The organism is Mesorhizobium sp. CNPSo 4688 (genome assembly GCF_057784295.1).
The window spans coordinates 1-46,763 of record NZ_JBWLUY010000026.1; the positions used below are offsets into that span (position 1 = coordinate 1).

Below are 46,763 nucleotides of genomic sequence, written 5' to 3' on the forward strand. Positions count from 1 at the left end.
GAACTGGCGATCTCGCTCAGCTGCCGCTCAAAGGTCGCTGCATCTGCGGACGGCACCGCGGGTGAACTCGCTTGCCGGCCCGCGCTGTCCGACTTTACCTGCTCCCACTTCGTCGAGGCGAAATCCATCCGTTCCTCCCTTCAAAAATAGGCATCGAAGCTGGGCTGGATTTGACGTGCCGGAAATCAGCAACAAACTACCCTTTAACAGCCCTCGGCAGGCATGCATCGTGAGCATCGGCAGCCGATGTTCGTCCAGTGCGACCAACCCTGTCTGTTTTGTTAAATGGGGAAGCTGTCGACAACCTGATCACGACAACTAGCCTCGAACATGGGCAGGTGCCGGCGCGCTTCGCCGGCATGAGCCGACAGACCGTCGATTTTTCGATTCATTGAACAATTTGCCGGCGCGTCGCCGAGCCGGCGAATCGGGTGGCTCTGTCAGCTTTCTCCGACACATCGGTTCGAGGACCTATGAACGCCAGCAGCGGCCCGATGTCATGAGCATCCGCCGCCTTCAGAGCCGCGATCTATGTGATGCGCCTCTCGTTGATTTTTTGAAGGTCTGCGCCTGCTGTCCAGTCGATTGGGCCGGCGCCGTATACCTTGTCGAGGACGACATCGGCCATGATACGCGCGTGACGCCCGTTGCCGTTGGCAAACGGGTGAATGAAGAACAGCTTATGATGTAGGCGCACGGCGGCCTCGGTCGCCGCATAGGTGCGGTTTGCCGCCCAATATTGGGCGTCATCCATCAAGCCGCGTAGCTGCACTCCAATCTGGGTTGGATCAACGCCGATGTTTTTCCCGGTCTTCCGAAACACTCCTGCCCAGTCCCGCACGTCGCCAAAGAGCCGCCGGTGAAGCTCGATTGCAAAATCGTCCGAGAGGATGTCCTTGCCACGCGTGCGGGCAAGCCAGCGCGGCCCGGAAGCGATGTTGGCCTGCTTGAGCTCGTCAAGCTCGCCCTGCGTGGTGATGTGCTTGTATTTAAGCCCACTGAGTTCATTAGGATCGAGGGGCGCAGCTCCCTCGGGATATTCGAGCTTAATCGTCACTTGTCCTTCCAGAAGTCGGGAGCCATTTCGTAGATCAACTCGCTCATGAGGCGAGAAACTTCCTGCCGCGTCCGGCTGTCGGATACGGCTTGACCCTCAGCGCCATATGCTTGCCCGCTGTGTTGGTAATCGCCTGCGCCTTTTTTCGGGCATGGCCAATGATTACATTCTCGATGGAGCCAGGTGGAACGAAAGCGTAGACGAACCGGCAACCCATGGCTTCAGCTGCGGCCTGCATGGATTTCAGGGTTACGCCGCCGTCGAGTTCGGGTTTCTCTGCCTGTGCCACGTGGGCGCGCGTGACGCCCAACCTTTTTGCAAGCTGCGCGCCGGACATGCCAAGGGCTTGCGCACGGTTCGAATCCAGCCTTCGGCTGGTGTAGGCCGCGCAATCCGTCCTGCCGCACTCAAATTAGAGCCGTCGAACAACAGTCCTTCAACACGAGCCCTGCTCAATACGGGGCACTTTGGGTCCATCCAAAGCATCAATGCGTCGGATCAAAACAATAAATTTCACAGAAAGTCGGATAGAAGATATAAAGCCATAAGTGGCACCTGTTGCTGCAATGTGCGACGAGATAACCCGCGTCGCCTGATACGGTTCGGTCCGGCATCGGCTCAGACGCCCCAAGCCCCTCCCTTGGGTCAGTGCCGGACCGAGCCAGCCCAAAAGCCAGGTGCGATGGTCCAAAAGATAGACTGTCGCGGTCACAAGCAAGCTGACGTCGGTTTATAACTGGCTGACAGGTCCTCCAAAGGCACGCAGTACTGGATTGCTGGGGTAGCGGCTGTCACGCAATCGCTTGCCGCGCTTCGGCTGAATGAATTCAGCCGAAGCGCCCTGCACAGGCATCCGGTGAGAGGGGGAGGCCAGCTCCGTGCGATCAAGGGCGTGAGCCCCACTGCCTAGTTGGAGTGCTCGGCCACAGGTCGCCATCAGGTCCCACTGAGCGCGGCGACTAATTGCTTTTAGTCTCGTCAGCTTCTCGAAAGCTCGACCGCTTAAGGTGAGCAATGGAGAAGCCTGCGGCTTAGTGGCTGCGATCCCAAACCGTATCGAATGGAGATCTGGACGGAGATGTAAAATGGATAGAATCACTGCTTTGGTGGCAGACTCAAGGCCCGCCGGTACGTCACGCACGACACGGCAACCCATGCAACACGCAGCCTTCGACCAGCACCTGCGCGAGGCAGCGCAGTATTGGATGCAACAATCCCCTTCAGATCTTTCCCCTCGGATTGGTTCTGTCCACCAGAAGGATGATCTCTGTGAGACAGGGCAGCAATCAAAGCTTGTCGTCATTTCAAACCGCGTTGCAGCCGCCGACCCGGGCCAACCGAAGACGGGCGGCCTTGCCGCAGCGCTCGAGCCCATCGTGGCGCGTTCAGGTGCCGTCTGGCTGGGCTCCTCAGGCAAGGTGAGCGAGGACGCTGCAGCGAGTGTGCAACTCGAGTCATATGGCGAGGGACATATATCGAGGCTTGATCTGCCGAGCGCACACTATCCTGGCTTCTATGCAGGTTTTGCGAATTCGACATTATGGCCGGCGTTTCACTCCTTGCCCGACCGAATTTCGAGCTCGCCGCAACATTACGACAGCTATCGCGAGATCAATGCCTTTATGGCGCGCGCGGCGTTCGACTTGAGGGATCGAGACGCATTCTGGGTGCATGATTATCACTTTCTTCCGCTCGCCGATGACCTCCACAGACTCGGCGTCGACCGGCCGATCGGCTTTTTCCTACATACGCCGTGGCCGGCACCCGATACCATCGCGCAAGTACCCAATCATCGTGAACTCATGAAATCGATGCTCGACTATGGCTTGCTCGGCTTTCAGACCAACAGGGACGTGGATAACTTCCTTGCATGCCTCCGTTCTCATCTTGGCCTAGAAAGCAAGGATGGCATCGTGATTTCGGAACGCGGGCGGACGCGCTGCCAAAAGTTTCCGATCGGTATCGATCCGAAGCAGTTTGCAGAATATGCGGCGGAGTCGCTTGCCAATCAGGAGGAATATATCTCCTCCGTGCAAAAGAAACTCGGGGGCGCGAAGCTTGCAATTGGCGTCGATCGACTCGATTACAGCAAGGGTATCGACAACCGGATCAAAGCTTTCGATCAGGTGTTCGCAGCCGAGCCGCGCAGCATTTCACTCTTGCAAATCGCCATACCTTCACGCACCGAAATTGAAGAGTATCAAGCGTACAAGCGCAATGTTGACAGCTTGGTCAGCCGGGTCAATGTCGAGCATGGTACGGACGAGTGGAGCCCGATCCTCTATGAGAATGACGCTTTCAGCCAGGCTCGACTCGCGGGTCTTTACCGCGCCGCGCGCGTCTGCGTGGTGACACCCTTGCGAGACGGCATGAATTTGGTAGCGAAGGAATATGTCGCTGCGCAAGACCCGAAAGATCCGGGCGTTTTGGTCTTGTCCAAGTTTGCAGGTGCGGCCGAGGACTTCAACAACAATGAGGCTCTGCTGGTGGATCCGACCCGCCCTGACGAGATCGCGTCCGCGATTTCCAGAGCGGCCAAGATGCCCCGCGAAGAGCGCATCCAACGCTGGCAGCCGATGAAGGATAAACTTGAAGCTTATACAATCCACGATTGGGCGGCGGACTTCGTTGGAGAATTGGACAAGAGCCGGATCACGGCGCCGGCGGACCACTTCCATTACCTCGGCTTCGGCTGGATCAACGAGGCGCAAATGCCCTCGCTCCGGACAGCCGCCGAGTTGGACGCATCGCTGAAGCGCTCAATGGATAGATACTGGATCCCGCCAGCGACAGGCGATGTCATGCCGAATGTGTCCCTGAACGATTGAATCATAATGAACGTGGGTTGGGCGGATGAGCGCATAGGCTTCCCGCGCAAAGATCTGGAGCAAGCAAAGCCGTGATGATTTCGAGCGTCGCAACGCACTCTCGCCGTGACGCTCAACGACCAGGGAGTCGTCGAATTGCTGACTCGTCGGTGGCATTTGGCGACAATCACGAAAGGCAATCGGTGGGAACGTCAGAGCATTCAATGCAGGAAGCCAAAAGCCCTTACGACGGACCCATGTAGAAGGTTTCAGCTATAGCTATACTTTGGTGAAAAATGGTGTCGGTGAATGGAAGCGCGAGCGGACCTCGACTGAATTCTTGCAAAACCTGAAAACTGCGAGTGCGGCGTGAATCAATCGACGCCGCTGCGCGTGGGGCTGCCCGTGACGATTGACGAGAAACCATGCGGCTGCTCGGGGATCCCATGCCCTATGCCCATCAGGGTACGCTTATATCCCCGCGTACGATGCGCTACGGCTAAGCGACATCCGCCCCAGCAGCATAGACAGCGCATTCTAAGCCTTCATCGGAGATGAAATATGACGGGCATTGGCCGACTTGACAGATCACGCATCGCCGATGATGCAGCCGAACCGGGCAGTTCGCGCTCCCCATCGAGTCGGGCGGCGGCGGAGGGCAGCCGATCGTTCGGTTCCGTCGTGGATCGGATGCGCTCTGAGCCTGAAGGTAGAGGTTTACTCTCGGCTGGCATCGCGCACGGTGCTGATGACGACCTTGGTGGTAGATCTTCCGGCCCATCCGTTGGCGCACATCGAATCCCGGTTGCCGCGCCGCGTGTAGCCGCTACGCGGCGGCGCGGCGTTCCTTCTTTGTCGGAGGCTGACAGTACGACGCCGATCGCGGGCGCGCCGTCAACTTCAAGTGAGGCAATACCCGCTCCCTGGACAGAGGAAGAGAAAAACGACGCAAAGCAACGGATGCTCGGCCTGCTTGAGGAACTAGACGTTCGCCAAAAAAGCGGCCTGCAAAACATACGATCGATGGACGAACTGCAAGACAAATTCGATCGGGTCATCAATGCGGGTGCAAACGTTCTGGAATACTACACAAGCCTACCCGGCCCGGTAGCGCATCGCATTCTGCCCGACGATCAGGTGCGTCAAATCCGCGACCACGCGATCGATCGAGTGGACCATTGTGATCGTGTAGCCAAAACAATTATCGAGAAGTCAGAACGGGGCAGGCAGGCTGCCGACCGCATCCTCCGCGAGATGTACCGATCCAATGCCTCCCCCGACCAGGTGATCCGGTCGGTTTCCAGTGTGGCTAAACATTATGTCGCCTGCATGGAGTGGTGGGACAAGAAGGTACAGCGCGGCGAATGGGCGCGGTCCGTGTGCGCCGCGGCTTCCAATTTGCCAAGTTCAACGGTCGAAATGCGGCGGGGCGAAGAAGCCGCGCTGCGCCTGCGCACCGGCTGGCTAATGGCTACGAAGGTCATGCAGCTGCAATCCCGGACCGCTCTCGCGCAGCTCAAGATTGAGCCGCAGACAAGCACGTTCGAACCACCCGTCAGGGACATCCTCCACGAACAGGTGGCTCTGTTGGACGGCTTCATCGCCGATGTTTTTCCGGCATTCGTCTCGACGAAAGATGCTGTGATGAACAATCAAGGGCGTCCCCTCGACGCACAACACTGCGCCGTTTTGGAAGGAGTCATGGAGCGGCTTTCGGAATTTGCGTCGACGTCGTACTCCATGCTTGCCAAGCTAAGCGACCATGGAACAGGTGGCCGCCTCCCGTTGGAACTGCTTGGGCAAATCGTAGACGGCGCATGGATCACTGCCGACGAGGTCATGCGGCTCCTGGATCTGCAGCCAGAGCCTGCACGGAATTTATCGCCGGCCATCGCCAGCGCTGCGATATCGGCCGACAAGGCTGGCACGGCTGCCGTGTCCCAAGGAACTCTGACGCTGCAGACGCAGTCGTCGCCCATCACTGCACGGACAGCTGCCGCGGGCGCTACAATACTGGCCGAAACTGCCGGCGAGGCTGCGGTGGCCGAAGTCACCGCGGCGCGCAGCCGGCAGAGGAAAAGCAAGGGCAAGCTGGCTGCCGGTGGCGGGAGTTCGGCCGCGCCGCGGCCGGAACCGCAAGTCGTTGCAACCGTCAGCGACGACTCCGCGCCAGCAACCAAGGTTCTCATGCGTTCGGATCGAGGCACGAAGAAACTTGTGAGCGCGAGAGAGGCGCATGCGAGCGCGTCATCGGCGGCGGCACACTTGGCGATCTGGCAAACCCCGGCCCCAGCCTCGACGGAGACCCTTAGGCCGCTACTCACGCGGCTGGACGAACTTTTGCAGTTCGATACGGCTGGTCAGCAAAGGACCGTCTCTCAGGCGCGCCAGCTGAAACCCGAAGACGCCGACCACGCCGTCGAAACTGTAATCGCGCGCCTCCAGGCACAGACCACTGAGATGCAGGCCTGTCTGGTCGCGTTGGAGGATCCTCGGCGACGCGTCCTGCTCTCGCCCGCGCAAGTGGTCGAAGTGCACGACAAAACCGTCCGGCTCAAGGTGATATTGTCCGAGGCGAGGGGACTGGCTAAGGCTTTGAACGAGACAAGGGCCAACGCCAAGATCGAGTGCATGAAGACCTACGCCTTTCCGTCCCAGAACCACCTTGAACACTTGCTTGAGGCCAAGGAGTTGACGCCTGCGGATCTGCCACGTGCGTTGAAGGGCGAGCCGGGGGCGCTGTTTGAGATCAGGCTGCAGCCGAAGGCGCTGCGCAACGGCGTCATGCCGGGTCCCATGTGGGTGCACATCCATACGAAGCGGCCGGTACATGCAGGGGAGTTGGCAACACTGGAAGAAGCCGATTTCGCCGCTTGCCACGTCAAGTCGAATGAGCAGCGCGGCCATAATCGGCAGTGGCAGGACGCCCGCGCCAAGATCGGTCACGAGAACATCGTGATCCACCGTGGCAAGCTCACCCCCGCGTTCTGCAAGTCCTTGTTGGTCGCCGGATCTAGCAGTCATGCACGCCATTCCTTTGCTGAAGCGAAGCATCAGTCGACGCAGGCTGTCGGTCATGGGGTGTAGTTGTAGAGCGATGCCCGACGCCAGCAAACTACGTTTCGCGACAACCGAGTTGCCGAAGTCCAGCCGCCATAGCCCAATGAGCCTAGGCGAGGCCTCCACCGGCTGCAGCGGGAGGGCAAAGCGTGTTTGGAACGCGAGACCGCCTCTTCGACTTCGGTCCGAGCTCCCGACCCCCTGCTTCACCGGACCGGCGGTACATGCCATTGGCGACTTTCCGATGCGGCCCAGCGGCGAACCGATCGCGGCGGCGAGCCGGATCGTGCGAGGTGCGGGTCAGGTCAATCTCAGATAGTGCGACAGCGCCCACAACTGGTGCTCTGCCGGAGACGCTACAATCGCCGGGTCTCGTTCTCACCCTGGTGACTTGGAAGACCTTACGCAGTCCCTTCAACATCAGCGCCCCAAACGGTCCTGACGCGTGCTCGTACATAGCGCCCGATCTGCGGCCACTTCTGACAAACATGCAAGTCCAGTGGCAGCTATTGCGACGGTGCCAACGCATTCCGTTCGGACTTGCCGTTAAGCGCAACCGACAGGTTAAGATTGTGGAGCAACATCTGATTTTCTGGCTCTGTTTGGAGGGCCTGCCGATATAACGCTTGTGCCGCGTCATGCCTGCCTTGAATGTCCAAGACAGCTCCCTTCGCATTCAACGCGCGCAAGTCGCCTGGAACTGCAACCAGGACGCTGTCGAGGACCCCAACGGCGTCATCAAGGCGTTTCTGCGCCACCAAAACCTTCGTAAGACGGATTGCCATATCAACATTGCCTGGATGTTGCCTCAGCTCATCTCGCAAAGCTCGCTCTTGAGAATCCTGACCGACTTCGCGCAAAATGCGTTCGCGCATAGCCGGATCGATGTGATTGGCGCCGAGCAAGTCCGGGGGCGACGTCTCCTTTACTGAAAGAGCTGGCTTATTCCAACTAGCGCAACCGGCAAGAGGCAGGATGGCGAATGCTGCGAAGAGAACCGGTTTCAGATGAAACGAAAGTAACGGTGAAGCGACATGCTCATGTGAACTCATAGTTGGTTATCACCTATCTTAGATGGCAAAGCGGAGATTGCGCGGTTCTCCTGGCGTCCCACTTTTGGTTCCAGGCGGATCCTGACCGATCCGGCGGGCTGAATCGTGAAGTCTGACGCGAGGTCCTGATAGGACAGTACAGCAAGATCGATCCCATTTCGGGTGAGAAAGCCGCGGACGAAGCGTCGAACATCCATCGAAGTCAATACGACAGGACGGGCTTGATCCGGCGTTGCGCCGGAAATGATCTGACGCATCTGTGATAGCAGAGCTTCGCTTTGCTGATCCTCAAGCAAGAGGGAGGGACCAGCGGCCGAATCCCGAGCCGCGTTGCGTACCACATCCTCAGTCTCACGATCTATGATTAAGGCGGGCAGGACACCGTGTCCGTTGGCATAGCGATGGCAGATCTGCCGCTTCATGGCAGAACGGACGTACTCCGTGAGAAGGGCGACGTTTTGCTCACGTTCGCTCCATTCGGCCAATGCCTCCAAAATGAGGCGAGTATTGCGGATCGGGATACCTTCATTCAGCAGGCGGCGCAGCACATCTGCAATCCGTGGGATCGGTGTCGTGCGCAGCACCTCCTTCACCAGATCGGCATATTCTTGCTCCATCCGGCCCAGCAACTGGCTCGTCTCTTGGATGCCGACCAAGCGAGGTGCGTAGCGAGTCAACATAGCCTGGACACGCAACGCGAGGAGTTCGCTAGGCGAGTAATGCGCGATACCGGCAGCTTTGAGACCCGCCAAATGGCTTTTTTCGATCCAGATTGTGTCCGTTTCTAAATCATGCCGAAACGGGATGCTGCTCGATTCTAATTTCGCCACATCATCTTTGAGCTTCAGCTGTGTGGGATCAATCAAACCTTGTTCGACCGGGACGCCCTCGATATCTGTTCTGAATTGGGACTCGGGCAGCTGTTGATCGATCGAGGCAGGAATGCTGGGAACAACGATGCCGAGATCGACTGAAACCAGTTGCGAAACACCTGCAATGTGCTGTTGCAATTCGGCTTGGTCGATCGCATGCATAAGGTTCGGCGAAAGGAATAAGGCGATCGGACCGGCTTGGGCAGGCGGGGTTTGGTTTGCGGACTCCCCTGACGCTGCCGTTGTACCATCGCCGCTGCTGGCGGCCAGCACATCACCCTTGACCATGCTTGCCGCGGCGAAGATTGCGGCCAAGGCGAGAAAGACCGGCAGGGGGAAGCCAGGAACGAACCCCATTGCAATCAAGACAGAGGCCGCCAACCGCAATGCTCGCCTACTGGCCGTGAGTTGATCGACGATGTCGGTCCCAAGGTTGAGGCTCTCAGCTCCGGTTACGCGAGTGACGATGGTGGCCGCGGTAATTGAGAGCAGCAGGGCCGGAATCTGCGAGATGAGCGCATCACCGATGGTCAGCAGAGTATAGTGACGCAGCACCTCGGCGAAGGGCATTCCCTTCGAAAGCACGCCGATCGAAATCCCACCCAGCATGTTGATGAAGATAACGACCAACCCGGCGATGGCGTCGCCCTTCACGAACTTCATCGCACCATCCATCGCGCCGTAAAGTCGGCTCTCCTTCTCCAATGCGGCGCGACGCTTGCGAGATTCGTTGCCATCGATGTGGCCGTTCCGCAACTCCGCGTCGACCGCCATTTGCTTGCCCGGCAGCGCATCAAGCGTGAAGCGCGCCGCCACTTCTGCTACGCGTTCGGCGCCCTTCGCAAGGACCATGAATTGCACCATGGTGACGACCAGAAATATGACAATACCTACGACGATATTACCTGCGATCACGAAATCGCCGAACGTGTGGATGATGCTGCCTGCCTCCCCCTCGGCCAGGATCAGTCGGGTTGTTGCGATGGTGAGCGCCAGACGGAACACCGTGGAAATCAAAATGACGCCGGGCAAGGAGGAAAAATCAAGCGGCGTGCTGATATGCAGGGCGACCATCAGCAGCAGGATGGCTAAACCCATATTGAATCCGATCAGCGCGTCAATTACAGCGATCGGTACTGGCATGACCATCATAGCTATGGCCAGAAGCAGCATCAACGCGACCATTAAGTCCGGGTTGGCCGGCGCGCGCTCGATGAAGTTACGCAGGATGTTGGCCATGGAGGCCCCTTTGTGATGGTTTGAGAGTTGCTCTGCTGCTACGCAGATTTCGAAGACCCACCAGCGCATGGCTCAGCTTGAGGCTGGGAGACAGGCGCGAAAATGGATGGCGGCCGGGTGGATCCGGTCTGTTCAGGACCGCCAGTGTTTGACCGAAAGCTTGCCAGTTAAGCGGATAAGCGCGGCGCCGCCCTAGGCGGACATCCCGAAAACTAGCGTGGTCAACGAGACACAGCAGGGGCAAGTCTCGTGCGCTCTGCTCGTATTCAAACTCCTTGCCGGACGGGGTGGGGAATTTGCGCTCTTGCTTGTGGCTCGGGACGACATCACCGGCTTTGGGAGACGCTCGTTGGTTGCAATGCAGCGTCGCGGTTGACGCAGGGTCGCCATGGGCAAGCCTTTGAGAAGGCTGGTTGCGGCTCTGCCGCAACATGACCATCCGCCGCAACTGGTTCCGCAGGACGCCACCTTCACGCAACCTATGAAATCGAGCGCAACAGGATAGGTGGGGCTGCGTGACCATGGGAGTTCTCGTGAACGTGGCCTGCCGCCGCGAGCCTTTAATATGGGAGAGAAGCAAGGCGGCCATTTCGGCTCAGCAGCACGCGGCCGTCCTCGATCCGATCGACCGTCCATCCATTGTCCAAAAGGGCGCCGACGAAATACTTCTCGCCACCAATGACAACATACGGCGAAGACCCACGCCAAACCGCTTCAACCGCGATTGCGGACGGCCCTTTGTCCTCTTTGATGACAACTCCATTAACCAGAGTCACTGCGCCCTTCGTGCGATGATCAAACCACTGCTGAACCTTCTGCCAACTGGTGGCCGATGCAGACGCGACGGTACCTTCAGCAGTCACAACACCCTTTTCGGAGCCGATCTTGATGTTGAGCAGGCCCGCTCTGGCGACTTCGTTTTGCAAATCTTTGGCCGCGGCCTCGGTGTTCTGATTATCAGCACGGTCATTGGTCAGCTTGGATTCAAGTTTGGCACTAGACGAATTGGTGCCCGATCCACCGGCGCTGTCGTAGTAGGAGAAAATGGCTGAGAGCGCGCCGATCCCGACGGAACCGAGTAGCACGAAGGCTAGCACTGGGATCGATAGCCGTGGTGGACCGTTCGACACAGCTGGCGCTGCACCCTTTGCCGACCAGAGAATGGACATGGCGCCTATTTGAACAACGACAGGAAGAGCAACCACAACACGCTGGCCTGCGGCTACATTCCCGTTGCCCTCCACGCTAACTCCGGCTGCCAGGGCATCGAGCTCGATCGAATCTTCAACAACATTGATACGAAGATGATGCGGCGCGAGTCCTTGCTCGACGAAGATTATATCGGCATCGAGGCCGCTGCCGATTAAGCTGGCTTCTGGAGCCACCTCGCCGGTCAGTCCGCAATAGAGACCTGACAAAACTTCGAAATGAAGGGAAACGGCGTCATTCAATGATGATCTTCCCAAAAAGGAGAGAAGCCGCACGGCAATTGCCGTGCGGCTCATTTCGATTCCACATCGCGCCAGCTGGACGCGATCGAGGCTACCTGAGCCGCGCTTCAGACATTAGTTAACGCGTTCGTCGGCCGCCTTCTTGACTGTCTGGAGCTGCATCGAAACAGTGCGCAGCTCCATACTCCTAGCCGTAGCCTCCGCGCTAACCGCCGCTAGATCCGCGACCTGGGCCTGGAAGGCAACAGCTCCAGCGCCTCTGGCAGCAGTCGTTCCAAGCGTCGCAGCGGCTGTACCAAAGGTGTTGGTAAAGGCTTGAATAGGATTAGCCATATAGTTTCCCTTTCAGTTCGAATTGTGCCTTCATTGACGGCACACCACATCCTGACGAGGACCATCCAACGTCAGGCATCCTCTTCTTCCGTTTCTGCCATAGCGTCCTCGGAATCAGCCATGACATCCATCATGATGGTTTGCGCAACGGCACAGAGAACCTGCTCGAAGGCTTCTTGTTCAGCCACAGATTGCAAGCCGCCGCTAGAATTGTTCGGGATATCCGCCCGATCGCGACCGTTAACAGGCCTGTTGTACGCAGGCGGCCTGCTTTGATCCGGCCTGCTATGATCAGAAGGTCCGCCGGGCGCGTGCGGCGGTTGTCCACTCGAATGTCCATGCCCCCCCGTACGGGCCAAGGAAAAACCCATGCTGCCAGATCCACTTCCAATTGCTGCGACCATCAGGTACTCCGGCTTTAATCATCAATTTCGTTGGCGGACGGCGAGGGCCGCGTTGGTATCCATGTCCCCAACCTATAGCCGCCACCTTTCGACAAGCTGACGAGCTTCCGTAAAAACGGCGCTGCCGCAAATCACGGTTGCGGCGATCTGACCTCTGCTATTGTGGCAGATTTCTTCCAGCACGATTTGGCCGCGAGGTATGGGTCAACTGCTTTGCGGTGCCGTCTACTACTTCCCCGGTTTCCACTTAATGTCAGCTGTGCTGTTGTACTGACGGTACTTTTCTGGGAGCAATGGGTATGCTGACGGACGCCACCCTTTGAAAACCAAAAGAGAAAATCTACAAAGTCGTGGACCGTGACGGTATGTATGTCAAAGTCATGCCGGGCAGCGCGATGCCGTCTCTGCTGGACTACAGGCTCAATGGGCACCAGGAGACGGTGCATCTGGGCAGATATGGACGTGACGGAATCTCGCTAGCGCTCGCACGAGAGAAGTGCCTGGACCAGCAACCTCATCCGCGTGGGACGATCGCCAGCGATCGAGAAGCAGCGGGCGAAGCGGGCGAATTCGGCGAGAATTGGCTCACGGCCGCGCCAATGGCCGACAGCACGCGGGCCACGCGGCGCGCCATCTTTGAGCGAGCGCTTCTTCCGGTCTGGCGCAATCGGCTCCTGCCGGAAATTACGCCGGACGACCTAAGGGCCCTATGCGCCAGCATCGTTAAACGTGGTGCTCCGGTGACAGCAATTCACGTACGAGATATAAGCAGATTTACGGGCTCATCACGGAAATTCACGAAAAAGCAGCCCGGTTCCCTCGGTTCTATTTCACCCATCCGCGAATGCGGCGCACAATCTCGGACGTCGAGATCCCGTAGCGATCATGAAGTGTCGGCAACGCGCCGGCATCGAGGAATTTGTCGGGCAGCGCGATCTGGCGAAACGTGGGAGTCACACCGTCTCGCAAAAGGAGGGTGGCAACGCCTTCACCCAGCCCGCCTATGATCGTGTGGTTCTCGGCCACGACCACCAACCTGCCGGGCTGGCGCGCAGCGGCAAGTATTGCCTCTGTGTCGAGCGGCTTGATCGTCGGCACGTGCAGCACCGCGCAGCCGATACGGTCAGCTTCGAGAGCCTTTGCCGCCTCCAGCACACGCATGGTCATTAGGCCGCTGGAAATGAACAGTACGTCCGCACCGTCGCGCAGCAATCGCGCCTTGCCGATCTCGAATTTGTAGTTGTAATCGTCGAGCACGACAGGGACCTTGCCGCGCAAAAGCCGCATGTAGACCGGCCCCTTGTAGTCCGCGATCGCCTCCGTGGCCTGTTCGATGTCGAGCGCGTCGCAAGGATCGATGATCGTTAGGTTCGGCATGCCACGGAAGATCGCGATGTCCTCCGTCGCCTGGTGGCTGGGACCGTAGCCGGTGGTCAGTCCCGGCAGAGCGCAGACGATCTTGACGTCGAGATTGTCCTCGGCAATCGCCATGCAGATGAAATCGTAGGCACGTCGGGAGGCAAAGACAGCGTAGGTCGTGGCGAAGGGCGTGAAACCCTCCCGCGCCAGGCCAGCGGCAGCGCTCATCAGTACCTGCTCCGCCATGCCCATTTGATAGAAGCGATCCGGATGCTCCTGCGCGAAGACATGTAGGTCGGTGTATTTCGCAAGATCAGCCGTCAAACCCACGATCCCGGGCCGCTGATGGGCTAGCCTTGCAAGTGTGTGTCCGAACGGCGCGTTGCGCGTGGGAACGCCATCGGGCGCGATCGAGGCGATCATCGCCGAGGTGGTCTTGCGCTCGCCCGCGTTGACGGCGTGGCGCGGCGCGAATTTTGACAGCCTCACTCCGGACGTCCCTTCTCCAAAGCTTCGAGCGCCAGCGCCCACTCATAAGGCTCGACGCGGATGAAATGCGTGACGTCGCGAGCCTCCAGGAACGGCACTCCCTTACCCATGCGGGTGTCGCAGACGATGATACCGGACGCGGATCCTTGAGACCCCGCGCGTTGTCGAACGCAGCGCGGACGGCCTCGATGTCGTTGCCGTCAACGCGCTGCGCGTGCCAGCCGAAGGCCTCGAACTTGTCGGTCACCGGCTCCGAAGACAGCATGGCTGTGGACGGGCCGTCGGCCTGCTGGTTGTTGAAGTCGACGATGGCGATGAGGTTGTCGAGCTTGTGATGGGCGGCAGACATCGCTGCTTCCCAGGTCGAACCCTCGCCGAGCTCACCGTCGGACAAGAGATTGTAGACGAAACAATCGCTCTGCTTGCGTTTCAGTCCCAGGCACATGCCGACGGCGATGCCGAGCCCGTGGCCGAGCGATCCGCCGGTGATTTCCATTCCAGGCGTGTACGCCGGCATGCCGGACATCGGCATGCGGCTGTCGTCGGTACCGTAGGTCTCAAGCTCTTCCTCGGGCAGCACGCCTGCTTCGATCAATGCCGCGTAAAGCGCGATCGCATAATGTCCGATCGACAGCAGAAAGCGGTCGCGCTCCTCCCATTGTGTGTCATCCGGCCGCTAGCGAAGCGCATGGAAATAGGCGACCCCAAGCACATCGGCGACGCCGAGCGCCTGCCCGACATAGCCCTGGCCCTGGACTTCGCCCATGCGCACGGTATGTCGACGGATGCGATAGGCGCGTTCTGCAAGGCTGACATTGCTGCCCGCACGTGGCATCTCGAATTCCGTTGTTCCGTCAGCCATGGATCAACATCCCTCCATTGACGTCGATCACGGCGCCGGTGATGTAGCTGGCCAGATCGGAGGCGAGGAAGAGGTAGGCGCCCGCCACGTCACGCGCATCGCCCAGGCGACTGAGCGGGATACCCTTGATGATGTCGGCGCGCACGGAATCGGTCAGCCTGCCGCCGGTGATGTCGGTCTGGATCAGGCCAGGCGTGACGCAGTTGACGCGGATGCCGTCAGGCCCGAATTCGCGTGCCATGGCCTTGGCAAGGCCGAGCACGCCAGCCTTGGCGGCTGAGTGATGCGGGCCACCGAAGATGCCGCCGCCGCGTTGCGCGGAAACGGACGACATGCAGATGATCGAGCCGCCGCCATTTTCACGCATATGCGGGATGAAGGCCTGGCTGAGATAGAGCACGCCGCGCAGATTGACATCGAGGATGCGGTCCCAGTCGGCCGGACCGATATCGAGTGTCTTTACGGGTTGCGTGATCCCGGCAATGTTGCACAACACCTCAACCCTTCCGAACGCTTCGGTCACTTCTTCAGCAGCCCTCTTGCAGGCATCGAGGTCGGCGACATTGCAGGCGAGGCCGATATGCTCGGGTCCAAGCGACGCGGCGGCGTCACGGGCTTGTTCCTTATCGAGGTCAAGAACAGCAATGCGCGCGCCTTGCTCCGCCATCAGCGTTGCCGTGGAGCGGCCAATTCCCCGAGGGCTCGCGGCACCCGAAATCACCACGGCCTTGCCCTTCAGCAACATGTCAAAGTCTCCTGCTGTTTCAATTGTCTCGGCGGATGATCTAGAGCCGGTAGTAGCGAGCGGCGTTGTCATGGAACAATGCAAGCCGCTCCTCGTGTGTGTAGCCTTGCGTGATCTCCTTGAAGGCGTTCACGACGGCGTCGAAGCTCGAGAACAGCTTGTCGACGGGGAAGTTCGTCGCGAACATTGAGCGGCCGACACCAAGGCCGCGATCGCCTCCTCGACATAGGGGCGGATCGACGCCGTGGTCCAGGACCAGTCGCTCCGCGCAACGGCGTCCAAGGCGCCCGCATGACCTATCCTTATCGTTTCGACCGTTCGTCAATGTCGGTTCAATTGGCCAAGGACGGAGCAGGCGTGGTCCTGGAAAGCACATCCATAGCATTCGAGGATCTAGTGTCGGGCGCCTTGGTGCCCGTCTCGACCAAGTTCGACGTCACCGAGTTTCCAGGCTATTGGCTGGTCTGTCCTTCGCGGCACATGAACCGGCGTGCGGTTCGCTTGTTTTCGGAATGGGTATCACGGGTCGGCAAGCGCGATACCGATCTGGCTCGCCAATTTCTGGCGGATAAGGAACTTCGCATATCGTTCGAACGCCGGCCGCATTTCGGCGAACAGGGCGACAGAACGGCGCCAATGGCGTGATCTGGCAATCTTGCTAGACGCCGCGCATCACTCGACGTTAAGCTTGGCGGAGCCGACAGCACCTGGGTATTGATAGCTTAAATGCTGGCTGTTATGTTCGGAGCGGCCAAAAATAGCTTGTATTCTAGCCGTTTTGTGTTGCCGGTTCGTCCGGAACCTCTATCAAGTGGATCGTCTTTCCTTCGCAAAGCGAGCCCACTCCGGCTTGCCATTCCCTGAGCATCCTTTCACCGACCCAAGGGAAGCGGGACTCTTCAAAATAGGCCTTCGCCCGTCTCGAAACGTCTGAGATCGTGTCGCAGGTCTGCTCTACGATCTCCCCTACGCGCCCCGGTCGGAGGTTCGCCCGGGTAACGCCAAGCCGATCGAGCCTCTTTCGGTCGGGCCAGGCGGTGGAGCCGTCGAGGGTGAGCGCCATGGCATCGTTCTTAATGTAGGCCCTGGTCGTGATGAGGTCATACACGGGAGCCAGCCTTACCGGACTTTCCGCGTCTTTGTAGACGATGCCAAAATTCTTCAGGTGGGCATCGCCATTGCGGATGGCGCAATTAATCACAAACAGGCGGAAAGCCACTTCCAATGACCCGACGGCATTTTCGGGAGAGACGAACTCCTTGATCCGCTTGAAGAGCTTTGTTTCGTATCCTCCGTTGTACTTGTCCTTGCTGGTTACGCCGTTCAGCACGCAGAAGTCCTCATATCCGAGGTACAAGCCATCGGTTAGGTCGAATCTCTCGACCACGAGGGCGAGACCATCCTCGGATAGCCGGAAGTCCGGCACCTCGAGACCGACTTCCTGGGCTGCCATAAGGCAGAAGAATTCGTTTGCCGCCAATTCGGGATACTCGTCGGGGTCCCACATTTTGACGATGTGGGTAGCTCCGCGGACGCTGAGGGACCCACGTCCGTCTGACTGCTCATCCTCCCTGGCTCGCACCAGCACCTTCGGCTGCACTCCGGCCACCCCTGAATGGACTGCGTATGTTTCCAGGAGCTCGTTATAGAGATCGCCTTCCCGACGGGCGCGCAGCAGGTCGTCAATGCTTCGGAAAGGGACATCCTCCACCAGTTCCTCTTCCATGCCAGTGAAGCGGATGCGGCCGATTTGCGACCGACCGACGACGGCCAGCAGGTCGATGTCGTCGAAGCGGCCCAATGCCTTGGCGAAGGCCGTCCGGATCTTCCCTTCAAGGGCTCCCTCCGGCAGGTTCATGTCAAAAATGGGAAGGAGGCCGAACTCCGAATTCCACGATTCGGTCCGTTTGGGCATCGTGAGCGACACGGCGTCACGGTCGTCGGCCTTTACGTCGTACACGAAAGTCGAACCACGCTTGCCGGACCTGTCCAACACGCCGACTGGCTTGCTACCTACCCATACGCGGAGCATCGTCTTCCTCCAGGATGTCTTCGAGCGTGGGCCGCTTGTTGTTGAATGTCGTCAGCCGAAAATCCAGCCCTACGATGTTCATGAGCGTGAGCACGCCTTTGAAACCCATGTCGGATACCCTGCCGTTCTCAAGCGCCTCGATCCTCGCCCGACTGACCCCAGAAAGTTCGGCGAGCTTTTCCCGTGTCAGCTTACGTTGTCTTCTAGCATTCTTGATCTCATTGCCAAGGTCGATCAGATCGATCATTTTCGCCTCACAAAATAGCTGTATTGCGGATTTTTGGAGAGATTAGCTTATATCTTGGCTGTTTTCAAGAATGCATCAGCCTGAAACTCGGGCCGCGGCATCACGCCGACCATGATCAGCATGCCGAACATTCTCATCCCATCATCGGCATGCCGCTCGAGGATGCCTGGCTCGATGGTAAGGACGTTCCAGTGCTGGTCGTGCCATCTATGCCGTTCGTATGCAGCGTTATCCAAGGTCTTTGACGGGACGGGGCCGGCGCTACTTGACGTCAGGATTTGGTGCGCGAAGCATGGGTTCGAGCGGCGGCCATGCCTGAACCTTCGATGTCGCAAACCAGACATCTTGGGGTCAAGGCGAAGCGCGGCGGAAATTCGCCCCGTCGAGCACCGGTCGCACAAGGGGCTTAACAACCGGGCGGAAAACTCCCACGTGCCGCTGCGAAAACGTGAGCGGACGATTCAGGGCTTCCGATCACCGGGAAGCCTTCAACGCTTCGTCTCGATCTTCTCCACGATCCGCAATCTCTTCGTCCCACCCGCTCAAAGCGCTGCGCTCTCGCCACACATATTCATCGTCTGCTTGCCATGGCGGAATGGACTGCCGCGACCGCCGGCGTCTGAGGTCGACGGCATTAGCATCATAGCGGCCGTTATCAGACAACGTGACATCGCCCCAGCAGCATTTCTTCGACCAAGCGCAGGCTCAGGGGGAACCGATAGTAGAGCCAGACCGCATGAGCGAGGATCTGGGACGGGAAACGGTGGCGCTTGTAGCTGATGACGGGCGTATTCATGCCAGCGCGCTTATGCCACAAATCGCTCACAGCGAGTTAAGTTGATAAGGCCCGTCGAGGTCCTCTTCGATCACCCCCGCCGCGTACAACTGGTCCAGCAGATCGGCGACTGCAAGGGCGCTCGCTCCGTCCGTTCCGACCCGCATAATAAGCTCGGAGGCTGTGCAGTTGCCGCACGCGATCAGATCGCCAACGGAAATCGGAGCGACCTGGTCGAGAACCCGGTGTTCCATGTTGCGTGAGCGGAGATGGAAGTACCGGTTCCCTGCCTCGTATTGCAGATCTCCGCGGAAGCGGATCGGCAGGTTGGGAGGTGGGCTTTCGAACATATGCTCGTCGATGATGCACTGCAGCCCATCCCGGAACTCGTCGGGCGTGCTGAAGAAACGTTCGTCCACGATACGGTACCCGAGAGGCCAGCGTTCACTACCCGGTACCGGCGTTACCAGTTGTATACGTCCTTGCCGCATATTTACGAGGAAGCCGGAAACACAGGCTATCGTAGTGGGATAGTCCTCCGACAAGGCGAGTGAATCATCTTTGTTGGCTGCCTGGAGTTTCTCCTGCCGCTTGCGTGCGCGCCCGGCAAAAGCCTTTGTGGTCGGCCCCTCTTTGCCCTGCAGGACGAGTTCAACCCCCATCAGGTCCTCGGGCGAAAACGCCGCGTGAATCTGATTAAGATGGTCCGTGCTCAGCACTGAGAAACGATTCGTCACGCTACCGTAACGTTTGAACAGTTCAAGCACGCGCCTAGTGAGCGCCTGATCCTTAAGCGGGGCGGCCGTCGTCGTTTGTGGCAATGCGCCCGTGATTTGATAGTAGTCGAACAGAAAGCGGTCGTAGTCCGGGTTATCGATCGGATCTGTGGCCCAGTAGCAGAAACCAGTGCGGGCTGCCGAACCGAACATCTCGCTCGCGACACCGACCACACCGCGCCAAACCTCGGCATGCTCCTTGCTATACTCATAATACCCCTTTAAGCGGTCGGCCGACAAGCCGCAGAACCAGCAACCGACGGAACAGCCTTCACTCAGCTCGAAAGCGATGATGGGGTGCGTGATCGACGGCGCCAATTCGCCCAGTTCGTCGTTGCAGCGCCGGATTTGGCGCTCGCGCCAAGCATGGAAGCGAGGGTTGACTGTCAACATTTCGCCCTCGGCGCGCAGGAGGTAGCGATGGCGCAACATCTCGCCCATGTACTCGTCCCACATCATAACCAGCGGCCACGTGGCGGCCTCCGGCTCGAAGCGGTGCTCGACGTAGTCCCCGCACCAGAGCGGCAGCATCTCCATTGGGTCAACTTCGATGCCGTAGCGCTCTGTTACCGATCGAGGGGCGTCGATGTTCTCCGAAAGGGCCGTGCGGAACTTCCTGTCGCCGGCAAGCCGCTCCATGAAGCGCTTGACGTGTGGCAACATTCGGCGGTCCTCCAGCGTTCGCTGGGCAAAGATTTGTTGCCAGTCTTCGCGAGGCTTCGAGTCAACCCTTGAAGTGGCCTCTTGTACGCCTGATGGCATGATCCCTCGACGCGGGTTGCTTTGATGTTACTTTAGGCCGGCTCGACCGAGCCAATGCGGTTAGGTTGCGACCAAAACAGCAATTACGACAACTAATACGACCGCAGCGACTCTAGCTCTTCCGTCGATTTGCGCAGGGCTAGTGGAATTAGCCAACGCAGTGGTCTGTACAAAGCTGGTCAAGGCCGGAACGCTCGAACCACACTTGCGGCCTGCGATCGCGCTGAGCTTCTTCGTACTGGACTTGTGCCGGCTGTTCGATCGGATGTAACTTTTAACCTCGTCAAGCGTGATGTTGTAGTTGAGGCTCTTTCCAATCGCTACGATCGATGCAAGCCCTCCAGCGCGTCGTTTGAGATTTTCAAGCGGACTGCCTTTTTTTCCTAAATCGTTGACGAATCGCTCTAAGTCAGTTTTCCGCATGACGAATTCGTGCCTTTGCTCGATGTTGCCTAACTATCTATCTCGCTCTTACAAGCGATCGGATGATGGTTCCGTGAACGCAAGCGCCGTACCAACCTCAAAATCTTGGCTTTACGCGTTGTCTGACAGTACGCATTGTCAACTTGCCGACCTTTCGGGTTGCGAATTGACAATTGGCCCGCTCCGCGCGGATGCGGGTGAGGAGCTCGCCCCAAACCTAGCCCGCCGTGATTGGGGGGCGAGATCAAGACGCAAGATCCGCCTGCACCTGTCGACATCCTGCCCCGATCAAGGCATCCTGCGCATCGTTCTCGATCGCATCCCCAACTCGTAACATAGCCGACGGGGCGCCGGACGCCCCGCAAACGAACCCGCTGACCTCTCCGCAAACCCCGCCTTCCATCACAACGGATTATCGCCGGCGCCCGTGAGGCTTGCGAAAAAGCACCGCAAGGGGAACCACATCGCCGCTTCAGGCCGCCAAAAACTCATCGTCGTGCATCAAGGCGGCTAGGCGGTCCTGCGCTCCATCCACGAGGGTGCGCGCGACATGGCCCGTGATATCGCCGCGGTGGGGCCAGATGATCCGTGAGGGCAACGCAACGCCAGCATGGCTGGCCAACGATTTCAATACGAGTCGTGACACGCTTTGCTCGTGGCGCAGGTCATCAAGCTCGGCTCGAGGGACGGGCGTATTCATGCCAGCGCGAATGCGCGCGTTGGACGATGGGCAGCCGGAAAGCTTGTCGGAAATGCGCAGTCGAGGGGCCACCGGACCCCTTCCTTCCTGAAGACAGCAGCCGCGCAAAAACTGCCCCTTGAGCGAGCCTCTATCGATGCGCGCCTGGGTTGCCAAACCAGTCTTCCCCGTCGAAAATGTCACCATGTTTCGACCATCGGGGCTATTCGGTCACTCTCATCGACGGCGATCGGCGGATTGGGCGCGATCTCGACAATTGGCGGGAGGGATCCCGCCACGGCCCGTGATTTTGTTTCATCTGTCCATGATGACTTGTTTCCATGGTAACATAAACACAAGGAGCTTACGCGGAAGCATGCCCCCATGATCATCTCCGCTGCGATCCCAAAGGGCGGCACTGGCGGTCTGGCTCTACTATCGGTTCCCCCTGAGCCTTCGCTTGGTCGAGGAAATGCTGCTGGAGCGGGGGATCGTGGTTTCTTATGAGACGATCCGCCAAAGGCTTCCCGGTGGATCGGAAGCCCTGCATCGTCCGCTCACTGGGGCATCAAATTCGGACCTGATTATGCTCGCCGCTTGCGCCGCAAGCAGCCAAGCCGGAGCGATATCTGGCATCTGGATGAAGTCGTCATCAGCATCGCCGGCAGGAAACATTGGCTGTGGCGGGCCGTCGATCAAGATGGATATGTGCTCGACGAGATCGCCCAGAACCGCCGCAACACCAAGGCTGCCAAGCGATTGCTGATCCGGCTGATCACCTGACGCCTGGCTGCTCCGTAGGAACGCAGCTTGTCGGTGATCATGCGCTTCGGCGCGACGCCCTGCTTCTTCAACACCGGTCGCACAAGGGGCTTAACAACCGGGCGGAAAACTCCCACGTGCCGCTGCGAAAACGTGCAACGCTTCGTCTCGATCTTCCCCACCATCCGCAATCTCTTCGTCCCACCCCGCTCAAAGCGCTGCGCTCTCGCCACACATATTCATCGTCTGCTTGCCATGGCGGAATGGAATGCCGTGACCACCGGCATCTGAGGTTGACGGCATTGGCATCATCGCGGCCGTTATCAGACAACGTGACATCGTCCGAGCGCCTGATGCCTACGAGGGGCGATGCTTTCGCCATGACCGTAGTCGGCGAGGCGTTCGACGAGCGCAAGCTCGCTGGCCGCGCTGATGAAGGAAATCCTGACCCTCGTGCAGCTCCAGCATGATGGCGAGGCGATCGTCGCGGCGATCGGCGGCTTCGATCTAAAATTCTCCGGTGAGCGTTTCGGGAAGGACGGCTTCCACTACGCCACCATGCTGCTGCGCACCGGCGCCGAGCATGAGGTCGAGCTGCCCATCACCACGACCCCGATCGGCGCCATCGCCCGACTTGAGCAACCCTCGACAATTTCGAAAGCGAGCGGGAGAGCTATCGCCGACGGCTCGCCGGTGCGCAAAAGCGCCTCGCCTCGTACAGGCCGCGGGTTGGCGAAGCCTTCACCTTCGAAGCCGAATTGACGCTGAAGCGCGAGCAACTGGCCGAGGTCGAGGCTGATCTCGCCAGCGACAAGGACGACGCCGACAACGGAAGTGGCGGTGCGGCTGATCGGAAAGCAGCATAGGCTTTCTATCTCGACAGGCGGTTCTCGTCGTCGATCAGGATCACGCGGGCCGGGGCTGCATCGCCCCATTTCCAAAGCACCAGGTTAAGATCGTCGGCGGCGGCACCGGAGGCGAAGCTCCTTACCAGCAAGCCATGATAGCCGCCGGCGATCAGCCGTCGGGCGAAGGCCTGCGTTCGTGGTTCCCCGCTCGCCTTCATCTGGTCGCGCCATGTTTTGTCGGCGAGTGCGGCAGCATCCATACCCTCTGCCTCGAGCGCGAGATCATCCCGACAATCGAACACACCATTGATCTCAGCGTCGTAGGAGACGAGCGTCGTCGGCTGGAGATTGCCGACCTGGTTGGCTTCGCGTAGGGCCGTCATCACCGACAGCGACGCATAGAGCGCGGGCAGGCCCTTCGGATTGAATCGTCCACCGTAGAGTTCCGCGCCCCGCCCCGACAGCGGCTCGCGCGCATAGATCGGATTCAGCGCCCGATAGAGCTTTCCACGATACAGCACCGTTTCAGGCGTGCACGCCGGCGTCGACCGCGTCGACATAGTCCAGCACATCGTCGGCGCGGCCGCTGCGCACGAGTTGCATGGCCGTCTGACCCGAGAAGCCAGGCAGTGGCTCGGAGCGATACCAGGCATAAGCCATTAACTGCGAACCGAAACGCGGCTCGACCTTGTTGATCACCTCAACCATCTCGCGCAGCCGGCGCTGGGTCTTGTCCGACCGGATGCGATCCTTGCGCTGGACCGCGTCCTTGCCAAGCCCTGCGGTTCGGGCGACTTCCTCGCTGGTCGTGCGGAATGCTTCCGCGATTTTGCGCGGCGTGAAGAGGCCGTTGTCGGAATACTGGACGAGACCCATAGCGATCTCCTGCGGTTGTCGATGCCAATTTCTGTGACGCAATATAGCGTCGGTCGGTGCGGCATTCAATGGAAATAGTGAGCTTGGAGGGAGGGAGGGAGGGAGGGAGAAAATCTGGTTCGCCGATCTGCCGACCCGGTGGCGCTGAAGCTCAACCGCGCCTCTCGCGAACCCGGCCGCGGCGTCCGCGCAGGGCTGTTAGCCCCGCTTGGCCGGCCGGGCAGGGATGCTCGCCCGCAGTTGCACCGGCTCGTCCGCTCCGCGTGCCGGGGGGGTCTTCGAGATGAAGACGAGGAGATCGCCAGGTCGCAGGACAGACGAACCAGCCCTGGTCGAAGGGCGATGATCGACTGGACGAAGCGCCGGCATCCGTCCCGGCTGCCGTGGCGGATCGACTTCCTCTGGCGGGTCTGGCCGAACCGTAGTGCTGATCCCCGGGCTCGTCTCGGTGGCGATGACCTCAAGGCAATCCTTCGCGCGTGCTATGAGGAAATTGACGAGGCGTGGGATCGCTTCGATTCGGGGCGGCCATCCTCGCCACGAGCGGCCCGGTCGATGGCGTCGATCCCGAACTTTGTGGGCTGGTCCCGGCGCTTGCTCGAGTGGATGACGGCGTCCTGCCGTCCCGCACGCTTGCGCTCCGCTTGAGCCTCGTCGACGGTAATTTAAATCAACTACAGCTGACGGCGGTCGAGTGATGAACCAAACCTATACTAGGCCGGCGGCGATAAGTGTTTTTGCGACAGGCGCGAAGAATTGTTTAGGGACGGCGTCGCTGAGGTTCATTGTGCTGATGAGCTGATGGGCAAGCACATGATCATCGACAATGTGGACACGTAGTGACCGCGCCTCATTTAACATGTCTGAAGCAGCATCGCCCTCTGCGCGGCAAACCAAGATCGGTATCCCGATCTCGTCGCGAACGTAACGCAGACCGACCAATATTCCACTCCCTTTGAAGACCAAGTTGGCCCGGCGCACCCCAAGCGGAGGTTCGCCAGCAGACTCGTCGCGGACGCGACGCCGCTCACTCTTCAACTCGGGCGCGCCTTGTTGTTCCTTCACCTCGCGCATCACCTCGGTCTTGGTCATGCGCATTTCGCGCATAAACAACGCACGCTGGACCAGAAGATCGATGAGTCCGCCGATAAGAAGTGCGCCGGCGCCAATCTCGCTCAGCAGCTTCGCCTGTGTAAACACGAGGCCGACGCAGCCCATGCCACAGACCGGCAAATAGACCATCGTCTTCCACGTGCCGAGAAGGAAGAGGAGGAAGATTGCGCTGAGAACCACGAATTTGAAAAATGTCTTGCCAACCTCCACTGCAGAGCGCGCAGACGCCATGCGCTTCAGCCCTTGAAACGGGTTAATCTTGTCGAAGTTGAACGTCATAGACTCTAGTGAGAAGACAAAGCCACCATTGGCTACCAATCCTGCCAGAATTACGGCGGCGACCAGGCTTCCAAGCAGCGGCCCTACAGTATTCAGTATAAGTTCTGCCAGCAGGACCAATGCTTGCCCCACCGCGAGATCGAAAGGCAGATTCTGCAGATTGTCGGCTAACAGTAGCGCTTCCTGACATTTGTCTTGGATGACATGCCCCCTTAGCCAGATGTAGCCGAACCCAACGCAAGTGGCGGCCGCGCGGGCAAAATCGGCGCTACGTGGAATCTGCCCCTTTTTTCGCGCTTCGCTCAGCTTCTTCGGGGTGGCGGGGTATGTCTTCTCTTCACTCTCATCGCTCATTTTAGCAGCCCGGCGAACCACTCAAGCGTGCCATTCGCTTGTGTAATCTCCAGTTTCATCCCCTCGATGAGAAAGGCGGTATACGTAACCATGATGATCGGAAAACCGATATTCTTGATCATTGGGGATAGTTGGCTCGACTTGAACTGCGGCGCAAAACGCCGCAGTATCATCATTGATATGTCAACAAGCAGCAGAAAGGACACCACAGGCCCGGAGACCAACAATGTCGTGCGCATGATGTGGTCGAGGAGACTTAGTACCTGCATTGCTCCTTGCGCGCTCATTGTGGGATGGAACCGATCCACGGGCCAGATCTGGAAGCTGCCGTAAAGCGCGCTGATCACGGCCTCCAGGCCTCCTGATGCGACGAAGATGGTAATTGCAGTGATTCCGAGGAAAACACCCATGGCGGAAGCTTGGCTGTTCGTCGCCGGGTCCGACGGAGCGGACGGGCTGGTAATGCCACGCTGGTTGTCGATAAACTCGCCGGCCGCCTGAAGGCTCCATAACGGGATGCCGAGAAAAGTGCCAAGCAGCAGGCCGACAAATACCTCCTTCAATCCGAGCAGAGCCACCTGGATCATGCGTGTTTCAGGATCGAGTGCCTGCAGCCCGTCACTGACGTGTACGATGCATGGTAGTGCGAAGGAAACAGCCAGGCAGCTGCGGACCAGTCCGCCGATCTGAGCCCGTGCAAACAACGGAAGAACCATCATAATGCTTATCGTGCGGGCCGTACCGAGGCCGCCTGCAACGACAAGTTCGATCGCCGCATGGATCAGGACTTGAATCTCTGCCGATGACGGATACATCTGGGGCTAGTAGCCAGGTGTCATTGTGGGAAAGTCGGTAAAGATCTGGTCGGCCAGCCCAATGAGCGGGGCGCTTAGCACAGGGGCAGACAGGCTAATCACCGCGATCACGACCAAAAGCTTCACGGTGAGCGGCAAGCTCTCGTCCTGGATCTGCGTTGCCGCCTGGATGATGCCAATGACGAGGCCAACAATCACGGATGCAATGAGCGGTGGCAGAATCCAGATCATGAAAACCACCAGGGACTGGCTCATAAAAGTGACAATACTGGATTGAGTGATAATCAACCTCCCGGTGTGGCGTAACTCAACACAAGTCCGTGCATCAATCTCGACCAACCATCAATGGCAACAAACAAGAAGAGTTTGAACGGGACAGATATGACTGTCGGCGATACCATCGACATGCCCATCGCCATCAAAATCGTCGTTACGACAAGATCGATGACGATAAAAGGAAGATAAAGGAGGAAGCCTATTTCAAACGCACGCTTGAGTTCTGATATTAGAAACGATGGTATGAGAATGGCAAAGTCATCAGATGTGGTTTTGGCACGCATTTCCTCGGGCCAGAGCTTCTCGGTCGAGGAGAGGAAAAAACGGCGCTGCTCATCATTTGTGAACTTCTTGAGATATTCGTGCATGGGCTCGCTCCCCGTTTTTGCGGCGCTTACCCAGTCATCCAACGTTTGATAGCGGAGCTTCGGATCGGTCATCCGGTCATAAGTCTGTTCAATAACAGGCGCGCTGACGAAAATGGTGAGGATCAATGCCGCAGCATACAACACTATGTTCGGCGGTATCGTCTGAGTACCGAGCGCATTGCGGACGAGAAACAGAACAACCGAGACCTTTACAAACGCCGTGGTTGTTACGACTACCAAAACCAGCAGGCCAAGGCCCGCCGTCACCGCAAGAAGCGATAGAATTGCCGGCTGGACCTCAGTCATGGGATGCCAACCTGCCACGGAGCCTGACGCCGAGCTGATCTCCGATCCGCACGATATCGCCACGCCCGATACGCCGACCATTGGCAAGTATGTCGACTGGACCCTCGATCGGTCGACCAAGTTCGAAAATATGCCCTTCGCCGGCGCTCCGCAATTCGCCAAGAGGCATCGGCCAGCGGCCGCATTCGAAGACAAGCACGAGCTCGACATCGTCCAGATCAGCTTCCGACGGTTCCTGCTGCAATTCGAATTGTGTCGTCATATGCGTATTCTCCAAGGGCCAAGACTGGGGGAAAAAGGGCCCCCGCAGGATCAGGTGGTCGCCCTCAATATCTGCCCCGGCCAATAACCGGCCCACGGATAGAGCAATCTGGCCGTGGCCGAACGGCGACACGTCTGGCAACAGAGCATCACCGACGCTTGCCTTGCGAAGAAGCGCGGCCGGAATGCAAAGCGTGCCGATCCGCCCTGCAACCATGACCGGCAGCTCTGGGGGTAGCTCGCGTGGCTGTCTCGATAATAGGCCAACCAATTTGCCGAACGTGCGGAACACAGACGGCACCAACCCATCTAGAGGCGAGAACAAGAACAGGTGGCCCTTGCCATTGACCGGCCCGAAGGTGATATCAAGTCCTAGATAAGGAGCCACTGTCATCGCTTCGCGAACATGCAACAGCTGCACGTTTGCTTGCGTCTGCTCCTCCAGTCGGGCGACCAGTGGCTCGAGTGCAAATTCGACAATGAGCGAAGCAGTAGGCTCCGAAGGGAAAGCAAGGCCGCTCTGCACAGTCGTGACGAGCGCCTCTACAAGCCGTCGCGACAACGACAAGACGATCGTTTCAGCTCCCACGCGCCACACGCAGTCAAGCATGGGAATGGCGGAGGCTGGTTCCTGCCGCCAGACAATCCCATCCATGCGAACCGACAGCGGCTGATCGCTGATGCGGCTCTGAAAGGGCTTACGGGTGGCCGCTATATCATTGACCCACGAGACAACCTCGTGGGACAGCGTTAGCGCCGGTTCAAAAATAGTAGGTGTGACCACTGGGGCTAGCTCAATCTATCGGATTTCGTTGTCCGACATTCGGGCCAGCGAATCCCTCCCGTATCGAAGTGACATCTCATCATCAGCCTCTATTTCGCCTGCGGCCTCCGAATGAATATCAACGGCGCGCCGGACGTCATCCTCGATTTGTTGCCACTTGCGCCTTGCCGCCGAACGTCTGACCCATAAGGCCCTCGTCTCGGACGCCGCTGTCTCGGCCTTTGCTTGGATGGTGCGCGCATCATCAAGCGTCTGGCGTCTGGTGTTGACCACAGTCGCAAGGCGCTCAATGTGAAGGTGGTGATGGTCGAGTGCTGCGCTCGACAAGGTGTCGAGCGACATCAGCTCCTGGTAGTGCTCCGCTTCGGCCCTTGCGCAATGCTGCTGTGCGATTGCGAGCCCGTGGGAGGCATCCTGTACGGCTAGGGCGGCCATACGGCACTCGGCTTCCTTCTCGGACAGCTCCCTAAGGGCACTACGCTCTTGCATATCCTTCAGAAGCCGTAACCTCGAAGCGTGAATACATTTCACGCGGTCAGACGCGACATCCATGCCACCGTTTCCTCAAAATCCGACGCCTCGCCTTCGCTCTGCTGCAAAAACTCCCTCAGTTCGCCAATCGAGGCGACAGCCCTGTCCGTTAGCGGATCGCCGCCTTGCTTATATTCGCCGACGTTGATCAAAAACTCCGTCTCGGCATAGCGCGAGAGGAGATCACGGAAGACGGATGCAGCCTTGCGATGCGCCCCGGACACGACCGCGTCCATCACGCGGCTGCGGCTCTGCAGTACATCAATAGCGGGAAAATGCGATCGCGCCGCGATAGCGCGTGACAGCACGACATGGCCGTCGAGAATGCCGCGCGATTCCTCCGCGATGGGATCGCCTGTGCCATCACCTTCGACAAGTACGGTATAGAAGGCCGTGATTGAGCCGTGCTCACCCATGCCGGCACGTTCCAGTAGGCCCGGCAACATGGCAAAAACGGAAGGCGGAAAGCCTCGCCGGGTCGGCGGCTCGCCCGCGGCAAGGCCTATTTCGCGCATGGCGCGGCAGAAGCGCGTCAGTGAGTCCAACATGAGCGCAACGCGTAGCCCTTGTTCGCGAAAGTATTCCGCGAGTGCGGTTGCCATAGGGGCACATTGCGCCCGCTCCACAGCGGAGCGGTCGGAGGTTTCAACGACAACAACCGTGCGGCGCAGACCCTCCTCCCCAAGATGCCGCTCGATGAATTCGCGAACCTCACGTCCACGTTCTCCTATGAGCGCCACAATGATAACGTCGGCGGCAGCGCCTTTTACGATCTGCGACAACAAGGTCGACTTGCCACAGCCAGGCTCGCCATAAATCCCGATCCGCTGGCCTTCGCCGCATGTGAGCAGACCATCCAGTGCACGGACCCCGAGCGGGAACGGCAACTCGACAATACGCCTTGTCATCGGATTGGGCGCCCTGCCGTGCAGCGGCCGCGTTTCGGCGGTCTTGATTTCGCCTTTGCCATCAAGCGGGCGGCAACGGCTATCAACCACACGGCCAAGCAAATCCTGGCCTACTGGTACTTCACGCATACGTCCAGTCGATATGACCTCTGCGCGGCTGGACAGGCCCATCAAGTCACCGATTGGCGTGAGCAACACCTCGTTGTCCAACAAGCCGATCACCTCGGCTTCGAGCGACAGGCCAGTCCGCGTATCCTGCAGCAAACAGAGTTCGCCAATCCGCGTGTCTGGCAGGACAGCATGGACGAGTGTCCCGACAGCCCGCGTGACCCGCCCGCGTACAACACGCGTGTCGATTTGCTTTGCTGTAGACCTCAAAGACGCGATCGCCGGATCGTGAACCCGGCTGCCGGCGAGATTATTATGCTGCGGCACCGGCGTGATCACGCTTCGCCGTCTTCGTGTTGCAACCCGAAGCCAAGGCGCAGTGCGCGCAACTGTGCATCAAGTCCAAGATCGACGTTGCCATACTCGCTCCACAGCACGCACTGTTGCGGCGACAAGGCCGGATCCGGATCGATGCGAACCCTCGGCCGACCCTCCCGCCCGTCGCATTCAGCAAACGCACGCGCGAGCAAATCGACTTGTGTGGGACACACATGAAGGCAAACTTCCGCACCGCTATATTTGCGCTCGATCGCGTGGCGAACCGCTTTCACCAACAGCTCGCCCGGATCGAAAGCGCCCAGAAGACCGGTTAGGATTTCTATTACCAGCTGTGGCAATTCCTGCTCCAGAGCCGCCCTTCGTCGCGCGACATCGGAGGCTGCCCGCGCAACCAATCCCGTCATTTCCTCCGCGCCTGCTTGCAAGCCCTCAGCATGGCCGCGCGCCCGCTCACGCTCATAAGCTGCGCGTATATGGCTGCGAACCCGCTCTTGATACCGTTTTGCTGCGTCAAGTGCTTCTGTGGCGTTGTGCCAGATATCGAGCTCACGCCCCGGTATCAGTGGCCCGACTGGGCGCATCTGCGGCGCGCCGCATGCTGCGGAAACATCGACTGTCATATCACCGGAACTCCGTCTCAAGATGGGCCAGGACAAGGGAAAACAACTGGCCCGAAGCATTCCTGTGTTCGGGCGCAGGGTTCTCGGTGGCGGTCCCGACGGGCAACCGCAGAAGCACGCGTTTGCGCTCAAGCGCCGAACTGTCATCGAGCCAAGCACCAAGGCAGGCAAGTCCATCGTGCTCAATTTGCTGCGCGAGTTTTTCCGGATCAGCAATCAAGCTGGTTTCAATCGCATGCGCGAGGTGTCGGATGCCAAACGCGTGAGCATCCTCGCCGATATGTCCAATAAGCGCGGTGAGGTGAGGCTTTGAAACGAGCTTCAGCAGCGAACGGGCATGCCAGATACTCCCGGCAAGGAGAGCAGCCCGACGCGGATCGTATCCGCGCAGAAGATCCGGCCCCCAGCCGCTTCCGTCCGAACCCATTTGATTGTCAAGCAGCAATTCTGCCAGTCTTGGTTGCAGCCTGGGACACTTCTGCAACTGCACCAATGTCGGAGCCGACAACGCCGGATCAAGACATGCGGCAAGACGAGTTGGATGAGCCGAAGCAACAAGATCGCTCAGGCGTACGGAACGCATTTGAATCTCATGATCACGCTCGGCGGTCTCTATCGCTGTTGGCATCGGGGTATATTACCTATGCCCTATAGCCGATGAGCTTTTTGCGAATAGCCTCGACGGCTGACCCACCGGGGCGGCCCTCGACTTTGGCTATTTCGCCCGATGACTGCCTGCGCCGACGCCTTAGAACACTGGCCAGAAGATAGCACGCCACTGCGAACACAGCCGCGGCAACACCGGTCACGATTGCCAGAAGTGGCGCTGGATCGGATCTCGGTGCCTGGGCCGAAACAGTCGCCTGTAGAGGCTGTTGCTCATGTACGGACGGTTCCACCGGCACCAAAACCACTTCGACCTTTTCGTAGGACAGGCCTTCGATGCTGTCAGCGACGAGCATCTTTATCTTGGGCAGCAGAGCTGAGATGTTTGCTTTCGCGTCATGCCGGATGAAAACCGAGGCCGAGGATGGCGTGCCGCCCGATCGTAACAGGTCGTTGTTCGGCAGAACGACATGAACACGTACCGAGAAGACGCCATCGATATCGCTGATCGTTCGCGACAACTCTTCGCTCAGGGCATAGACGTAGCGGGCACGCTCCTCGGTCGGCGAGGCAATCAGGCCTGATCCGCTGAAAATCTCGCCGAGGTTCTTGAAAGATTGGCGGGGCAAGCCCTTGGCATTCAGCAGATTGATTGACCGCGCAAGCAGCTTCTCGTCGACCTGGATCGTACTGGTCCCATCTTTAGCGGCAACTCGGACCGCATCAACCCCATTGTCAATCAGAAGTGCGACCATCTCATTCGCCTCGCGCTCCTGTAATTGCGTATAGAGGTCGACCTTGCACCCACTCAGGGCGAAGAGAAGTGGCAGCACGACAAAATGAAGCGATCGCCAACCGGGCGGGCGACTACGCATGATCTCGCCATGGGCCAAGCCAGTCATGCGGGCCGTTCATCCCTCTTTCAAGAGCTTGTTCACAGATGAGGTGATGCCGCTGACCCCTTTGGTTATAAGGGAAACTTGGGTGACGCCATTATAGACATCACGCAGATCAGCAATCATCGATTCGAAATCATGTCCTGGCTGCGTTCCGGGTCCCCCACTTTCCACGGGGAGCTTCTGTGTCGGCTGAGCGAGAGCGTCCTTCTGCAGGGCTACAGGATGGTCAAACGCTGCAGACGTAACTGCGCTGACACGGTACATTGAAGAAATCGTCTCGAGCACACGGTCGCCCAGTGGGCTTGTCGGTGAAGCCGCGCGTTGAACATCCAACTGTGCGACAACTGGCGCCGCTCCCGCATGCGCAGAAACGGTATCGTTTTTCATCGTGGCAGCCGCCTGCGCTAGCGCGCGATCGAACTGGGCCTGTTCGCCCAATGACTGTGACGCGACCCGGGGAAGAAAATCCGTCAGACTGGCAGCGATCGAAGTGACAGGCGTCATCATGCAATACCCGATTGTTTTCTCTCTCACGCAGGATGAGCCGAGCCGGTTGTTACCCGCTGTTGTGTCGATGCCTACAGAGGCAAGCTGACGACAAGCTGACAAAGGTCACGGTTAATCATTTAAAAAGTCACATAGCGGCCTTTAGTGACTTGTGAGAGTTTCAGCCTTTGGTTTATCAGGACGACATGTCAAGAACGCTCATCCGATCCACGATCCTGCACAGCTTGAAGAGACTTCTGTGCCTGGGGGTTTTTTTCTCCATCGGAATTCACACAACTCTCGCCGTCCCTCTGTCGCTGCCCTCCACACCCTATAGGTATACAGTTCTGGATCAGGATCTCTCTGCCGCGTTGCAGGACTTCGGGGACAACCTGAACATCACGATCAACATCAGCCCCGAGGTGAAGGGGCGGATTCGCGGGCGCATGCCAGATTTGCCACCGCGCGAGTTCCTCGACCGGTTGACCAAGGTGTACGATCTCCAATGGTACTATGATGGGCTTGTGCTCTATGTAACTGCCGCCCATGAGGCGCAAACGCGGATGGTTGTGTTGACTTCGATTCGCTTCGAAGCGTTCAAGGCGGCTCTCGATAAATTTGGCATCTCCGATAACCGCTATGTCGTGAGACCCGCGCCGGGAAATGGCCTCGTCTTGGTTTCCGGTCCGCCGCGCTTCATCGCTCTCGTGGAACAGACGTTCAATGGCCTCGTGGCGGAGGCGCAGGCGCATCCTCACGTCGCGCCGGCGCCGACGAGGGGATCTGTGATGATATTGTTTCGCGGCTCCTCCACCATGGTCGTCCGCGATGGGCAACCAGAAGCCTCATATTCTTCTGACGTGCCACAGCAAGATGGCGCGAAGCCTGAGCTGAGTCAGAAATGATATCTATGGATCGCCGCAGTTGGCCGGAGAAGGCATCAACAGCAACCGCATCCTAATTGAGAATTTCTTTCCAATTCGTCAGGTTCTCGAAAGCTGAACCGCTCATCGTGGGATTCATGATCTCAAACGATCACTGGCCGTTGTGCTAGAGTTGAACCTACGAGCCATCAAGGAGCGGAGCAATCAAAGTGGGCAAGGGGCGAGTTGGCATCCCGGCCAATGCTTGGATTTGTTAAAGTTCATGAACGCGTTTGTCGCCCTCTTAGGGGATTGCAGTCACGTCTAAGGAGCCAAGAATGTCGATCAATAGCGCCACTAACGTTTACAGCAGCACGAACCTCTCGCTGGACAACAGCCTGAACCCTTCGCAGTTCGCACAGGTCTGGTCGAGCTCGGCATCTGCATTAGACAGGACTCAGCAAAGAGCGCCGTCCTTTGACGGGATGCTGTCTAGTTACCTGCTCGAAACAAAGGATAGTCCCTTCGCGCTTCGGGATGCGCTGTCGCGGAATATTGACTTGCCTGAAGGATTGTACCGGCCCTCATCGGAACCGCTGTCGGATGCCGCGTCTTCCCTGGAAGAGTTGTCCCGGCACCCACTGGACCTTCTGCCGCCACATATGAGGGCAGCAATCGAAGCAATGGATCAGCAGCCCCAGCCCACTGCGACTGATCCCCAGGCCACTGCGACCGATCCCCAGCCCGTGGCGCCCGCGCCTATAAGAAGCGACAGAATCACGTGGAACGGAGGCTCGCTGACCGATCGGGAGTTGCAGATCGTGGCGGTGCTGAACCGTCACAAGGACCTAATGCCCCTCGATTGGAAATCGTTGGGGGAGAAAGCCAATGATCCCTCCACGCCACCGGACTTGAAAGCGGCGATCGAGGCCTTGCAGCAGGATCCAGAGCTCTTTTACGCGATCGGCTCGCAGGGCGATGGCCGCTGCGGCGGCAAGATCAAGGCGAAGGATCTGGCCGGATTCTCCAACGGTCACCCACAAGTTGCGGCGTTTCAGGAGCAGCAGGCGCAAAACTACACAAAGAACTACATTCCATCCGACACCACTGAAAATACACAGCCGTCGGTCATGACGGCGAGCGACGCGATGCGCGAACTTTACCGATACTCCGAAAACCTGCCGAAGAATCTCAGTGTGGCTGATTTCAAGCAGATCGTTTCAGGCGAAGCCAAAACCGGCAAATGTCCGCCCCAGGTCATTGCTGCGGCTCAGTACTTCGTCGACCACCCATCTGAGTGGAAGCAGTTGTACGGTGGTACGATAGACAAGGTTCATAAAGAAGATTTCCTGCAGGTCGCTTCATCAGCGATGAGCCTCACTCGAACCGAGCTGGATACTATCGAAACGATCAAGAGCAACCAGGACGCCTTCTTTGGGAGCGGTGTCCTGACTCGTGATAAGCTCGCGAAGATGGCTGCGGACAAGAGCCTGGATCCGAAAGTGCAGCAAGCGGCCTCACAGCTACTCGCGGATCCTCTGCTGTTCAGCCTGCTGAACAATTCGATCACAGGTTACAAGACCCACCATCGTTTCTTCGACTTCGGCGGCGGGCATACAGTCGATTCCGGAGACATCAGCAAAAACGATTTTGCCCACTTCTGCGACGGTATGTCGTCTGCCAATCGCGCCGTTCAGCAGCCCAAGACCCATGTGCCTGAAACCGCTGCGGAGCAAGAAGCCACTTCGGACATGATGGCGGGCCTGACGGACCAGCCTGATACCAAGTCAGCCAAAAAGAACGGCGGAGCTTTCATGCATGCGGTATCCGGAGTGCTCAAAATTCACTCTCAAATTCTTGACTGGGCTGCAACGGCGGTGGGCTTGCTTAGCTTCGTCCCCGGCCTCGGACAAATAGCCGATGTTGCATCGATGGCGCTTTCAGCAGAGGCGCAGGCTGAAAATCTTGTCCGTACAGCCATTACCGGAGGCAATATGAAGCATGCCCTGGAAGAAGCTGGGATCGCTATCGGAGCACAGGCGCTCGGCCTTATTGCGGGGCCTGAGGTCAAGCTGGCAATTCGCAACGGACTCGTGAAGAAGGCGCTCGAAGAGGCCGCCACGGCCGGGATCAATCTGCCGATTACCGTGGCTCAAAGCTATGCAGAAGGTTATTTGAATAACCTGCACGCACGCCTTAACTCCGCGCCTGCATAAGCCGGTGGTGTTCCCAACCGGGTCGGCACAACGGCTTTGTCTCACCATTGCCTGACGTGCGCTTTCCTGCGCGTGCCTTGTCCATGCGGTCGATCGGGCGCCGCGCAGGCTTTGCCTCCAGCTCGCCGATCTAATCGGCGGCTGGAAAATCGGAAGTTCGAGATCCGGTCCAGAGCAGGTCCAGCTTGATCCGGTGGATCTATTTTTGCAGTTGGCCGATGAGAAGGTGAGTACAGCTCGAAAAGGCAACCCCGCAGGAATTCTGCGCGCCAAGCAGAGAGCCACACCAAGGCCTCATAGGAGGTGGATTTTCAAAAGGATTGCCGCACAAAGTGGAACCTAGCTCCGGTCAGCCCGGCCGCAACCCGAACATCGGTCGCGACCCTGGCCAGGTGTCAATGATGACGATGCTATCCGTCTTGTCTAGCTGGATAGAGCAAGGAAACCGCGCCGATGCGCATCATCAGCTGCGGACGGCGAACATGCTGATAGGTGCGGCGCCCGCGAAGATGGGACCTCCGATAGCCCGGGGCCCATGGTTGCGTAACAGCCGCCGCGTGGCTCGCGGCCACGCAGCCGCGCTGACTTGCTCGAGACGGCCCGGCCTCGGTGGTGGCGCCTCGGCATTGAACCAAGTCGTTCGCCGGCGATAAAGGCGGCGCGGAGCTTTTCAGATCCCAACAACGATCGCCGCTCAGTGCTGTTGCCGTCGTCCCGTGGCCATGGGTGCTTGGGGAATTGTCGGCCCCTGTCGCGGTGATAGTCACCGCTGCATTCCAAGCAAATGATCAGCGCTGCCCGTCGACGAGAGGTGGGGGGGCAGCGTGTACCCATCCGGGTTGTCCAACGATCTCGAGTGGGCGACGATCGGGCATTTAAACAAGTTTGCGCCAGCCATTGCAAATTCGAAGAATCAGCGATCGTGCCTTCTGGGAGCAGGTGCCGACTCTATCGGGCGAAGAAGAAGGACACGAAATCACTCACCATTTTTGTCCACGGTGAATGTCCTGTATTTGGCAACCGGGATGGCCGCACGATCACCCTTGCTTGGTGTGACAGCATTGTTGTCGAACAAGTCGCGCGGATCGTTGATCATTACCGCGAGATTGTGGCGCGTCGAACAGCCAAATGTCTGGTCGAAGAATTCATCGTTGAGCACCGTACTGGAAAACGAGGGACACACAGGAGGGCGGGCCTGATAGACAATCGCCTCTATTCGCGCTGCGCGGCCGTCGTGTTGGTCCAGCAAGTGGATGTTGGAAGCGGCGATACCCATCAGCTTCGCCTGATGGACCACCTCTGCGCTGAGCAGGGGCGACCCGCTGATAAGAAGACGAAGCGCATCGCGCCGACCCCTGCTGGCCCTGTCGAGGAAAACGCGCAGACGCTGCAGTTCTGAAGCGCGAAGGCTTTGCAATATGAGGACGGTGGTCTCTTGCCGGATGAGAATCGGTGTCGATGGCTCTACATAAATGGGCGCGCTTACGCAGCCACTTAGGCTTGTTGTCAGGGCAACCAAGAGAAGTTTGATCCGCAACGTCACTCTACCTGCTATTCGATAATGAAGCCGTCACTGCTCTTGGCATCTGGCGCGGAGCTGCGCACAGCAGCGCGGCCTCGCGGAGCTGTTGCCGACGAATTTGTCACAGTGACACCCCTGGCCGAGTGCAAAGCCATACGGCCCGTTGGCGCGCTCATCTGGTCGGGGCTCGATCCCGGTCTTACGATGTAAGGCGTAACCAGAATAACCAATTCCGACTCATCCTTTTGAAACGAGGACGAACGGAACAGCGCGCCAAGGACCGGCACTTCGGCGAGCCCTGGGAAAGCACTGATGCTATTGCTGACGTTACGCCGGATCAGCCCACCAATCGCAAAGCTTTGCCCGCTGGCGAGTTCGACGACCGTGTCGGCACGGCGAGTGGAAATTGCCGGCACTGAGATGCCGTTGATTTGAACGGCACCTTGTGACGTGAGTTCACTGACTTCGGGCTTTACGCGAATATTGATCTGGTCGTTGCTGAGAACTGTGGGTAAGAACTCGAGGCTGACACCGAAGTGACGGAATTCAATCGAAACTTGCCCATTTTGCTGAGGGACAGGGACAGGGAATTCGCCTCCTGCGAGGAAGCTAGCGGTCTGACCGGACATCGCAGTGAGATTCGGCTCAGCCAAGACGGAAGCAATGTGCTCCTTGGCGAGCGCGTCGAGCACCGCTCCGATGCTGACATTGCCATCGTCGTATCCGATTTCCGCTGTACCACCACCACCGGCGGCACCAGAGGCAGCACCTCTGTCGCCGCTTATCAAACCAACTTTGAAGTTGCCGAACTGTCCGAAGGCCGACAGGTTAATACCCAGTTGCTTCATGGCGCCACGGGAGACCTCGGCAACGCGCACACTCAGATTGACCTGCAAGGAACCAGCGACCTTGATGTTGTTGACGACCTGCGCACCGTCACCGAGAAATTGCTCAGTTACGCTTTTCGCGGTGTCGACGGTTGCTGCGTCGGGCGCTGTACCACTAAGGATTGCGCCGCGCGGCGTATACTTGACGCGGATCGGATAGTCGCCGACCTGCTCCCTTAACATGGCCCGCAGATCGCCGATCGGTTGCGTGACGACAATATGCAGCTCGGCCAAAGCCTCGCCCTTATCATCCAAGGCGAACAGGCTGGTCCGCCCGGTTTTCTTGCCGAAGACGAAGACTGTCTTGTTCGAGGGTGCCTGATAGTCGGCGATCGTAGGGTCGGCAACAAAGATGGTAGCGGCTGGGCCGGGCAGATGGATTGTCTTGCCGAGCGAAGAGGAAAGGTTCAGCGTGGCATGGATGCTATTGGAAGCGGCATCCGGCTTCACGTCATCCCCGTTTTCTTGAGCCGCGGCAGAAAGTGGCGACAACAGCATGAGTGCGCACAGGAGAGGGCCCAAGTAAGGACAACCGGTAGCTCTCAAATCGTCGATGAGGGTTGGCCGCCGTTTGGTGCCACGAGGACGAGTTCGAACCATTTTCAAGAGATTCTTTCTTTCACATGACCAACTATGCGGATGCCGCATCAGGCAATTCAAGAATGTAACCAATGCCCCGCACGGTCTTGATCAGTGGCGTTGCACCTGACCTCTTTAGATGTCCACGTAGGCGATAGATTCCGACTTCGAGCGCGTTGGTAGATACTTCTTCGTTGAACGAATAGAGATGGCCTTCCAACTGCTCGCGCGGCACAATGCGGCCTGCACGATTAAGCAGATGCTCAAGAATACATAGTTCGCGTCGTGCGATCGTCAGAGGACGACCTGCCACGCAGATCTCTCGGCTGATCGGGTCGAAGTTGAGATTACCAAATACAAGGATAGGGTCGGTCATCCATGTCGACCGGCGCTGAATGGCTCTCATTCTGGCGATGAGCTCTTCGGGACTGACCGGTTTGAGCAGAAAATCGTCCGCGCCACCATTGAAAATGGCGATTCGCTTCTCGGGATCGCCAAGACCGCTCATAATGACGGCAGGAACCGAATGGCCCTCGCTCCTTAGCTGCTTCAGCCAGCCCAAGCCATCGCCATCGGGCAAACCCAACTCCAGCAGGAGAATTTCATAGCTCGCGCAATGAAATGCACTCGAGGCCTGTTCCAGAGTGCAGGCTACGTCAACGGCAAAACCGCTACTCACGAGCGCAGCGCGCACAGCGCGCACGAAAGCCGTATGATGATCAACGAGCAACGTTCGCATGTCACCTCACATCAATGCAGGAAAATCAATTGAGCGTCACCGTCAGTCAGGACCCGGGGTAGCAGCAGAAGTCGCGCGCAACGCATTCGTTGCCACTCTTTCGCATGAGTAATTGCTGAAGCATGCAAGCCGCATGCCGGCAGCCGCGGATAAGATCATGTGAAGACCTGATTTGCGGACCGAAACCGACGGTCGGCCGGCTCAAAAAGCCGCCAACCTCGCCTGCGATTTCTCTGCGCATCGAACCTCCTGCGTGTAGCGCCCTGCTTTCATCAGCCAGCGTTGCCCGAAGCCAATGATTCGATGACTAAAGGGGTTAGCTTTGAAGAACCAATCGATTGTTCTGGTCGGAGGCATCCACGCGGTGGATGGGTTATGTGATCCCTATGCCGTTCAATGAACCGACATTCGAAATGACCTCGATCGGTCGGCAGGCTGATGAAACCATCGACAAGTGCAGATGCGCATAGTGATTTGACGAAGCTGTCACGACATAGGTGCCGCAGCCGGTGCGTGTGAGTGAGACCAAGTGTCTGAAGCGAGCGCAGCGCTTCGCCGACGATCGATGCTCACCTATCGGCTGGCCAGTTGGGGTTCCCTTGCCAATGCCGACAGAACGTCGCGACGTGATGCCCGGAGCGGATGTGGGTTCCGCTGCGTTTTGTCGACTGATTGGAGTTAATGCCGAAAGCCAATCAGTCAAATCACCTATCCCCAACGCTTCGATTGCCAATCTGCTCGCAAAACACGGCCGTCTCCATGGGGCATGCATTCCTGGTGTGCTAGCTGCCGTGCTATCCTAAGCCCGGTTCGAAATAGGCCAGGCGTTCCTGGGTCGACCCTCAGATGAGCGTGACGCCGCGGGGCAGGAGACCCTGCGCATGCTCGCCGCCTGTTGAGGTGTATCGCGCGCTGGGCTTGCGCCATAGGAGGATCATAAGGTCAGGGTAAATGTCGACGGGCTTGAGAGCGCTCGCCGATCGTCGGCGTTCTCGGTGACGGAATCCGATCCTCGTCGACGGCACGCGCGCAGTGCAGTCCTCCGTGTTGAGATGCTGGTTTCGTGTCAGCGAGATGCACCCGTCGGTAAAGGAGCTCACGCAGCCGGTCCGGGGCACTGCACGGAGCGGCCGACCTGCGTGAGTTTGCGCAAAGCAGGGATGCCTCGGAAGTCCGACACGGACTATCGGGGCGTCCTCCAGGGGTGTATCGATCGTGTCGCCGGTGGAAAGGCGGCCATAGATCGCGCTGACGGCGAGCTCGTACCTTCCTTTATCGGTAGACGACCCTTTGACCGCTTGCCGCCCGCGTTGCGCACCGTCCGCAGTCTCAATTGAAGTATCGTGGTCGGGGCATAGCGGTCGGCGCTCGACCGTGTCCCGAGCCGAGGCCACGTGGCCAACTCGTGGCTCAATGTCCTGCCAGGCGAGGGGCAGAGGAGTTACGGGGACGGAGCGGCCCCTTACAAGTGGCGAGACCCGCCGCCACAGGCCTGAATGGCACAAAGCTCAAGCCAGCGCGCGCGAAGCGGACAATGATGACCAGCCACTGTCAGCCCAACGGCGACGGCAAATCCGCGCCGGCCGCCAAGGCGGACTCCGACGGCGGCGCTGAGCGCGTGATGCATGTCCGAAACCTGACAACGACAGAAAACATGTCGGGTTCAATAAAAAAAGGGGATGTTGGGATGATGGCGGCTTTCAAGCGAAGTGATCGCGCACTGGGCGCTGAGCGCGTTGGCACGACCTTTGCTCGTTGAATTCCGGCAACAATGAATGTGGCAACACCGAGTTAAACGGGCCGCACCAGGCGGGCGAGACGAGCGATGCTCTCCTTTCCTTGAACCTGAGTGGCCCTCGCTAATATGCAAACGAGCTCGACCATAAGTCGCTGCCTCGTGGCATAGCCTTGGAGACCAATATGGCACTGCAGATCGACTCACCGGCTCCTTCGATCAAGGCCGAGACCTGGCTGCGTGGTAAGCCCCTCGCCAGCTTCCATCCCGGCAAAGTGTACGTCGTCGAGTTTTGGTCAACTTGGTGCCGACCATCTGCGGCGGCGGCGTCCCAATTGGTGCAACTGCAGGAGAAATATAGGGACGACGGACTTGAGGTCGTCGCAACCGCTGCCGATGATTACGCCGTCTCGCCTGTTGCCCGAGCCAGGCTGGAATCATGGCTGACCGAAAAGTTCTCGGATCTGAACTATCGGGTCGCATTCGATTCCTCAGGGGAAATGAACAGGCTTTGGAGGGAGCGCAGCTGTTCTGTCGGGCTGCCCACCTCGTTCGTGGTCGACCGGGATGGCAACATCGCTTTTATCGGTCACCCATGGCAACTCGAAGCGGTGTTGCCGAAAGTAATTAACGGCAGCTGGCGCACCAGCGACGATGCGAAAGCGACCAATCTGGAAAGGGTCGCCAGAAACAACGCAATAGCGCGCGAAGAGGCTTTGAAGAAGCCGATCTACGACAGGTTCTGTGCGGCGATACGGAAAGGGGATTGGAGGACGGCGCTCTCGGCAATCGAACAGGGAGTAGCCCTGATGCCGGATGATATCCATTTCCGCTTGGCTCATGTGCATTTGGTGGTTCACAAAATGCATGACATGTGGGCCGGCGTACCCCTCATGCGCCAATTGGTTCGGGATGCGATCGACAGAAACTCCGAGAACTGGATGCTTGCAGCCCTGGACCAACTCTTCGGTTCCGCGCATGACCATTCGCGCTTCCCGTCCGCCGAGCGCTTCGCGTTCGGCAAAGAGTTGTCACAACACATTCTCGCACTTAATCCCGCGCAAGCCCCAAAGTTCCAGTCCTATCCTGCAGTAGCCAGGTACGTTTACGAGAGCGGCAACAAGGATTTCGCGATCGAGTTGCTGAAGCTGGCACTGAAGTCGCTCGATGACCCGGAGCCTGTTCCAGACGGCCTGAGACGACATCACCTGCCAGATCTGCTGCAGGCCTTGGCCAGCTACAAGGCTGGGAGGACTGTGACAGCGCTCTATGCGGGGCTCTGCAGAACTTTTCCCGAAAATACCAACCTGCGGCCGGCCGGGGAAAATACATAAAAGGCACGTCAGTTTGCATGTTTAACGGTCAATTCGTCCATTTCCTTGGCGTGGCCGCAGCAAATAGGCCCGATGCAGTGCCAGGTAAGCCGTTTGCGGCAAGTTCAAGGCTCCAATCTTGCGACCTGCGGTCACATCACGACGCAATCGATGTTGCACGCGTAACCGCGAAGGCAGCGCAGTCGAAGACGCCCCCGAGGCCGGCCACCAGGCCATCGATTTCTTGGAATTGCGCGCCCCGAACCGGGCGCCGACAGCGCAAGTGTGCCCGAAGTAGGCGTTGCCGAGCAAAGAAATCGTCCTTTGAGGAAGAGGAATGGGAAAATATGAAATGTGGGACGCGGCGATTAGCCCCGGCGGTCGACGAGGACGAAGCGGCCCTTGCCACCCCATTCCTCAGATGTCTCGTGCGGGTGATCCGTTCGGAGGAAGCCTACTGCTTATGGGAAGGCAGATCGGACGCCGCGCTGCTGGCGGACTTCATCGTCACCAAAAAAAAGTTCCGTGCGATTCCTGGCATGGGCTATCCCGATCCGTACGTGCTGTGGAGGATCGACATGTTTTACACCGCCGTCGGGCTTGCGATCGCGGAGCGTTTCCGCCCGGTTACATCGCCAATCATGGAGAGGAGAACCGTAAGGCCTCCGGACGCGTGCGCTTCGGGACCAGGTGTTTGTTCGTTCTCTCCTGACGTCGATCGGTTCGGCTTCGAGACTTTCCGGCAACTCGCGGAAGCCGGTAGCAAACTGGTCGACGATGCGACCGCAGAGATTGAACCCTGTGCCGGCGCGGCGGCGACGGCGTGATGAAAACCGGAGACGGATTAATGTCAGATCTCGAGAAGTTGCGGAAGAAGGTCCGCAGGCTGCAGTCGCGTGCGGGAACTGCGAAGATGGAGTTGCACGATCTTGCCGAGGACCTGCCGGTCAACTGGACTGAGATCAACGCTGTTGCCGCAAAAACGTTCGCCGTTTTTGCCGAGTGGGACGCTGCCAAGAGGGACCTCGCTGCGTGGGAGAATGCGCGATGACGAACGCTTTCGTCACCCGCGACGGATCCACCTGGATGCCGCAGTATCTCACCGCTATCGACGGCACGACCTGCATCGGCTGCGGCCGCTGCTTCAAGGTCTGCTCGCGCGAGGTCATGCACCTTTACGGCGTCGATGACGCGGGTGAAATCCTCGGCCGCTGCGACGGCGAAGACGACGATTTCGATGGCGAGCTCAATCGCATGATCATGGTCGTCGACCATGCTGGCCGCTGTGTCGGCTGCGGAGCCTGCGCGCGCGTCTGCCCGAAGAACTGCCAGACACATGTTGCGGCCGACAAGATCACTGCGTGACATGGCCGACAAACCAGGAGAACTGCGTTGCCCTATAGAACCTTCTGTCTCGTCCTGTGGCTGGTGCTGTGTGCCGTCGCTTCGACTGTCTACGTCGCTTCGCATTCCATCCGCGCAGTGGTGGTCACGACACTTGCTTGTTCGTTGCTCCTTCAGCTGACCTATTTCGCAAGCGTGCTCTTTCTGGTCTGGCGATCCGGCTGCGCTAGCAGGGCCTGCAAGAAGGGAGCATATCGGTCGTTGGGAGAAAATCGGATGGTGCCGAACGATAATGAGGTGGCCGATGGGACCTCAGACATGCCTCAGCGTCTTGCAATTGGCCGCATGTCGCGACTTCGTTGAGGCACGGTGGCAAGACATAACATTTCCGTCATTCCAGTCCCCGCAGAATGCAACTCTTCAGTTCGATCTGCAGTGGGAGTCGATCGCAGCAGGTCGCATGGCGACCACTTGATTCATTGGCTTATGAGACGCTGGATATAATGATCGGCCTTTCTTGAACATCGGACAACGACGCGTGGCGCAACAGCAAACACGCCTCTTAGCCGACCCCGCAAGCTATAGGTCCTTGCCGGAGAGAACATGCTTCATAAGTTCGAGCGCTACCCGCTCACCTTTGGACCGACGCCCATCGAGAAACTCGACCGCCTTGGCAGGCATCTGGGCGGAAAGGTGGAAATCTACGCTAAACGTGAGGACTGCAACTCCGGACTTGCATTTGGCGGAAACAAGCTGCGCAAGCTCGAATACATCATCCCCGACGCCATCGCCTCAGATGCCGATACCCTTGTTTCCATCGGCGGCGTGCAATCCAACCACACGCGCATCGTGGCCGCGGTCGCGGCCAGGATTGGCATGAAATGCCACCTGGTTCAGGAGAGCTGGGTCCCACATGAGGATGCCGTTTATGACCGTGTCGGCAACATTCTTCTGAGCCGCATCATGGGAGCAGAGGTGCACCTGGTCGACGAGGGCTTTGACATCGGGATTCGCCGCAGCTGGGAAAAGGCGCTCTATGAGGTCAAGGCAAGGGGCGGCAGACCCTATGCAATACCAGCTGGCGCGTCCGTTCACCCATATGGCGGTCTCGGCTACGTCGGGTTCGCGGAAGAGGTGCGCGCTCAGGAGAATCAGCTTGGGTTTGCATTTGACTTTATCGTGGTTTGCACCGTCACGGGCTCGACACATGCCGGCATGCTCGTCGGATTTGCCAATGATGGTCGACATCGCAACGTCATCGGTATCGATGCCTCTGCCACTCCAGCGCAAACCAAGGCGCAAGTGCTGGCAATTGCCGAACATACAGCGGAGCTCGTCGATCTCAAAATGGGACTGGTCGAGGAAGATGTGGTGTTGCTCGAGGAGTACGCTCACCCCTGTTACGGCATTCCCTCATCGCAAACCAAGGATGCTATTCGTCTGTGCGCGCGGCTCGAGGGTATAATTACCGATCCCGTTTACGAGGGCAAATCGATGCAAGGGATGATCGACCTCGTCCAGAAAGGCTTTTTTGCCGAAGGGTCGAGAGTCCTTTTCGCGCATCTCGGCGGTGCGCCGGCGATCAACGGCTACAGCTACAGCTTTCGCAACGGCTGACCCATACGGACCGCGTCAGAAATTGACCCGGCTGGGCGTTAGACCAGGCCCGATTGGTGTTGACCGCACTTCCAGGCCGTTCTTTTTCTGCGATGGATCATGTCATGGCAGGGATGCTGGGAAATATAGGCTTGAGCAGCCGTTTATCCAAGGAATGCACGCAAGATTTTGCGCTGACGCTCGGCGCGGCGAAATGATCGACTCAAAAAAATCAGACGTATGCAATCAATGTTGCGTAGCTAACCGCCTGCCATGAACGCTTCGACGTGTTAGCCTTTTTTTGTTGTAGTCTGACCCGCGAAGCGGCCTTCATACCCACGAACCGGCGTGCCCAGAGTTTGCTCAAAAATCAGCTGGCAAATTTTCATCCCAGTCCGCAGTTTGACCAGCACTTTATTGTGATTGACCATTTCGAGCCGGATCTGGCCGGCGAAGCCTGCATGGATGGTCGGGGCGGTTAGATGAATTCCGATCCCTAATCTTGCAAGAGAGCTTTTCCCCTCAACGCGAGCAGCTATCCGAGACTGGAACTTCAATTCCACGAACTCGCGCGTCCAAGCCAGGATCATGTGGTGGGCGGGAATTCAAACCCGTGCTCTTCATCGATATCGACGGGCGTAGTGATTTCCGCCATTACCTCTTCGTGATTGTATCCCTTCTGCGAAGGATCAATAGAGAGGTTAATGCCTGTCTTCTGGTCTTTGAAAAGGGTCAGACGTCGATCAAGGGTTAGATCGAGGCCGGTCGAGCTGTAGAAGGAGATATCAGGGGCGGGATCTATAATGATCGCTTCGTTTTGCAAAGCGATCTGGATTTCATGTTAGTCAGTATCGCCCTGTCAAACGCCATCCGGAACTGCCCCCTTTGCGTCATGAAGAACTGCCCCCACCATCGGGTTCATGATGTCGGTTGAAGGTTGGTTCCGCCGGTGACGGGCCGGAGGGAGGCGGAGCCGACCGGAGGCCTGTCACCGGCGGGCGGCCTG

At 58.5% G+C, this 46,763-nt stretch carries 44 protein-coding genes and 5 pseudogenes; 16 read left to right on the top strand and 33 right to left on the bottom strand.

Features of this window, described 5'->3' with window-relative positions:
- Window positions 1-529: 529 nt before the first annotated feature.
- Window positions 530-1,057, bottom strand: a complete 528-nt coding sequence (locus AC04SH_RS30860; protein ID WP_488481709.1) for a mobile mystery protein B — start codon at window positions 1,055-1,057, stop codon at window positions 530-532.
- Window positions 1,058-1,100: 43 nt separating this feature from the next.
- Window positions 1,101-1,394, bottom strand: coding sequence for a helix-turn-helix domain-containing protein (locus AC04SH_RS30865; protein WP_488481710.1), 294 nt, complete (start codon window positions 1,392-1,394; stop codon window positions 1,101-1,103).
- A gap of 748 nt (window positions 1,395-2,142) precedes the next feature.
- Between AC04SH_RS30865 and AC04SH_RS30870 the strand changes: the two genes are divergently transcribed.
- Both AC04SH_RS30870 and AC04SH_RS30875 read left to right on the top strand, forming a co-directional pair.
- Window positions 2,143-3,885, top strand: a complete 1,743-nt coding sequence (locus AC04SH_RS30870) for an alpha,alpha-trehalose-phosphate synthase (UDP-forming) (protein ID WP_488481711.1) — start codon at window positions 2,143-2,145, stop codon at window positions 3,883-3,885.
- A 939-nt stretch (window positions 3,886-4,824) separates the two neighbouring features.
- Window positions 4,825-6,951, top strand: coding sequence for a hypothetical protein (locus AC04SH_RS30875; protein ID WP_488481712.1), 2,127 nt, complete (start codon window positions 4,825-4,827; stop codon window positions 6,949-6,951).
- 479 nt (window positions 6,952-7,430) lie between these two features.
- Here AC04SH_RS30875 and AC04SH_RS30880 read toward each other — a convergent pair whose 3' ends face one another.
- The 3 genes from AC04SH_RS30880 to AC04SH_RS30890 form a co-directional block, all read right to left on the bottom strand.
- Window positions 7,431-7,976, bottom strand: a complete 546-nt coding sequence (locus AC04SH_RS30880) for a tetratricopeptide repeat protein (protein WP_488481713.1) — start codon at window positions 7,974-7,976, stop codon at window positions 7,431-7,433.
- Window positions 7,973-10,087, bottom strand: a complete 2,115-nt coding sequence (gene sctV / locus AC04SH_RS30885; protein ID WP_488481714.1) for a type III secretion system export apparatus subunit SctV — start codon at window positions 10,085-10,087, stop codon at window positions 7,973-7,975. The genes AC04SH_RS30880 and sctV overlap by 4 nt, the downstream gene beginning before the upstream one ends.
- A 560-nt stretch (window positions 10,088-10,647) precedes the next feature.
- Window positions 10,648-11,538 (bottom strand): SctD/MshK family protein, encoded by an 891-nt coding sequence (locus tag AC04SH_RS30890; protein WP_488481725.1) that lies wholly within the window; start codon window positions 11,536-11,538, stop codon window positions 10,648-10,650.
- 1,075 nt (window positions 11,539-12,613) lie between these two features.
- Here AC04SH_RS30890 and AC04SH_RS30895 point away from each other — a divergent pair.
- Window positions 12,614-13,042: pseudogene (locus AC04SH_RS30895) on the top strand (integrase arm-type DNA-binding domain-containing protein); the annotation flags it as partial.
- A gap of 58 nt (window positions 13,043-13,100) precedes the next feature.
- On the opposite strand, the gene AC04SH_RS30900 reads toward AC04SH_RS30895, so the two are convergent.
- The 4 genes and pseudogenes from AC04SH_RS30900 to AC04SH_RS30915 all read right to left on the bottom strand — a co-directional run bounded on the left by AC04SH_RS30900 (window position 13,101) and on the right by AC04SH_RS30915 (window position 15,917).
- The gene (locus AC04SH_RS30900) at window positions 13,101-14,123 is read right to left on the bottom strand and encodes a transketolase family protein (RefSeq protein WP_488481715.1); all 1,023 of its coding nucleotides are present in this window, start codon (window positions 14,121-14,123) and stop codon (window positions 13,101-13,103) included.
- A pseudogene (locus AC04SH_RS30905) lies at window positions 14,120-14,958 on the bottom strand (transketolase). Before AC04SH_RS30905 ends, AC04SH_RS30900 begins: the two are co-directional and overlap by 4 nt.
- 19 nt (window positions 14,959-14,977) lie before the next feature.
- Window positions 14,978-15,730, bottom strand: coding sequence for an SDR family NAD(P)-dependent oxidoreductase (locus AC04SH_RS30910; protein WP_488481716.1), 753 nt, complete (start codon window positions 15,728-15,730; stop codon window positions 14,978-14,980).
- A 40-nt stretch (window positions 15,731-15,770) separates the two neighbouring features.
- Complete coding sequence (locus AC04SH_RS30915; RefSeq protein WP_488481717.1) at window positions 15,771-15,917, bottom strand: amidohydrolase family protein; 147 nt, start codon at window positions 15,915-15,917, stop codon at window positions 15,771-15,773.
- 104 nt (window positions 15,918-16,021) lie between these two features.
- Here AC04SH_RS30915 and AC04SH_RS30920 point away from each other — a divergent pair, with 104 nt between their 5' ends.
- Entirely contained in the window at window positions 16,022-16,375 is a 354-nt protein-coding gene (locus tag AC04SH_RS30920; RefSeq protein WP_488481718.1) for a type 2 periplasmic-binding domain-containing protein, read from the top strand.
- A gap of 124 nt (window positions 16,376-16,499) precedes the next feature.
- Here AC04SH_RS30920 and AC04SH_RS30925 read toward each other — a convergent pair whose 3' ends face one another.
- On the bottom strand, window positions 16,500-17,762 hold the full coding sequence (locus AC04SH_RS30925) for a type II toxin-antitoxin system HipA family toxin (RefSeq protein WP_488481719.1): 1,263 nt from the start codon (window positions 17,760-17,762) through the stop codon (window positions 16,500-16,502).
- Window positions 17,740-18,009 carry a helix-turn-helix transcriptional regulator gene (locus AC04SH_RS30930; protein WP_488481720.1) on the bottom strand — a complete coding sequence of 90 codons (270 nt, stop codon included), beginning with the start codon at window positions 18,007-18,009 and terminating at the stop codon, window positions 17,740-17,742. Before AC04SH_RS30930 ends, AC04SH_RS30925 begins: the two co-directional genes overlap by 23 nt.
- Before the next feature lie 369 nt (window positions 18,010-18,378).
- Here AC04SH_RS30930 and AC04SH_RS30935 point away from each other — a divergent pair.
- Window positions 18,379-18,632, top strand: a pseudogene (locus AC04SH_RS30935) (DDE-type integrase/transposase/recombinase); the annotation flags it as partial.
- 47 nt (window positions 18,633-18,679) lie between these two features.
- Here the strand turns inward: AC04SH_RS30935 and AC04SH_RS30940 are convergent.
- From AC04SH_RS30940 to AC04SH_RS30955, 4 genes and pseudogenes are all read right to left on the bottom strand, one after another.
- A pseudogene (locus tag AC04SH_RS30940) lies at window positions 18,680-18,805 on the bottom strand (IS6 family transposase); the annotation flags it as partial.
- A 26-nt stretch (window positions 18,806-18,831) separates the two neighbouring features.
- On the bottom strand, window positions 18,832-20,223 hold the full coding sequence (locus AC04SH_RS30945; protein WP_488481721.1) for a radical SAM family RiPP maturation amino acid epimerase: 1,392 nt from the start codon (window positions 20,221-20,223) through the stop codon (window positions 18,832-18,834).
- A 159-nt stretch (window positions 20,224-20,382) separates the two neighbouring features.
- Window positions 20,383-20,745 (bottom strand): hypothetical protein, encoded by a 363-nt coding sequence (locus tag AC04SH_RS30950; RefSeq protein WP_488481722.1) that lies wholly within the window; start codon window positions 20,743-20,745, stop codon window positions 20,383-20,385.
- Window positions 20,746-21,217: 472 nt separating this feature from the next.
- Entirely contained in the window at window positions 21,218-21,601 is a 384-nt protein-coding gene (locus tag AC04SH_RS30955; RefSeq protein WP_488481727.1) for a hypothetical protein, read from the bottom strand.
- Between the two features lie 220 nt (window positions 21,602-21,821).
- Between AC04SH_RS30955 and AC04SH_RS30960 the strand changes: the two are divergent.
- Both AC04SH_RS30960 and AC04SH_RS30965 read left to right on the top strand, forming a co-directional pair.
- Window positions 21,822-22,477: pseudogene (locus AC04SH_RS30960) on the top strand (IS6 family transposase).
- 141 nt (window positions 22,478-22,618) lie between these two features.
- Entirely contained in the window at window positions 22,619-22,948 is a 330-nt protein-coding gene (locus tag AC04SH_RS30965) for a hypothetical protein (protein WP_488481723.1), read from the top strand.
- A 109-nt stretch (window positions 22,949-23,057) separates the two neighbouring features.
- Here the strand turns inward: AC04SH_RS30965 and AC04SH_RS30970 are convergent, their stop codons facing one another.
- From AC04SH_RS30970 to AC04SH_RS31030, 13 genes are all read right to left on the bottom strand, one after another.
- A complete protein-coding gene (locus tag AC04SH_RS30970; protein WP_488481726.1) occupies window positions 23,058-23,555 on the bottom strand; it encodes an RES family NAD+ phosphorylase in 498 nt (165 codons plus the stop codon).
- Between the two features lie 4 nt (window positions 23,556-23,559).
- Window positions 23,560-23,910, bottom strand: a complete 351-nt coding sequence (locus AC04SH_RS30975; protein ID WP_488481724.1) for an MbcA/ParS/Xre antitoxin family protein — start codon at window positions 23,908-23,910, stop codon at window positions 23,560-23,562.
- 708 nt (window positions 23,911-24,618) lie between these two features.
- The gene (locus AC04SH_RS30980; protein ID WP_488481768.1) at window positions 24,619-25,656 is read right to left on the bottom strand and encodes an EscU/YscU/HrcU family type III secretion system export apparatus switch protein; all 1,038 of its coding nucleotides are present in this window, start codon (window positions 25,654-25,656) and stop codon (window positions 24,619-24,621) included.
- On the bottom strand, window positions 25,653-26,471 hold the full coding sequence (gene sctT / locus AC04SH_RS30985) for a type III secretion system export apparatus subunit SctT (RefSeq protein ID WP_488481769.1): 819 nt from the start codon (window positions 26,469-26,471) through the stop codon (window positions 25,653-25,655). The genes AC04SH_RS30980 and sctT overlap by 4 nt, the downstream gene beginning before the upstream one ends.
- Before the next feature lie 6 nt (window positions 26,472-26,477).
- Complete coding sequence (locus AC04SH_RS30990) at window positions 26,478-26,726, bottom strand: EscS/YscS/HrcS family type III secretion system export apparatus protein (protein ID WP_488481770.1); 249 nt, start codon at window positions 26,724-26,726, stop codon at window positions 26,478-26,480.
- A gap of 29 nt (window positions 26,727-26,755) precedes the next feature.
- The gene (sctR, locus tag AC04SH_RS30995; RefSeq protein WP_488481771.1) at window positions 26,756-27,421 is read right to left on the bottom strand and encodes a type III secretion system export apparatus subunit SctR; all 666 of its coding nucleotides are present in this window, start codon (window positions 27,419-27,421) and stop codon (window positions 26,756-26,758) included.
- Entirely contained in the window at window positions 27,414-28,466 is a 1,053-nt protein-coding gene (gene sctQ, locus AC04SH_RS31000; RefSeq protein WP_488481772.1) for a type III secretion system cytoplasmic ring protein SctQ, read from the bottom strand. Before sctQ ends, sctR begins: the two co-directional genes overlap by 8 nt.
- Window positions 28,467-28,481: 15 nt before the next feature.
- Entirely contained in the window at window positions 28,482-29,018 is a 537-nt protein-coding gene (locus tag AC04SH_RS31005; RefSeq protein ID WP_488481773.1) for a hypothetical protein, read from the bottom strand.
- Complete coding sequence (gene sctN, locus AC04SH_RS31010) at window positions 28,994-30,352, bottom strand: type III secretion system ATPase SctN (protein WP_488481774.1); 1,359 nt, start codon at window positions 30,350-30,352, stop codon at window positions 28,994-28,996. Before sctN ends, AC04SH_RS31005 begins: the two co-directional genes overlap by 25 nt.
- Window positions 30,349-30,972 (bottom strand): type III secretion system stator protein SctL, encoded by a 624-nt coding sequence (gene sctL / locus AC04SH_RS31015; protein WP_488481775.1) that lies wholly within the window; start codon window positions 30,970-30,972, stop codon window positions 30,349-30,351. The genes sctN and sctL overlap by 4 nt, the downstream gene beginning before the upstream one ends.
- 1 nt (window position 30,973) lies before the next feature.
- The gene (locus tag AC04SH_RS31020) at window positions 30,974-31,600 is read right to left on the bottom strand and encodes a nodulation protein NolU (protein WP_488481776.1); all 627 of its coding nucleotides are present in this window, start codon (window positions 31,598-31,600) and stop codon (window positions 30,974-30,976) included.
- 13 nt (window positions 31,601-31,613) lie between these two features.
- The gene (gene sctJ / locus AC04SH_RS31025) at window positions 31,614-32,480 is read right to left on the bottom strand and encodes a type III secretion system inner membrane ring lipoprotein SctJ (protein ID WP_488481777.1); all 867 of its coding nucleotides are present in this window, start codon (window positions 32,478-32,480) and stop codon (window positions 31,614-31,616) included.
- Between the two features lie 9 nt (window positions 32,481-32,489).
- Complete coding sequence (locus AC04SH_RS31030; protein ID WP_488481778.1) at window positions 32,490-32,984, bottom strand: nodulation protein NolB; 495 nt, start codon at window positions 32,982-32,984, stop codon at window positions 32,490-32,492.
- Window positions 32,985-33,169: 185 nt separating this feature from the next.
- On the opposite strand from AC04SH_RS31030, the gene AC04SH_RS31035 reads away from it, so the two are divergent.
- Together AC04SH_RS31035 and AC04SH_RS31040 are read left to right on the top strand one after the other, a co-directional pair.
- A complete protein-coding gene (locus AC04SH_RS31035; RefSeq protein ID WP_488481779.1) occupies window positions 33,170-33,868 on the top strand; it encodes a secretin N-terminal domain-containing protein in 699 nt (232 codons plus the stop codon).
- A 296-nt stretch (window positions 33,869-34,164) separates the two neighbouring features.
- A complete protein-coding gene (locus AC04SH_RS31040; protein WP_488481780.1) occupies window positions 34,165-36,042 on the top strand; it encodes an HrpF/NolX family T3SS translocon protein in 1,878 nt (625 codons plus the stop codon).
- A 976-nt stretch (window positions 36,043-37,018) separates the two neighbouring features.
- On the opposite strand, the gene AC04SH_RS31045 is transcribed toward AC04SH_RS31040, so the two are convergent.
- From AC04SH_RS31045 to AC04SH_RS31055, 3 genes are read right to left on the bottom strand one after another with little or no spacing between them, the layout of a single operon-like run.
- The gene (locus tag AC04SH_RS31045; protein WP_488481781.1) at window positions 37,019-37,585 is read right to left on the bottom strand and encodes a CpaD family pilus assembly lipoprotein; all 567 of its coding nucleotides are present in this window, start codon (window positions 37,583-37,585) and stop codon (window positions 37,019-37,021) included.
- Between the two features lie 8 nt (window positions 37,586-37,593).
- Complete coding sequence (locus AC04SH_RS31050; protein WP_488481791.1) at window positions 37,594-39,051, bottom strand: type II and III secretion system protein family protein; 1,458 nt, start codon at window positions 39,049-39,051, stop codon at window positions 37,594-37,596.
- Window positions 39,052-39,082: 31 nt separating this feature from the next.
- On the bottom strand, window positions 39,083-39,769 hold the full coding sequence (locus AC04SH_RS31055; protein WP_488481782.1) for a response regulator: 687 nt from the start codon (window positions 39,767-39,769) through the stop codon (window positions 39,083-39,085).
- A 1,534-nt stretch (window positions 39,770-41,303) separates the two neighbouring features.
- Between AC04SH_RS31055 and AC04SH_RS31060 the strand changes: the two genes are divergently transcribed.
- The 7 genes from AC04SH_RS31060 to AC04SH_RS31090 all read left to right on the top strand — a co-directional run bounded on the left by AC04SH_RS31060 (window position 41,304) and on the right by AC04SH_RS31090 (window position 45,778).
- Window positions 41,304-41,528, top strand: coding sequence for a hypothetical protein (locus tag AC04SH_RS31060; RefSeq protein ID WP_488481783.1), 225 nt, complete (start codon window positions 41,304-41,306; stop codon window positions 41,526-41,528).
- Window positions 41,529-41,689: 161 nt separating this feature from the next.
- On the top strand, window positions 41,690-42,838 hold the full coding sequence (locus AC04SH_RS31065) for a TlpA disulfide reductase family protein (RefSeq protein ID WP_488481784.1): 1,149 nt from the start codon (window positions 41,690-41,692) through the stop codon (window positions 42,836-42,838).
- Between the two features lie 326 nt (window positions 42,839-43,164).
- Window positions 43,165-43,644, top strand: coding sequence for a DUF269 domain-containing protein (locus AC04SH_RS31070; protein ID WP_488481785.1), 480 nt, complete (start codon window positions 43,165-43,167; stop codon window positions 43,642-43,644).
- Window positions 43,645-43,664: 20 nt separating this feature from the next.
- The gene (locus tag AC04SH_RS31075) at window positions 43,665-43,868 is read left to right on the top strand and encodes a CCE_0567 family metalloprotein (RefSeq protein WP_488481786.1); all 204 of its coding nucleotides are present in this window, start codon (window positions 43,665-43,667) and stop codon (window positions 43,866-43,868) included.
- The gene (gene fdxB / locus AC04SH_RS31080) at window positions 43,865-44,182 is read left to right on the top strand and encodes a ferredoxin III, nif-specific (protein ID WP_488481787.1); all 318 of its coding nucleotides are present in this window, start codon (window positions 43,865-43,867) and stop codon (window positions 44,180-44,182) included. Before AC04SH_RS31075 ends, fdxB begins: the two co-directional genes overlap by 4 nt.
- A gap of 120 nt (window positions 44,183-44,302) precedes the next feature.
- Window positions 44,303-44,524: an exopolysaccharide production repressor protein gene (locus AC04SH_RS31085; RefSeq protein WP_488481792.1), complete on the top strand. Its 222-nt coding sequence runs from the start codon at window positions 44,303-44,305 to the stop codon at window positions 44,522-44,524.
- Between the two features lie 240 nt (window positions 44,525-44,764).
- Window positions 44,765-45,778 carry a 1-aminocyclopropane-1-carboxylate deaminase gene (locus AC04SH_RS31090; protein WP_488481788.1) on the top strand — a complete coding sequence of 338 codons (1,014 nt, stop codon included), beginning with the start codon at window positions 44,765-44,767 and terminating at the stop codon, window positions 45,776-45,778.
- Window positions 45,779-46,047: 269 nt separating this feature from the next.
- Here the strand turns inward: AC04SH_RS31090 and AC04SH_RS31095 are convergent, their stop codons facing one another.
- Both AC04SH_RS31095 and AC04SH_RS31100 read right to left on the bottom strand, forming a co-directional pair.
- Entirely contained in the window at window positions 46,048-46,320 is a 273-nt protein-coding gene (locus tag AC04SH_RS31095; RefSeq protein WP_488481789.1) for a dCTP deaminase, read from the bottom strand.
- Window positions 46,321-46,343: 23 nt separating this feature from the next.
- The gene (locus AC04SH_RS31100; RefSeq protein WP_488481790.1) at window positions 46,344-46,580 is read right to left on the bottom strand and encodes a hypothetical protein; all 237 of its coding nucleotides are present in this window, start codon (window positions 46,578-46,580) and stop codon (window positions 46,344-46,346) included.
- Window positions 46,581-46,763 lie beyond the last annotated feature (183 nt).

Excerpts from the sequence above, each read along its gene's own strand:
- AC04SH_RS31065 (WP_488481784.1), top strand. The coding sequence starts at position 41,690 with ATGGCACTGCAGATCGACTCACCGGCTCCTTCGATCAAGGCCGAGACC.
- AC04SH_RS30965 (WP_488481723.1), top strand. The coding sequence starts at position 22,619 with ATGAAGGAAATCCTGACCCTCGTGCAGCTCCAGCATGATGGCGAGGCG.
- AC04SH_RS31030 (WP_488481778.1), bottom strand. The coding sequence starts at position 32,984 with ATGATGACGCCTGTCACTTCGATCGCTGCCAGTCTGACGGATTTTCTT.
- AC04SH_RS31075 (WP_488481786.1), top strand. The coding sequence starts at position 43,665 with ATGTCAGATCTCGAGAAGTTGCGGAAGAAGGTCCGCAGGCTGCAGTCG.
- AC04SH_RS30945 (WP_488481721.1), bottom strand. The coding sequence starts at position 20,223 with ATGTTGCCACACGTCAAGCGCTTCATGGAGCGGCTTGCCGGCGACAGG.
- AC04SH_RS31040 (WP_488481780.1), top strand. The coding sequence starts at position 34,165 with ATGTCGATCAATAGCGCCACTAACGTTTACAGCAGCACGAACCTCTCG.
- AC04SH_RS30975 (WP_488481724.1), bottom strand. The coding sequence starts at position 23,910 with ATGGGTCTCGTCCAGTATTCCGACAACGGCCTCTTCACGCCGCGCAAA.
- fdxB (WP_488481787.1), top strand. The coding sequence starts at position 43,865 with ATGACGAACGCTTTCGTCACCCGCGACGGATCCACCTGGATGCCGCAG.
- sctL (WP_488481775.1), bottom strand. The coding sequence starts at position 30,972 with ATGACAGTCGATGTTTCCGCAGCATGCGGCGCGCCGCAGATGCGCCCA.
- AC04SH_RS31020 (WP_488481776.1), bottom strand. The coding sequence starts at position 31,600 with ATGCCAACAGCGATAGAGACCGCCGAGCGTGATCATGAGATTCAAATG.
- sctV (WP_488481714.1), bottom strand. The coding sequence starts at position 10,087 with ATGGCCAACATCCTGCGTAACTTCATCGAGCGCGCGCCGGCCAACCCG.
- AC04SH_RS31060 (WP_488481783.1), top strand. The coding sequence starts at position 41,304 with ATGATGACCAGCCACTGTCAGCCCAACGGCGACGGCAAATCCGCGCCG.
- AC04SH_RS30920 (WP_488481718.1), top strand. The coding sequence starts at position 16,022 with ATGACCTATCCTTATCGTTTCGACCGTTCGTCAATGTCGGTTCAATTG.
- AC04SH_RS31070 (WP_488481785.1), top strand. The coding sequence starts at position 43,165 with ATGAAATGTGGGACGCGGCGATTAGCCCCGGCGGTCGACGAGGACGAA.
- AC04SH_RS30875 (WP_488481712.1), top strand. The coding sequence starts at position 4,825 with ATGCTCGGCCTGCTTGAGGAACTAGACGTTCGCCAAAAAAGCGGCCTG.
- AC04SH_RS30930 (WP_488481720.1), bottom strand. The coding sequence starts at position 18,009 with ATGATCGATCTGATCGACCTTGGCAATGAGATCAAGAATGCTAGAAGA.
- AC04SH_RS30915 (WP_488481717.1), bottom strand. The coding sequence starts at position 15,917 with ATGTTCGCGACGAACTTCCCCGTCGACAAGCTGTTCTCGAGCTTCGAC.
- AC04SH_RS31090 (WP_488481788.1), top strand. The coding sequence starts at position 44,765 with ATGCTTCATAAGTTCGAGCGCTACCCGCTCACCTTTGGACCGACGCCC.
- AC04SH_RS31050 (WP_488481791.1), bottom strand. The coding sequence starts at position 39,051 with ATGGTTCGAACTCGTCCTCGTGGCACCAAACGGCGGCCAACCCTCATC.
- AC04SH_RS30925 (WP_488481719.1), bottom strand. The coding sequence starts at position 17,762 with ATGCTCCGCGTATGGGTAGGTAGCAAGCCAGTCGGCGTGTTGGACAGG.
- AC04SH_RS30910 (WP_488481716.1), bottom strand. The coding sequence starts at position 15,730 with ATGTTGCTGAAGGGCAAGGCCGTGGTGATTTCGGGTGCCGCGAGCCCT.
- AC04SH_RS31055 (WP_488481782.1), bottom strand. The coding sequence starts at position 39,769 with ATGCGAACGTTGCTCGTTGATCATCATACGGCTTTCGTGCGCGCTGTG.
- AC04SH_RS30950 (WP_488481722.1), bottom strand. The coding sequence starts at position 20,745 with ATGCGGAAAACTGACTTAGAGCGATTCGTCAACGATTTAGGAAAAAAA.
- AC04SH_RS30870 (WP_488481711.1), top strand. The coding sequence starts at position 2,143 with ATGGATAGAATCACTGCTTTGGTGGCAGACTCAAGGCCCGCCGGTACG.
- AC04SH_RS30880 (WP_488481713.1), bottom strand. The coding sequence starts at position 7,976 with ATGAGTTCACATGAGCATGTCGCTTCACCGTTACTTTCGTTTCATCTG.
- sctT (WP_488481769.1), bottom strand. The coding sequence starts at position 26,471 with ATGTATCCGTCATCGGCAGAGATTCAAGTCCTGATCCATGCGGCGATC.
- AC04SH_RS30980 (WP_488481768.1), bottom strand. The coding sequence starts at position 25,656 with ATGAGCGATGAGAGTGAAGAGAAGACATACCCCGCCACCCCGAAGAAG.
- sctR (WP_488481771.1), bottom strand. The coding sequence starts at position 27,421 with ATGACTGAGGTCCAGCCGGCAATTCTATCGCTTCTTGCGGTGACGGCG.
- AC04SH_RS30865 (WP_488481710.1), bottom strand. The coding sequence starts at position 1,394 with ATGTCCGGCGCGCAGCTTGCAAAAAGGTTGGGCGTCACGCGCGCCCAC.
- sctJ (WP_488481777.1), bottom strand. The coding sequence starts at position 32,480 with ATGACTGGCTTGGCCCATGGCGAGATCATGCGTAGTCGCCCGCCCGGT.
- AC04SH_RS31005 (WP_488481773.1), bottom strand. The coding sequence starts at position 29,018 with ATGGATGTCGCGTCTGACCGCGTGAAATGTATTCACGCTTCGAGGTTA.
- AC04SH_RS31035 (WP_488481779.1), top strand. The coding sequence starts at position 33,170 with ATGTCAAGAACGCTCATCCGATCCACGATCCTGCACAGCTTGAAGAGA.
- AC04SH_RS30990 (WP_488481770.1), bottom strand. The coding sequence starts at position 26,726 with ATGAGCCAGTCCCTGGTGGTTTTCATGATCTGGATTCTGCCACCGCTC.